Origin of the sequence: Bacillus sp. AF62 (assembly GCF_050312695.1) — a bacterium.
Lineage (GTDB): Bacteria > Bacillota > Bacilli > Bacillales > Bacillaceae_G > Bacillus_A > Bacillus_A cereus.
Window position 1 is genome coordinate 1 of record NZ_JBNPJZ010000009.1, and the last position, 55960, is coordinate 55960.

Genomic DNA, 55960 nt, shown 5'->3' on the forward strand with positions numbered 1-55960 from the left:
ATAGGTTCGAGGTGGAAGCATGGTGACATGTGGAGCTGACGAATACTAATAGATCGAGGACTTAACCATATAATATGTAGCAAATGTTATCTAGTTTTGAAGGAATATACCTTCATAGTTTGGTGATGATGGCAGAGAGGTCACACCCGTTCCCATACCGAACACGGAAGTTAAGCTCTCTAGCGCCGATGGTAGTTGGGACCTTGTCCCTGTGAGAGTAGGACGTCGCCAAGCAAAAACCTAAGTCGTTTCGACTTAGGTTTTTTTGTGTTTATTTTTATTTATCGAATGTTATAATCCATAAATTTAATAACGCTAAAGACGAAAAAAGAATGAAATAGAGACTGTTTAAAATAATAGCAATGATTTTTTGTGTTCCGGATTTTCCTAATACCGCTAAAGCAATACTTAAAATAGGACACATTATTTCTATCATAAGTATATATTTTAAATAATGAGATGCTATAAATAAGTATTCAATAATTACAACAATTACTGGGATAGAAAAAATGAATAGGATAATAGCGTAGTTCTTTCTTTCACGTTTATCCTCCTTAGAAATTAAATCGTTATAATAAAAGTTCTATTGATGTGTAGAATACAAGATTGTACATATTGTGATTTAAAACATACTGAAGTACTATATAAACGATTATAAGTAAATAGATCTCTAGAAATATATATTCTAATTCCCTTTTCTTCTTGCATATAGTTGCAATTCTTCTTTTGAATATAACTAAAACACGAACGTTATTGACTACTAATAAAAAAACATTCGATTATTTATTGACATCGTTTATGAAATATTGTTAATATAGCCATAGAAACAATAATATAAGACCTCATATAATCGCGGGGATATGGCCTGCAAGTCTCTACCTAACGACCGTTATTCGTTAGACTATGAGGGAAAGTCACTCGGTATTTTTCTATTCACAAGGGATACGTATGCCTGAGTAGAGCGCTTTCTCTCATAGTAAAAGAGAAACTGTTCTATTTCAGGCTTTTTTTATTTGAATCGGGGGGATTCTAATATGAAATCACTAGTTGGAGTCATAATGGGAAGTACATCAGACTGGGAAACAATGAAATATGCTTGTGACATTTTAGATGAATTAAATATACCGTATGAGAAAAAAGTTGTATCCGCTCATCGGACTCCGGATTATATGTTTGAATATGCAGAGACGGCTCGTGAACGTGGATTGAAAGTTATTATTGCTGGAGCTGGTGGAGCAGCACATTTACCAGGAATGGTTGCAGCGAAGACAAATCTTCCTGTAATTGGAGTTCCAGTTCAATCAAAAGCATTAAACGGCTTAGATTCATTATTATCCATCGTCCAAATGCCAGGAGGTGTTCCAGTTGCAACTGTTACAATTGGTAAAGCCGGTTCAACGAATGCTGGATTACTTGCTGCACAAATACTTGGATCATTCCATGATGATATACATGATGCATTAGAATTGAGACGAGAAGCGATTGAAAAAGATGTGCGTGAAGGTAGTGAGCTAGTATGACGAGAATCATTTTACCTGGAAAAACAATCGGCATTATTGGAGGCGGCCAGCTAGGAAGAATGATGGCATTGGCAGCCAAGGAGATGGGATATAAAATTGCTGTTTTAGATCCTACAAAGCATTCACCATGTGCACAAGTTGCTGATATTGAAATTGTTGCACCGTATGACGATTTAAAGGCAATTCAGCATTTAGCAGAGATAAGTGATGTTGTCACATATGAATTTGAGAATATTGATTATAGATGTTTACAATGGCTTGAAAAACATGCTTACTTGCCACAAGGTAGTCAGTTGTTAAATAAAACGCAAAATCGTTTTACAGAAAAGAATGCAATTGAGAAGGCTGGGTTACCAGTAGCAACGTATAGATTAGTTCAAAATCAAGATCAGCTTACAGAAGCAATTGCTGAGTTATCATTCCCTTCCGTCTTAAAAACGACGACAGGTGGATATGATGGGAAAGGGCAAGTTGTTTTAAGAAGTGAGGCTGATGTTGAGACAGCAAGAGATCTTGTGGATAAAGCAGAGTGTATTTTAGAGAAATGGGTGCCTTTTGAAAAAGAAGTATCCGTTATTGTGATTCGTAGTGTAAGTGGTGAAACGAAAGTATTTCCGGTAGCGGAAAATATTCATGTAAATAACATTTTGCATGAATCTATCGTTCCAGCTCGTATTACAGAAGAGCTTTCTCAAAAAGCAATTGCTTATGCAAAGGTACTTGCGGATGAATTAAAACTTGTGGGAACACTAGCTGTAGAGATGTTTGTTACAGCTAATGGTGAGATTTACATTAATGAATTAGCACCAAGACCTCACAATTCAGGACACTATACACAGGATGCATGTGAAACGAGCCAATTTGGTCAACATATTCGAGCAATCTGTAATTTACCTCTAGGAGAAACAAATTTGTTAAAACCAGTTGTCATGGTAAACATTTTAGGCGAACATATAGAAGGGGTCCTAAGACAAGTGAATAGATTAACCGGGTGCTATTTACACTTGTATGGAAAAGAAGAAGCAAAAGCACAGCGAAAAATGGGGCATGTTAATATTTTAAATGATAATATTGAAGTCGCTCTAGAAAAAGCGAAGAGTTTGCATATTTGGGACCATCAAGAACAACTGTTGGAGGGAAAAAGATGATTAGTCGTTATACACGCCCTGAAATGGGTGCGATTTGGACGGAAGAGAACAAATTTAAAGCGTGGTTAGAAGTTGAGATTTTAGCTTGTGAAGCATGGGCTGAGCTTGGCGATATTCCAAAAGAAGATGTTAAAAAAATTCGTGAACATGCATCATTTGATATTGATCGTATTTATGAAATTGAAAAAGAAACACGTCATGACGTAGTTGCATTCACTCGTGCTGTATCAGAAACGCCAGCACTAGGCGAAGAACGTAAATGGGTTCATTACGGTTTAACATCTACAGATGTAGTAGATACAGCATTATCTTACATCTTAAAACAAGCGAATGAAATTATATTAAAAGACTTAGAGAACTTTGTAAGCATTTTAGCTAACAAAGCGAAAGAGCATAAATACACAATCATGATGGGAAGAACACACGGTGTTCATGCAGAACCAACAACATTCGGTTTAAAACTTGGTCTTTGGTATGAAGAGATGAAACGTAACGTAGAACGTTTCAAACAAGCTGCTGATACAGTTCGTGTTGGTAAACTATCTGGTGCGGTTGGTACATATGCAAATATCGATCCATTCGTAGAAAAATATGTTTGTGAAAATCTAGGATTAGAAGCAGCACCAATTTCAACACAAACATTGCAACGTGATCGTCACGCACACTACATGTCAACACTTGCATTAATCGCAACATCTATCGAAAAGATGGCAGTTGAGATTCGTGGCTTACAAAAGAGTGAAACACGTGAAGTTGAAGAAGCTTTCGCAAAAGGCCAAAAAGGTTCTTCTGCAATGCCACATAAGCGTAATCCAATTGGATCTGAAAATATGACTGGTTTAGCTCGTGTTATCCGCGGTTATATGATGACAGCTTATGAGAATGTTCCATTGTGGCATGAGCGTGACATTTCTCACTCTTCAGCAGAACGCGTAATTTTACCAGATGCTACAATCGCATTAAATTACATGTTAAATCGCTTTGGTAATATCGTTAAAAACTTAACTGTATACCCAGAGAATATGAAACGCAATATGACAAGAACATACGGCTTAATTTATTCTCAGCGCGTAATGCTTACACTAATCGACAAAGGTATGGTACGTGAAGAAGCTTATGATATCGTACAGCCTAAAGCGATGGAAGCTTGGGAAACACAAGTACAATTTAAAGAGCTTGTAGAAGCTGATGAGCGCATTACAAGCAAGTTAACACAAGAAGAAATTAATGAATGCTTCAACTATGAGCATCATATGCAACACGTTGATACAATCTTTGAACGCCTTGGATTAAACGAAGCGTAAAATTTCATATGGCACAGAATAGAGTCATTCTGTGCCATTCTTTATAAAAACATTATTCACATTTTTCAAACTACAGGGGGCTTGCGAAATGCAAAAGCTAGAATTGCTGTATGAAGGTAAGGCAAAAAGAATTTATCGTACAGAATCAGCAGATATGGTTTGGGTAGAGTACAAAGATAGTGCGACTGCTTTCAATGGGGAGAAAAAAGAGACGATTACAGGAAAAGGTCGTTTGAACAATGAGATTACAACTTTATTGTTCAGAAAGTTACAAGAAGTAGGAATTAAAACACATTTTGTTGAGAAGTTATCTGAAACAGAACAACTTGTTAAAAAAGTGAGTATTATTCCTTTAGAAGTTGTCACAAGAAATGTAATTGCAGGAAGTCTTTCAAAACGATTAGGAATGGAAGAGGGAACTGTACTTGCAGAACCAATCGTAGAATTTTACTTCAAAGATGATAATTTAGGAGATCCGCTTGTAACGGAAGATCATATTCGTGTATTAAACGTTGCATCGCCAGAGCAAGTAAGCGTATTACGAGATATGGCTTTACAAATCAATCAAGTGTTGATTGATCATTTCGCAAGCTGTCGTGTAAGATTAGTAGATTTCAAATTAGAGTTTGGTGTAACGGAAGAGGGAGAAATCATATTAGCGGATGAAATTTCACCAGATACTTGCCGTTTATGGGATGAAACGAGCAATGAGAAGTTTGATAAAGACGTATTCCGTCGCGATCTTGGAAATTTAACAGATGCTTATGAAGAGATTTTAAAACGTTTAGGGGGAATTTCACATGTATAAAGTTAAGGTATATGTAACATTAAGAGAAAGCGTATTAGATCCACAAGGAACAGCGGTAAAAGGAGCTCTTCATAGTCTTTCATTCACAGAAGTACAAGACGTTCGAATCGGAAAGTACATGGAACTAACAATTGATAAATCTGTATCTGACTTAGATAGCAAGGTAAAAGAAATGTGTGAAAAACTATTAGCGAACGTTGTAATGGAAGACTTCCGTTATGAAGTTGAGGAGGTTGTCGCACAGTGAAATTTGCCGTAATAGTATTTCCAGGTTCGAACTGTGATGTCGATATGTTCCATGCAATTAAAGATGAGCTTGGCGAAGAAGTAGATTACGTTTGGCACGATACAGAGAATTTAGATGAATATGATGCAATTTTACTACCAGGTGGATTCTCTTACGGTGACTACTTACGCTGCGGTGCTATTTCTCGCTTTGCTAATGCAATGAAAGCAGTACAAAAAGCTGCTGAGCAAGGAAAGCCGATTTTAGGTGTATGTAATGGATTCCAGATTCTTGTTGAATCAGGATTACTACCAGGAGCATTAATGAGAAACGAAAACTTAAAATTTATGTGTCATACTGTTCAGTTGCGTGTTGAAAATAATGAAACAATGTTTACATCACAATATGAAAAAAATGAAGTAATCAATATTCCAATCGCTCATGGTGAGGGGAATTACTATTGTGACGAAGAGACTCTTAAAAGATTAGAAGAGAATAATCAAATCGCATTCCGTTACGTAGAAAATCCTAACGGTAGCGTTTCAGATATTGCTGGTATTGTAAACGAAAAAGGAAATGTACTTGGTATGATGCCACATCCAGAGCGTGCTGTAGATGAATTACTTGGCGGTGCTGAAGGGTTAAAAGTCTTTCAATCTATCTTAAAACAGTGGAGGGAAACATATGTCGTTAATGCTTGAACCAAATCCAACACAAATTAAAGAAGAGCGTATATATGCGGAAATGGGGCTAACAGACGAAGAGTTTGCCATGGTTGAAAAGATTTTAGGTCGTCTGCCAAATTATACAGAAACAGGATTGTTCTCTGTAATGTGGTCTGAACATTGTAGTTATAAAAATTCAAAACCAGTTCTTCGTAAGTTTCCAACGACAGGTGAGCGCGTTCTGCAAGGACCTGGAGAAGGCGCTGGAATTGTAGATATCGGTGATAATCAAGCAGTTGTATTTAAAATGGAAAGTCATAACCATCCTTCAGCTATTGAACCATATCAAGGAGCAGCAACAGGTGTTGGTGGTATTATTCGTGATGTATTCTCTATGGGAGCACGTCCGGTAGCTCTATTAAACTCACTTCGTTTCGGTGAATTACAGTCACCACGTGTGAAATATTTATTCGAAGAAGTAGTAGCAGGAATTGCAGGATACGGTAACTGCATCGGTATTCCGACTGTTGGCGGCGAAGTACAATTTGATCCATGTTATGAAGGAAATCCACTTGTAAATGCAATGTGCGTAGGTTTGATTAACCACGAAGACATTAAAAAAGGGCAAGCGCACGGTGCTGGTAACACAGTAATGTACGTAGGAGCATCAACTGGTCGTGACGGTATTCACGGTGCAACATTCGCGTCGGAAGAACTATCTGAAAGCTCAGAAGCGAAACGTCCAGCGGTTCAAGTAGGGGATCCATTTATGGAAAAACTTCTTATTGAAGCGTGTTTAGAATTAATTCAATCTGATGCACTTGTTGGAATTCAAGATATGGGTGCGGCTGGTTTAACATCATCATCTGCAGAAATGGCAAGTAAAGCAGGAATGGGTATTGAAATGTACTTAGATGATGTACCACAGCGTGAAACAGGAATGACACCATATGAAATGATGCTATCTGAATCACAAGAGCGTATGTTAATTGTTGTGAAAAAAGGTAGAGAACAAGAAATAGTAGATTTATTTGAGAAGTATGGTCTTGCAGCGGTTACGATGGGGAAAGTAACGGAAGATAAAATGCTTCGTTTATTCCATAAAGGTGAAAAGGTAGCTGAAGTTCCAGCAGATGCTTTAGCAGAAGAAGCACCAATTTATCATAAACCATCAAAAGAAGCAGCATACTTTGCTGAATTCCAAGCAATGAAAATGGAAACGCCAAAAGTAGAAAATTATAAAGAAGCGTTATTCGCTCTATTACAGCAACCAACAATTGCAAGTAAAGAGTGGGTATACGATCAATACGATTACCAAGTTCGTACAAGCACAGTTGTTACACCAGGTTCAGATGCAGCAGTTGTACGTGTACGCGGTACAGAAAAAGGATTAGCAATGACGACAGATTGTAATTCTCGCTACATTTATCTAGATCCAGAAATGGGCGGTAAAATTGCAGTAGCAGAGGCAGCGCGTAATATCGTATGCTCTGGCGGTGAGCCACTTGCAATTACAGATTGCTTAAACTTCGGTAACCCAGAAAAACCAGAAATCTTCTGGCAAATTGAGAAATCAGTAGACGGTATGAGTGAAGCTTGTCGCACATTACAAACACCAGTTATCGGCGGAAATGTATCGATGTATAACGAACGTAGTGGCGAAGCTGTATATCCAACACCAACTGTTGGGATGGTCGGACTTGTACATGACTTAAAACATGTAACAACACAAGAGTTTAAGCAAGCTGGTGATTTAGTTTATATAATCGGTGAGACGAAAGCTGAGTTTGGCGGAAGTGAATTACAGAAAATGATTCACGGAAAAATTTTCGGTCAATCACCAAGTATCGATCTAGATGTAGAATTAAAACGCCAAAAACAAGTATTAGAAGCAATTCAAGCTGGTCTTGTTCAATCTGCACATGATGTTGCTGAGGGTGGTTTAGCAGTTGCAATTTCAGAAAGTGCAATTGGTGCTAACGGCTTAGGTGCTACTGTGAAATTAGATGGAGAAGCAACAGCAGCATTATTCGCTGAATCACAGTCTCGCTTCGTGATAACTGTAAAACGTGAAAATAAAGAGGCGTTTGAGAAAACGGTAGAAGCAATCCAAGTTGGAGAAGTAACAAGTACAAATGAAGTAACAATTCATAATGAAGAAAATGAAGTATTACTTACAGCAAATGTAGATGAAATGAGAAAGGCTTGGAAAGGGGCAATCCCATGCTTGCTGAAATAAAGGGGTTAAACGAAGAATGTGGCGTTTTCGGAATTTGGGGGCATGAAAATGCAGCACAAGTTTCATACTACGGATTGCACAGTTTACAGCACCGTGGGCAAGAAGGCGCAGGCATTGTCGTAAATAATGGAGAAAAAATCGTCGGTCACAAGGGGTTAGGTTTAATATCAGAAGTGTTTTCAAGAGGTGAGTTAGAAGGATTAAATGGAAAATCAGCAATCGGGCATGTACGATATGCAACAGCTGGTGGAAGTGAAGTTGCTAACGTTCAACCATTGTTGTTCCGTTTTTCCGATCATAGTATGGCGTTAGCTCATAACGGAAATTTAATTAACGCAAAAATGCTTCGTCGTGAATTAGAAGCAGAGGGAAGTATTTTTCAAACTAGTTCAGATACAGAAGTACTTTTACATCTTATTAAACGTAGTACGAAAGACTCTTTAATTGAAAGTGTAAAAGAGGCTCTGAATAAAGTGAAAGGTGCGTTTGCGTATCTTTTACTAACTGGAAATGAAATGATCGTTGCGTTAGATCCAAATGGATTCCGTCCGCTTTCAATTGGAAAGATGGGGGATGCTTACGTTGTAGCATCTGAAACATGTGCTTTTGATGTAGTAGGTGCAACATACATTCGCGATGTAGAACCTGGTGAATTACTTATCATTAATGATGAAGGAATTCACGTAGATCGTTTCACAAACGATGTAGAACATGCGATTTGTAGTATGGAATATATTTACTTTGCACGACCAGATTCTAATATTGCTGGTGTTAACGTTCATGCAGCGCGTAAAAATATGGGAAAACGTTTAGCAGCGGAAGCTCCTATTGAAGCGGATGTTGTTACTGGTGTACCAGACTCTAGTATTTCAGCTGCGATTGGCTATGCGGAGGCAACAGGCATTCCGTATGAATTAGGATTAATTAAAAATCGTTACGTTGGACGTACTTTTATCCAGCCTTCTCAAGAACTGCGTGAGCAAGGGGTTAAGATGAAGCTTTCCGCAGTAAGAGGTGTGGTTGAGGGGAAACGAGTTGTTATGATTGATGATTCTATCGTAAGAGGAACGACAAGTAAACGAATTGTTCGTATGCTTCGTGAGGCTGGAGCGACAGAAGTTCATGTAAGAATTGCTTCACCACCTCTGAAATATCCATGTTTCTATGGTATTGATATTCAAACGAGAAAAGAATTAATTGCAGCAAATAATACAGTAGAAGAAATCCGCGAAATGATCGGAGCAGATTCTTTAACATTTTTAAGCGAAGATGGATTAGTAGATGCAATTGGACGTCCATATGAAGGGAAATATGGCGGCCTATGCATGGCTTACTTTAATGGGGACTATCCAACAGCTCTTTATGATTATGAGCAAGAGCTTTTAGAAAGTATGAAATAAGAAAAGTGAAAAAAGCTTCTACTTCTTTTGCTGTAGAAGCTAGCTTTTTTCTTAAAACGGCCCGCCCTGGATGGGGAGAAATTAAAAGACGAGGTGTAAATAACGATGGCGAATGCATATAAGCAAGCAGGAGTAGATATTGAAGCTGGATATGAAGCGGTATCTCGCATGAAAAAACACGTACAAACAACTATGAGAAAAGAAGTACTAGGCGGTTTAGGCGGTTTTGGAGGTATGTTTGATCTATCAAAATTTGCATTAGAAGAACCTGTATTAGTATCTGGAACAGATGGCGTGGGAACAAAATTGATGCTCGCTTTTATGGCAGATAAACATGACACAATTGGTATTGATGCAGTAGCAATGTGTGTAAATGATATTGTTGTCCAAGGAGCAGAGCCGCTTTTCTTCCTTGATTATATTGCTTGTGGTAAAGCTGAACCTAGTAAAATTGAAAACATCGTCAAAGGTATATCAGAGGGCTGTCGCCAAGCTGGTTGTGCATTAATCGGTGGAGAAACAGCTGAAATGCCAGGAATGTATTCTACGGAAGAATATGATTTAGCTGGTTTTACAGTTGGGATTGTTGATAAAAAGAAAATTGTAACAGGTGAAAAGATTGAAGCTGGTCACGTGCTAATTGGCTTAGCATCTAGCGGTATTCATAGCAATGGTTACTCTTTAGTACGAAAAGTGTTACTAGAAGATGGAGAACTATCTTTAGAGCGTATTTATGGACGGTTAGAACTACCTCTTGGTGAAGAATTATTAAAACCAACGAAAATTTATGTCAAACCTATTTTAGAACTATTGAAGAAGCATGAAGTATACGGTATGGCGCATATTACAGGGGGCGGATTTATTGAAAATATCCCACGTATGTTGCCAGAAGGAATTGGTGCTGAGATTGAACTAGGATCTTGGAAAATTCAGCCGATCTTCCATTTGCTTCAAGAAGTTGGGAAACTGGAAGAGAAAGAAATGTTCAATATTTTTAACATGGGTATTGGTATGGTAGTAGCAGTGAAGGAAGAAGATGCAAAAGATGTTGTTCGTCTTCTTGAAGAGCAAGGAGAAACGGCTCGTATTATTGGACGTACTATACAAGGAGCTGGCGTTACTTTTAATGGGGGCACAGCACTATGAGTAGATTAGCAGTTTTTGCTTCTGGAAGCGGATCTAACTTTCAATCTCTCGTTAATGCGGTAGAAGAAAAAAGATTGGATGCAAAAATTAGTTTATTAGTATGTGATAAACCAGAAGCACGCGCTGTTGGACGGGCAAATTATCATCATATTCCGTGTTTCGCTTTTTCAGCGAAAGCATATGAGTCCAAAGAAGCGTTTGAAAAAGAGATATTAAAGAAGCTAGAAGAATATGAAGTTGATTATATTATTTTAGCTGGATATATGCGTTTAATCGGGCCGACGTTACTAGAAGCATACGGCGGAAAGATTATTAATATTCATCCATCATTACTACCGAGCTTTCCGGGTAAAGATGCTGTCGGTCAAGCGTTAGAAGCAGGTGTGAAAGTAACTGGAGTAACAATTCATTATGTAGATGCAGGTATGGATACAGGACCAATTATTGCGCAAGAAGCAGTGGTTGTTTCTGAAGGGGATACGAGAGAAAGCTTACAAAAGAAAATTCAGCAAGTTGAACATAAATTATACGTAAATACAGTGAATCAAATTGTTCAGTCTGTGAAAGAAACAACTGTTAACTAACATACAACCAGGGGTGAAGGATAAATGAAAAAGCGTGCATTAGTAAGTGTTTCAGATAAAACAGGAGTAGTAGAATTTGTTAAAGGGTTACTAGAGCAAGGGATTGAAGTTATTTCAACAGGTGGTACGAAAAAGTTACTAGAAGAAAACGGCTTACAAGTAATTGGTATTTCTGAAGTAACTGGTTTCCCTGAAATTATGGATGGTCGTGTGAAAACTTTACATCCAAATATTCATGGTGGTCTATTAGCAGTTCGTGATAATGAAACACATGTAGCGCAAATGAATGAATTAGGTATTCAAGCAATTGATTTTGTTGTTGTTAACTTATACCCATTTAAAGAAACAATCGCTAAGCCTGATGTAACATTTGCTGATGCAATTGAAAATATTGATATCGGTGGCCCGACAATGATTCGCTCTGCTGCGAAAAATCATAAATTCGTATCTGTAATTGTAGATCCAGTAGATTATGATATTGTGTTAGCAGAACTGAAAGAGAACGGTGAAGTAGCAGAGGAAACGAAACGTAAACTAGCAGCGAAAGTATTCCGTCATACAGCAGCGTATGATGCGTTAATTTCTAACTACTTAACAGAGCAAATGGGTGAAGAAAGTCCAGAAACATTAGCTGTGACATTTGAGAAAAAGCAAGACTTACGTTATGGCGAGAACCCACATCAAAAAGCAACTTTCTATAAAGCGCCATTCGCAGCAACTTCTTCTGTTGCATACGCAGAACAATTACACGGTAAAGAATTATCGTATAACAATATTAATGATGCAGACGCAGCGCTTAGCATCGTAAAAGAATTTACAGAACCAGCAGTAGTAGCAGTAAAACATATGAATCCATGTGGTGTTGGAGTAGGAACTAATATTCACGAAGCATATACTCGTGCTTATGAAGCAGATCCAGTATCAATCTTCGGCGGTATTATTGCAGCAAATCGTGAAATTGATAAAGCTACAGCAGAAAAGTTACATGAAATTTTCTTAGAAATTGTTATCGCACCTTCGTTCTCGCAAGAAGCTTTAGAAGTGTTGCAAAGTAAGAAGAACTTACGTTTATTAACTATAAATATTGAAAAAGCGACAAGTGCAAGCAAAAAACTAACTTCTGTACAAGGCGGACTTCTCGTTCAAGAGGAAGATACGTTATCATTAGATGAAAGTACAATTTCAATTCCAACGAAACGTGAACCTTCAGAGCAAGAATGGAAAGATTTAAAACTAGCTTGGAAAGTTGTAAAACATGTGAAATCAAATGCAATTGTTTTAGCGAAAGATGACATGACAATTGGTGTCGGTGCGGGACAGATGAACCGTGTAGGCTCTGCAAAAATCGCGATTACACAAGCTGGTGAAAAAGCACAAGGTAGCGCACTTGCATCTGATGCTTTCTTCCCAATGCCAGATACATTAGAAGAAGCAGCAAAAGCGGGAATTACAGCAATCATTCAACCAGGCGGATCGATCCGTGATGAAGATTCTATTAAAGTGGCAGATACGTATGGGATTGCTATGGTGTTCACTGGCGTACGTCATTTCAAACACTAATAGAGGATGTTTAAAAAGTCCGGTCAAGATAACCTTCGCATGTCGTCGTTGCATCGCCAGTGCGGTACTCATGTAGGAAAGCTACACTCCGTGTCCTCCTGGCAAATGCGCCTAGACCTGCTCGGTGCTCTTGATCCTCCTTTTTAAACCTTTATTGAGATGGATGTTTAAAAAGTCCGGTCAAGATAACCTTTTATTGATATGAAAAAGCAAACTAGGAGCATAGCTTCTAGTTTGTACTTATTTAATTATTGGGGGATGAAATATGAATGTTTTAGTAATTGGCCGCGGTGGGCGTGAGCATGCTTTAGTTTGGAAGTTTGCACAATCTGCAAAAGTGAAAAAGGTATATGTAGCACCAGGTAATGAAGGTATGCGAGATGTTGCAATACCAGTTGATATTGATGAAAATGATTTTGATGCATTAGTTTTATTTGCCAAAGAGAATAATATTGAGTTAACTTTCGTTGGACCAGAAATTCCACTTATGAATGGAATTGTTGATCGTTTTAAAGAAGAGGGACTTCGCGTATTTGGTCCGACTAAAGCGGCTGCTGTTATTGAAGGTAGTAAAGCTTTTACAAAAGAGCTTATGAAAAAGTATGATATTCCAACTGCGGCGTACGAAACTTTTACCGATTATGAAGAAGCAGTACAGTATATTCAAAAAGTTGGTGCACCAATCGTTATTAAAGCTGACGGATTAGCTGCTGGTAAAGGGGTAACGGTAGCAATGACGCTTGAAGAGGCATTACAGGCTGTGAAAGAAATGCTACAAGATGTGAAGTTCGGCGCGGCAAGTAAGAAGGTTGTTATTGAAGAGTTTTTAGATGGACAAGAATTTTCATTAATGGCATTTGTAAATGGAACAACTGTACATCCGATGGTAATCGCTCAGGACCATAAACGAGCGTTTGATGCTGATAAAGGCCCAAATACAGGCGGAATGGGTGCATATTCTCCAGTACCACAAATTCCAGAATCAGCAGTCCAAGAAGCGATTCAAACCGTATTACATCCAACTGCTCAAGCAATGATCCAAGAAAATCGATCATTTACAGGGATTTTATATGCAGGGCTTATTTTAACAAATGATGGTCCAAAGGTAATTGAATTTAATGCACGCTTTGGTGATCCTGAAACAGAAGTTGTATTACCTCGCTTAGAAAACGATTTAGTTGATGTATGTAATGCTGTATTAGATGAAAGTGAGTTAGTGTTAGAGTGGTCAGAGGAAGCAGTAATTGGTGTTGTACTTGCTTCAAAAGGATATCCAGAAGCGTATAAAAAAGGTGAAATTATTACAGGATTAGATCGTTTAGAAGATGCTATTGTCTTTCATTCAGGTACAGCGATGAAGCATGGGGATTTTGTAACAAATGGTGGCCGTGTACTATTTATTGCTTATAAAGCGAAAGACTTACAAGAAGCGAAAGATAGAGTGTACAAAGAAATCGCAAAGATTGAGAGCGATGGCTTATTTTATCGTAGTGATATAGGATATCGTGCGATTGGGCATGAGATTACGCGAAGCTAACATATGTTAGCTTCTTTTTTTATAGGAAATAGAGTATAGTAGGTTGAATCTTTTCAAGAGATTATAAACTATTTGTATCTATATACACTTTTTCTCTACCTGCTTGCATCTTATTTCTCCAATTAATAATAGTAGTATTGAGATGATTAACGTAAGAGCAGCGACAAGGAGTGGGAGGGAAAAACTTTGCATTTTCTCCGCAATAATACCTGTAAAGATTGGACCGATAATTTGGCCAATCCCATAAACACCTGTCGTATAACCAATGATTTTATTACTTTCATTCGGTCTTATTCGTTTTGCTTCTGTAGTTGTTAAAATTGTAATTCCGACGAATGTAGCACCTAGAAGGAATGCACTTAGAAATGCCCCAAAAAGGTTTGGAATAAGGAGTGGAGAAAGTACACTTATAATTTGGAACATATAGGCGGATATAAGAGCTCGTGTTGGTCCGTACTTCCGAGCAACAGTGGACCAAAGGTAACTAGATGGGATGACAGCAATACCGACAATAATCCAGCTACAAGATGCATAGAAGGGTGATAGTGTAATTCTTTCTACAATGGTGACAAGGAAGGTCCCTGTAATGATATAGCCAAATCCTTCGAATCCGTAAGCTAAAATAAGCCAAAATAAATCGTTTTTTCTATAAGATGTAGCTTGTATAGTACTTTTTGGTTGCTGTATAGTATGTCTACTGTCCTCTCTTAACCATTTCCATACAAGGATAGCTAAACTAAAACTAATAAGTCCTAACCCAATCCATGCACCTTGCCAATTCCAAATTGAGTTGAATAAAGGTGCGAAACTTCCAGAGAAAATAATGCCAATTCCAACACCGCTATAAATCATGCCACCTAGCATGACTTTATTACTTTGAAATAAATAATCTAAAACAATACTATAGGCAAGAACAAATACAATTGCACTTGTGAAACCACCGATAAAGCGAAGGGGAAACCATAAAAAGATATAAGAGGTTAAGCCCATACAAAGAGTTGAAAGAACATTGAAGAATAAACAGTGGTGTAATATTTTTTCACGATTTTTTATCGTCATGAATCCAATAAAGAATGCCCCAAGTAAATAACCAAGATAATTACTGGACGCTAAATATCCAGCGAGGTCATCTTCTATATGGGCTTGCTTTTCCATAAAAGAAATAATCGGTGTGTAGGCGAACCGACTAATACCCATGACAGCTATTAAAGAACATATCCCAGCTATAATCATTTTCCATGTTTTTGTTTCTTTCATATAATCTCCCTTCTTGAAATATCTTCTAATATATATGATAGAGGAATATATATGGGGCGTAAAATACTGATTTTTTATATGTAATATCAAAATTAATGATATGAACGAAGGGATATGAACGAATGAACTTACAAGATTTTGTAGCTTTTTATATGGTCGCGCAGGAGAAAAGTATTTCAAGAGCAGCTATTCGGTTGAATTTTGTTCAATCAAACATAACAGCAAAAATAAAACGGCTAGAAGCTGAATATGAAACACAATTATTTTATAGGCATCGAGATGGAGTTACATTAACACCAGCCGGAGAAAAGTTGTTAACATACGCTGAAAAAATGATTCAATTATTAAATGAATCAAAAAGGCAAGTGAAACATACAGCGGAGCCTGGAGGAGTATTGAAAATTGGAGCGATGGAAACAGCAGCAGCTGTTAGATTGCCCACGATTTTAGCTAATTATCATATGCGCTATCCAGAAGTGGAAATTATGTTGCAAACGCACAATACGGAAGAATTAACGAAGAAGGTACTCTTATATGAAATAGAGGGGGCATTTGTAGCTGATTGTATAGCTGATCCAGCTTTAGAAAAGATAGAAGTATTCCAAGAGGAAATGATGTTACTTTCAAAGCGGAATGTTTTGTGGGATAACGGATATTCGGAATCGCAGTCTTTTATCGTTTTTCAATCAGGTTGTTTTTATAGAAAAGTTTTAGAAGAATGGTTACTATCTGAAGGGATTGTTCCAAAAAAAATAATGGAATTAAATTCTTTAGACGGTATTATTGGATGCGTAAAAGCTGGACTTGGGGTGTCTATGTTACCACGTGAAGTAGCAGAGCAATTTGATAGCCATAAAGAACTTATTCATACACTGTTAGTACATGAAAACAGGTTTATTCCGACTTATTTTATTTATCGGAAAGATAGTGTGAGAACAGCAGCGTTAAGCAAGTTTATTGATAACTTGCTTTGTATAAAAACAGCCCGCTGAAAATTCAGTGGGCTGTTTGTTCATGCATCTTTATCTTTCTTCAATTTTCCTTTTTGCTTTGCCATTTCTCGAAGTAAATACTCGATGTGTGCATTGACGCTACGAAACTCATCATTTGCCCATTTTTCGATGACTGCGTGTAATTCAGGATCAATACGTAATGGAAAGCTTTTCTTTTTAGCCATAATTACTTATAGCCCTTAGTATAGGCTTCCTGTGTTAATAACTGGTTGCGCACCTTTATCTGAAACGATGGCAACTAATAGGTTGTTTACCATATTCGCTTTACGCTCGTCATCTAATTCAAGTACGCCTTCCTCATCTAACATATGGATTGAATCCTTCGCCATCTTCACAGCACCTTCAACAATCTCTTTTCTAGCAGCTAATACCGCTTTTGCTTGTTGACGTTGTAGCATCGCATGGGCAATTTCTGTTGCATAAGCTAAATGTGTTAAACGAGTTTCTAATACTTCTACGCCTGCGATTTCAAGGCGCGCTTCTAACTCACGCTTTAATTCTTCAGAGATTTCTTCAGTATTCCCGCGTAACGTAATGCAAGTTTCATCTTGGAAATTGTCATAAGGATATTTTGTTGCGACGTGGCGGATTGCTGTTTCACTTTGAATTTCTACAAATCGATCGTAATGTTCAACACCGAACATTGCTTTTGCAGAATCAACTACTTTATATACAATAACAGCTGCAATTTCAATCGGATTTCCCTCAACATCGTTTACTTTTAATTTCTTACTATTAAAGTTTTCAACACGTAACGAGACAGTTTGACGGAATGCGAATGGAATTGTTAAAAATAAACCATTTTGACGAATTGTTCCTAAATAATTACCAAAGAACGTAATAACTTTCGCTTGATTCGGTTGAACAATACCGATACCTGTAGCGAGAATTGCCGCTAATATAATAGTTAGTGCTGCTCCTACGAAAATTTCTTGTGCAAGGAAAAATACACCGATAGCAGCTAAAATCAAAATTCCAATAATACCGAGAAAACCATTTACATAAAATACTTGTTTTTCTTTCATATGATCGCCTCCTGATATAAAAATGATATCACTTTTATATCATTTTAAGCAAGGGGTATGCACCTAATTTTCTGAAATTTATTGATTGATATCTTTTATGTACATTTTAAAGTTAGGAATAAGAATATACGTTCTGTTTTATGGTAAAATAAAGAAGACTTAACCGCCCACTGCAGCAGCTAAGTCCCTTTGAGAGCATCTTGCATCGTGACAAATGATTCAAAGCGGTTTTGCCAGGATTATTTCTTCAATCGCTGACTCAATCTCTTTGTCAGAAGCGTCATAACTTCCCTTTGACTTTGGCTTGTCATGAGCGGAAGTTTGATTCACTTCTTCTTTAGCATGTCCTTTTTCAGAAAAATTCATGCCAGGCATTTTAAATGCGCCCATATTCATGTATTTTCCAAATTTCCACGCTTCAACAATAGGGCAGAAGCGAACAATTCCCTCTGCAACTTTCATTGCACCAATCCATAGAAAAATGTTAGACCAAGTGCACCACGGCTTGCGTACAAGTTTAGTTGCACTACATCCGAAGAGGACAAGCCCAAGTGTAATTCGAATTAGAGCGTTTATTGTCCCGATGTTTTGCTTCATTAGAAAAACACTCCTTTTTATGAAAATTGAAATAGTAAATACTACTTCTCTTATTAGTATCCCGTGTGATTTTTGGGATATGTAATCCAACATTTGACGTTGAAAAAGATGTTGGAATCGGCGTGTGTGTCAGTAGCTTTTTTTGTTATAATGAAAGAATGCATAAAAAGAAGGTGAAATTAAATCCTTTTTTTTGAAAAATATTTAATAGCTATTTTAAAAAATCAAGATAAAAACTAACTGTTATTTTAAACAGAACTATAGATATAACTAGAGAAAAGGAAGGGTGTTTTCATGTACGATATTTCCGGATGGAAACATGTATTTAAGCTTGATCCAAATAAGGAGTTAAGCGATGAATATTTAGAAATGATTTGTGAGTCTGGAACGGATGCTGTTATTGTAGGCGGAAGTGATGGAGTTACAATTGATAACGTATTACACATGCTAGTTAGCATTCGTAGATATGCAGTTCCTTGTGTATTAGAGGTTTCTGATGTAGAAGCAATTACACCAGGATTTGATTTTTATTACATCCCAAGTGTTTTAAATAGCCGGAAAGTAGAATGGGTAACAGGTGTTCATCATGAGGCATTGAAAGAATTTGGGGATATTATGGACTGGGACGAAATTTTTATGGAAGGGTATTGTGTTTTAAATCCCGAAGCGAAAGTAGCCCAGCTTACAGATGCGAAATGTGATTTAACAGAAGATGATGTTATTGCATATGCGCGTTTAGCAGACAAGTTATTACATTTACCGATATTTTATTTAGAATATAGCGGTACGTATGGAGATGTTGAACTTGTTAAAAATGTAAAAGCAGAATTGAAACAAGCCAAGTTATATTATGGCGGTGGTATTTCTAATGCAGAACAGGCGAAAGAAATGGCGCAATATGCTGATACAGTAGTTGTTGGAAATATTATTTATGATGATATAAAATCGGCGTTAAAAACAGTTAAAGCAGTAAAAGGAGAGTAGGTGCAGGCGTATATGAGTATGACAGATAAGTTATTAAACGGTTTAAATCCACAGCAACAAAAAGCAGTACAAACAACGAATGGACCACTGCTACTAATGGCAGGTGCAGGTAGTGGTAAGACACGCGTGTTAACACACCGTATTGCGTATTTGCTTGGTGAAAAAGGTGTAGCACCATGGAATGTACTAGCTATTACCTTCACAAATAAAGCAGCTCGTGAAATGCGCGAGCGTATTGATAAACTTGTGGGACCAGAAGCAGAAGATATTTGGATTTCGACGTTCCACTCTATGTGTGTACGTATTTTACGACGCGATATCGATCGTATTGGTATTAATCGTAACTTTACAATCTTAGATTCAGGTGATCAGCTAACTGTAGTCAAAAAAATTATGAAAGAGCGCAATATTGATCCGAAGAAATTTGAGCCGCGCTCTATTTTAGCGGGTATTAGTAATGCAAAAAATGAATTGTTATCTGCGGATAAATATGCAAAAAAAATTACAATGGCTGATCCATATGAAAAATTAACGAGCGATGTATACACAGAGTATCAAAAACGTCTTTTGAAAAATAATTCATTAGACTTTGATGATTTAATTATGACGACGATTCAGCTATTTGAACGTGTTCCAGAAGTATTAGAGTTTTATCAGCGTAAGTTCCAATATATTCATGTTGATGAGTATCAAGATACGAACAAAGCGCAATATCTTCTTGTTAAACATTTGGCAGCACGTTTTAAAAATCTTTGCGTTGTAGGTGACTCTGACCAGTCTATTTATCGCTGGCGTGGTGCAGATATTTCTAACATTTTGTCATTTGAAAAAGACTATGAGAATGCACAGGTAATTTTGTTAGAACAAAACTATCGTTCGTCACAAAATATTTTAAATGCAGCGAATGCTGTTATTGAAAAAAATACGAATCGTAAACCGAAGAAATTATGGACAGACAATCAAGTTGGAAGTAAAATCTCGTATTATCGTGCCGCAACTGAAAAGGACGAAGCATATTTTGTTGCGAAAAAAATTCGTGACGATCTTCAAATGGGGAAACGAAAATACACTGATTTTGCAGTGCTATATCGTACGAATGCTCAGTCTCGTATGGTCGAGGAGATTTTCCTTAAATCTAACATTCCTTACAAAATTGTCGGGGGAACTAAGTTCTACGACCGTAAAGAGATTAAAGATATTTTGGCGTACTTACGTTTAATCGGTAATCCAGATGATGAAATTAGTTTTGCACGTATTATTAACATGCCAAAGCGTGGTATTGGTGCGACTTCTATCGATAAAATTATTAATTATGGTGTGCAAAACGGAATTTCATTAACTGCTGTATTTGATGAGATTGAGCATGTTGGAGTAAGTGCAAAAATTACAAAGGCAGTAAAAGAATTCGCAAGTTTATTACACAACTGGGTAAATATGCAAGAGTATTTATCTGTTACAGAATTAGTAGAAGAAGTTATTGAAAAAACAGGCTATCGCGATATGTTGAAAAATGAGCGTTCTTTAGAAGCGGAAGGTCGTTTAGAAAACTTAGACGAATTCTTATCTGTTACGCAAACATTTGAATCTCAAAGTGAAGATAAGAGCCTTGTTGCATTCTTAACAGATTTAGCACTTGTTGCTGATATTGATCGTGTAGATGAAGACCCAACTGCTGGTGAAGAAGTTATTTTAATGACGATGCACTCAGCAAAAGGATTAGAGTTCCCGGTTGTCTTTATTGTTGGTTTAGAGGAAGGGATATTCCCTCATACTCGTTCTCTTATGGAAGAGGATGAAATGCAAGAAGAACGTCGTCTTGCTTATGTAGGTATTACTCGTGCAGAAGAAGAGTTATATTTATCTAATGCGCAAATGCGTACTTTATTTGGTAGAACAAGTATGAATGCTGCGTCTCGCTTCATTACAGAAATCCCGGCAGAACTAGTGGAATCATTAAATGAAACAGCGCCGAAGCGTGAAAATTCGTTTGGTGCAAAAGGCAGAACAGCAAGTAGCAGTAAAATGACAACGACAACCACAACACGCTCTCGTTCAGCTTTCGCGCGTCCAGCAGCTAAGACGACAGGCGGTGAGCAAATCGGCTGGGCAGTAGGCGATAAAGCTTCTCACCAAAAATGGGGAATCGGTACAGTTGTAAGTGTAAAAGGTGAAGGTGATGCAAAAGAATTAGATATTGCGTTCCCAAGCCCGATTGGTGTTAAACGTTTGTTAGCAAAATTTGCACCTGTGACGAAACAATAGAAAGGAATGAGGATATGTCAAAAGAGATAGCAAAAAAACGTATAGAAGAACTGCGTGATTTGTTAAATACATTTAATTATCAATATCACGTATTAGACAATCCTTCTGTTTCTGATGCGGAATATGACCGTGATATGCAGGAGCTTATAAAATTAGAAGCAGAGAACCCAGAGTTTATGAGTGAAGATTCTCCCTCCGTTCGCGTTGGGGGAACTATTCTTGATATATTTGAAAAAGTAACACATAAGTCACCAATGTTAAGTTTAGGGAATGCATTTAACGAAGGGGATTTGCGTGATTTCGACAGAAGAGTATGTCAAGGAATTGATGGTGCGAATGTAAGATATATATGTGAATTAAAAATTGACGGGCTTGCCGTTTCGCTTCATTATGAAAAAGGACGCTTCATTCAAGGGGCGACACGTGGTGATGGTGTAACGGGTGAAGATATTACTCAAAATTTAAAAACGATTAAAGCTATCCCACTTCGTTTAAATGAAGAAGTAACGTTAGAAGCACGAGGCGAAGCTTATATGCCGAAGCGTTCATTCGTTAAACTAAATGAAGAAAAAGAGCAAAATGGAGAAGATGTATTTGCGAATCCGCGTAATGCAGCAGCAGGTTCAATACGTCAACTTGATCCGAAAATTGCAGCGAAGCGTAACTTATCTATGTTTGTGTACGGTCTTGCGAATGTAGAAGAAAAAACAATTCCATCGCACAGTGAATCGCTTGATTTCTTAGGTGAACTCGGATTTAAGACAAATCCAAATCGCCGTACATGTGAAACAATCGAAGAGGTTATAGCTTATGTAGAAGAATGGCAAAAAAAACGTCCGCATCTTGATTATGAGATTGATGGAATCGTTATAAAAGTAGATGATGTTGCTCTTCAAGAAAGTCTAGGAACTACAGCGAAGAGTCCACGATGGGCGATTGCTTATAAATTCCCAGCTGAAGAAGTTGTAACGAGACTAACAGGCATTGAATTAAGTGTTGGCCGAACAGGGGTTGTAACGCCGACTGCAGAGCTAGAGCCAGTGAGAGTTGCTGGTACGATTGTTCGCCGTGCTTCTTTACATAACGAAGATTTGATTCGTGAAAAAGACATTCGAATTGGTGACTACGTTGTTGTGAAGAAGGCTGGAGATATTATTCCTGAAGTTGTGAACGTTATTTTTGATAAGCGTACTGGTGAAGAAGAAGAATACCGTATGCCAACGCATTGTCCAGCATGTGAGAGTGAACTTGTTCGTTTAGAAGAAGAAGTAGCACTTCGATGTATAAATCCGACTTGTCCGGCTCAAATTCGAGAGGGATTAATCCATTTCGTTTCAAGAAATGCGATGAATATTGATGGACTTGGAGAACGTGTCATTACACAACTCTTTGATGCAGATTATATTCGTACATTTGCTGATTTATATGCATTGACGAAAGAGCAATTATTACAGTTAGAACGTTTTGGTGAAAAATCAGCAACAAACTTAATACAAGCAATTGAAAATTCTAAAGAAAACTCGTTAGAGCGATTATTATTTGGTCTTGGAATTCGCCACGTTGGAGCGAAAGCAGCACGTACATTTGCAGAGCACTTTGAAACGATGGATGAGCTTGTAAAAGCAACAGAAGAAGAACTAAAAGCAATTAATGAAATTGGCGAAAAAATGGCTCAATCTGTTGTGACATATTTTGATAATGAAGATGTATTAGAATTATTACAGCAGTTTAAAGAGTATGGCGTGAATATGACATACAAAGGTATAAAAATTGCAGATTTACAAAATGTTGAATCTTACTTCGCAGGAAAAACGGTTGTTTTAACAGGTAAGCTAGAAGTTATGGGACGAAGTGAAGCAAAGAAGAAGATTGAGGCATTAGGTGGAAAAGTAACAGGAAGTGTTAGTAAGAGTACGGATTTGGTTGTTGCAGGTGAAGCAGCTGGTTCGAAATTAGCACAAGCGGAGAAACATAATGTTGAGGTTTGGAATGAAGAGAGGTTCTTACAAGAGCTAAATAAGTAAGAGGTGCAAACTTACCATGAAAAAAATAGCATTAGCGATATTAAGCCTGGGCCTACTTGTAAGTGGGTGTAGTGCAGGTGCCGACAAAGATGAAAAAGTGGCTGAGAAATCGGGGAAAGCAAAAGAACAATCAGTTGTTCCAAAATACGCTATTTCGGATGAATATTATAAGACGACTATTCCATTTGATGGTGGAAATGCACGTGGTTTAGTGGTGCAAGGGCTAAATAGTCGTCTTGATATAGATGAATTTGAAACAGGATTAATGCGAATTGCAAAAGAATCATTTAATACGAAAGATAATTTTTTAAAAGGCGGAAGTGCTCTAGATACTCAAGTGATACAGATGCTTGTTAAAAGAAAACGTACAGATGCTGAACAAAAGGAACTAGAGGACAAATTAAAAAAAGATGCAGTTAAATTTCCTAATATAGGATTAAACCCTGCATTAGGAACGGGATCCGAATCACTAGAAGTGAAAAATAAAAAAAATCCAATATATATTTCAAATATTTTAGAGCATGATTATTATGTGAAAAAAGGCGATAACAGCGAGGAACGTGTTGGTATGGTAGTTGGATTAGCAATGAATTCTGTTCAATATTTTAACGAAGAGCATGGTTATCCACGTGAAGCTGCCATCCCGGATGAAAAGATGTTAGCTGAAGGGAAAAAAATGGCGCAAGAAATTTTGAAAGTCATACATCAAAAACAACCTGATACAAAAAATATTCCGATAACATTTGCGATTTATCGCCAAGCTCCAAAGTCTTCGCTCGTACCAGGTAACTTTGTTTCTTATGCAAATGTAGAAAAAGGTAGTGAAACGGTTGAAGATTGGAAACAAATTAATGAGAAATACTATTTGTTCCCATCAGAGCAAGCGAAAACAGATAATAAACGTGAAGATCTTGCAAGAGTATCCAACTTTAAGGCAAAACTAAGCGATTATTTCCAAGGCGACTATACAGCTGTTATTGGTACTGGTATGTATAGAGATGATGAATTAAGAGAAATGAAGCTTGATATTCCTGTCCAGTTTAATGGAAAAGCTGAAATAATTGGTTTTACACAATATGTGGCAGGGCTTGTTATGGAATACTTCCCGAATTATATGAAAGTACAAGTAACGATTAAATCTGTAGAACGCCCAGAAGCTATTATTATACGTGAAGCAAAACAAGATGAACCACTTGTGAAAATTTTAGATTAAATATGAAGGCTGTTCCTCTATGGAACAGCTTTTTTTCTTATGTAATTTTGTTATAATTTAAAATGTTGTAAATAATAGGGGTAAGGGGTAAAGTTCATGGAAGAATTAAGTTTTCAAGTCATTATTTTATTAATTGCATTCGGTTTTTTAGCAGCTTTCATTGATTCCGTTGTTGGAGGAGGAGGGTTAATTTCGCTTCCTGCGCTTATGTTTGTTGGCTTATCGCCGGCTTCAGCAATTGCAACGAATAAATTAGCGGCAACAATGGGGACGTTTACGAGTGCAATGTATTTCATTCGATCAGGAAAAGTTGATTTTAAAATTGTAGGAAAGTTAATCCCGTTAACTATTGTTGGAGCTGTTGCAGGTGCTTTAGTAGTAAAATTTATTCCATCGGATATTTTACGCCCATTAGTACTTGTAATGTTGGTATTTATTGCTATTTATATTATTGCAAAAAAGAATTGGGGAAGTGTGTCTACCTATAAGAAGATGACGCAAAGAAAAACATTAATATTTTTCTTTGTTATTTTAATGATAGGATTTTATGATGGATTTTTTGGACCAGGGACAGGGTCATTTTTAATTTTTGCATTTTTATTAATTGGTTTGGATTTTATTCAAGCGGCAGCATCTGGAAAACTTTTGAACTTTGTTAGTAATATTGTATCTTTAATTACTTTTTTATTTTTAGACATAATTCATTTTGAATACGGTATTATCATGGGATTATCAATGATCTTAGGTGCTTATTTGGGATCGAAGTTTGCGGTTCAAAAAGACGTTGGATATGTAAGGACTTTATTTTTATTGGTTACTATATTATTGATCGGGAAAAATGTTTTGGAATATACTCATATTTTGTAGATTCATACGCATGTATGAATCTCTTTTTTTTATTATATTTTAAAAATTTATTAATTTTTAAAATATAAGTCTAGGAATATTTGAATAAATCTAAATTATCGTGTAGAATAATGTTGTAAAATGTAAACGTTTTTCTAAGGGGAGGCTAAAAAAAATGGTAGTAGCATACAAACATGAGCCATTTACAGATTTTTCAGTGGAGGCTAACAAATTAGCGTTTGAAGAAGGTTTAAAGAAAGTAGAATCTTATCTTGGACAAGACTATCCATTAATTATTGGGGGAGAAAAAATCACTACAGAAGACAAAATTGTTTCTGTAAACCCTGCAAATAAAGAGGAACTTGTTGGTCGTGTTTCAAAAGCAAGCCGTGAGTTAGCTGAAAAAGCAATGCAAGTAGCGGATGAAACATTCCAAACTTGGAGAAAATCAAAGCCAGAAATGCGTGCAGACATTTTATTCCGTGCTGCAGCAATCGTTCGTCGCAGAAAACATGAATTCTCTGCTATTCTTGTAAAAGAAGCAGGTAAGCCATGGAATGAGGCAGATGCTGATACAGCAGAAGCAATCGACTTTATGGAATATTATGGTCGTCAAATGTTAAAATTAAAAGACGGTATTCCAGTAGAAAGCCGTCCAATTGAATATAATCGTTTCTCTTACATTCCATTAGGAGTAGGTGTTATCATTTCTCCTTGGAACTTCCCATTCGCAATTATGGCAGGTATGACAACAGCTGCTTTAGTTTCTGGTAACACAGTATTACTAAAACCAGCTAGTACAACTCCTGTAGTAGCAGCGAAATTTATGGAAGTATTAGAAGAAGCTGGCTTACCAGCTGGCGTAGTAAACTTCGTTCCAGGTAATGGTTCTGAAGTTGGTGACTACTTAGTAGATCATCCTCGTACACGTTTCGTAAGCTTCACGGGATCTCGTGATGTAGGTATCCGTATCTATGAGCGTGCAGCGAAAGTAAACCCAGGCCAAATTTGGTTAAAACGCGTTATCGCTGAAATGGGTGGTAAAGATACAATCGTTGTTGATAAAGAAGCAGATCTTGAATTAGCAGCTAAGTCTATCGTTGCATCAGCATTCGGATTCTCAGGACAAAAATGTTCTGCATGTTCTCGTGCAGTAATCCACGAAGATGTATACGATCACGTATTAAATCGTGCTGTTGAATTAACAAAAGAATTAACAGTTGCTAACCCAGCAGTATTAGGTACAAACATGGGTCCTGTTAATGACCAAGCTGCATTCGATAAAGTAATGAGCTATGTTGCAATTGGTAAAGAAGAAGGTAGAATCTTAGCAGGTGGCGAAGGAGACGATTCTAAAGGCTGGTTCATCCAACCAACAATCGTTGCTGATGTTGCAGAAGATGCTCGCTTAATGAAAGAAGAAATCTTCGGACCAGTAGTAGCATTCTGTAAAGCAAAAGACTTCGATCATGCACTTGCAATTGCAAACAATACGGAATATGGTTTAACAGGTGCTGTTATTACTAACAACCGTGACCATATTGAAAAAGCACGTGAAGACTTCCACGTTGGTAACTTATACTTCAACCGTGGATGTACTGGTGCAATCGTAGGTTACCAACCATTCGGTGGCTTTAACATGTCTGGTACAGACTCTAAAGCTGGTGGACCTGATTACTTAGCACTTCACATGCAAGCAAAAACTACTTCTGAAACTTTATAAGAAATAGTAGAGGAGCTCTTCACAAAATGTGAAGAGCTCCTTTTAAAATTGAAACCCCATATATTACCGTCGTTCGAAGAGAATGAGCTAAAACCTATTAATAGCGGGATAAACATGTAAACAGAAATAAAATAATGAGAAAAGTTGACGTATTAGTCATATTTTTTAGTATTCATTTTGAGAATTTCCTGTATAATACAATTTGAAAGAAAATCTATGGTTCGACAAGGAACACTCCTTTCGGTTTTGCTCACTGAAAGGAGTGTTTTTTTATGTAGCTAAAAATTCTTTCGTGCTTATTACATTTGCATATACGCCATTTAAACTAGCTAAAATTGTATTGTGAATATAAACAGCTGGTATAGTAGCGTTCTTAAAAGAAAGGTCTTTTGTAGCACAAGCATCGTGTATAACGGTACATTGAAAACCAAAATCAAATGCAGCCCTTACTGTAGCATCAATACACATATGAGTCATCATCCCGCATACGACGACATGTTCAATGTCTAAACGCTGTAATTGCTCTAGAAGATTAGTTTCTCGGAAGCTATTTGGATAATGTTTGACTATAACTGTTTCTTCTCTAAGTGGACGTACGCTTTCGTGAATATGTACACCTTCTGTATTAGGTAGGAAAAAAGTAGCGTTATCTTTTATAGCTACGTGTTGGATATGAAAAATAGATTCGCTGTTTGTTCTAAAGTGTTGTAATAACTGATTAGCATATTCGCTTGCTTCTACTGGATTACGCAATTCCATCTTTCCATTTGGAAAATAATCGTTTTGAATATCGACGAGTAAAAGAGCTGTTTTCATATATTTATCTGCCTCCGAGTTTCATATTCAAATAAATTTATTCAATTCGTAGAGAGGATTCTCCTGTTTAAAAATATGAGGAAGAAGAATTTTAAATAACCTTGAAAGTTACTATTTTCTCATGAATTTTCATCTGAAAATTTTAATAAAGGAATAATTAATATTTTTCTAAAAAATGTATTGACTCTTATTATTCTGAGTTCTATAATGAGAATTAATTAAATGACAATTAAATCGATACATTCTTATCCAGAGAGGTGGAGGGACTGGCCCTACGATACCTCAGCAACGGGTTTTTTAATACCGTGCTAACTCCAGCAAGCCATATAAAGGCTTGGAAGATGAGAAGTTGTGAACGAGTACATATAAGTGCTCTCCTTCTTATCTTTATGGTTGATAAGAAGGAGAGCACTTTTTATTTTACCTCGAAAGCTCTACTTCAAGTTTTTACAGCATATAGGAGGGGAAAAAATGATTTCTTTTAACAATGTAAGTAAAGTGTATGAATCAGCTGGGCAATCTGTTCATGCGGTGGAGGATGTAACATTATCAGTTGAGAAAGGCGAAATTTTTGGCATTATCGGTTTTAGTGGCGCTGGAAAGAGTACATTATTACGCTTAGTAAATATGTTAGAGAGACCAACGTCAGGAACGATTGCAATAGATGATAAAGATATTACATCATTATCGACGAAAGAATTACGCAAACTAAGACAAAGAATCGGAATGATTTTTCAAAGCTTTAATTTATTTAATTCAAGAACAGTATTTGGGAATATTGCTTATCCATTAAAGTTAGCGAAATTGCCAAAGAACGAGATAAAGGAACGAGTGAATGAACTGCTGAAGTTTGTAGGGTTAGAAGATAAAGCAAACTATTATCCAGAACAGCTATCAGGGGGACAAAAGCAACGTGTTGGTATTGCTAGAGCACTTGCGACATCGCCAGATATTCTTATATGTGATGAGGCAACATCAGCCTTAGATCCAGAAACGACGACAGAAATTCTAAACTTATTAAAGAAAGTAAATCGAGAATACAATTTAACAATCCTTCTTATTACACATGAAATGCATGTTGTGAAAGAAATTTGTCACCGTGTAGCTGTAATGGAGAAGGGAAAAGTTATTGAAGAAGGAAAACTGTTCGATGTTTTCACGCAACCCAAAACAAAGACGACTCAAAACTTTGTACGTTCTGTTATTAATGATCATTTACCAGAAAGTGTTCTAGCGAAAATTCAAAATGGTGGTCAAATTTATCGTCTAACATTTACTGGTGAGGAGACAGGACAGCCGGTACTATCATATATCGCAAAAAACTATAACGTCGATGTAAATGTACTGTACGGAAATATTATTGAACTTCAAAATGTGCTATTTGGAAATCTGCTTGTAGAATTGCAAGGTGAGCAGAGGGAAATTCAAAAAGCATTACAACATCTAAGACTGCAAGTGCAGCTGAAGGAGGTAGAAGCTCATGCGAGTTGATTGGAGTATATTTTGGCCGCGCATACTAGATGCGACGGGGGATACCCTCTTAATGGTAATTGTAACCCTTATATTCGCTACAATTCTGGGTATACCTCTAGGTTTACTTTTATATGTAACGAGAAAAGGAAACTTTTTAGAAAATAAATGGGTCTTTTCTATTCTTAACATCATAATTAATACAATTCGTCCGGTACCATTCATTATCTTTTTAGTAGCTTTAAGTCCACTAACGAGAAGCGTTATTGGAACGACGATTGGAACAGCAGCAGCAATTTTCCCGATGACGTTAGTCGCATCAATTGGTATTGCTAGAATGGTTGAAACAAATCTTGTTTCCGTTCCGAAAGGAGTAATTGAGGCAGCACAAGCAATGGGCGCCTCGCCAATTAGAATCGTTTTTGAAATCCTTGTACCAGAAGCGTTAGCACCATTAATCTTAGGTGTCACATTTATGACAGTTGGTTTAATTGAATTTTCTGCAGTTGCTGGGCTTGTCGGTGGTGGCGGTCTTGGTGACTTGGCAATGACATATGGTTATCAACGTTTTGATACATCAGTTATGTTTGTAACGGTTGTTTTACTTATTATTCTCGTACAGATAGCTCAAAATTTAGGAAACTACTTTGCGAAAGTCTTGTTACGTAGATCATAAAAAGGAAGAGAGGAAAAGAAAATGAAGAAAATTTTAGCATTTGCATTATCAGCGATTGTAGGAGTCTCAGCATTAAGTGGCTGCTCAAGTGGAGACACGGGTGCAGGAGCGAAAGAAAAAGTAGTTCGCGTCGGTGTAACTGGAACGGATGGAGACGCTTGGGAAATTTTGAAGAAAAAAGCTGAAAAAGAAGGGATTAAGATTAAACTGGTGGAGTTCTCTGATTATACAACTCCAAATAAAGCTTTAGCTGATGGAGATATTGAATTAAACTCATTTCAGCATATTGCTTTCTTAGAGCAATTTAAAAAAGAGCATAAGTTAGATATTACAGCTGTTGGTACAACACAAATTGCGCCAATGGGTTTATACTCTGAAAAATATAAGAAGGCAAATGAAATTCCAGATGGTTCAGAAATTGCAATTCCAAACGATCCAACGAACCAAGCACGTGCATTAAAACTTCTTGATGCAGCTGGAGTATTAAAGCTTAAAAAAGATTTTGGCTTATTTGGAGATCCAAGCGGCATTGCTGAAAATCCGAAGAAGTTAAAAATCACGCCGGTTATCGCACAGCAAACACCTCGTGTGTTAAAAGATGTAGCGGCATCAGTTATTAATAACGGTGTTGCTGGTCAAGCTGGATTAGATCCAGCGAAGGATCCTATTTTCTTAGAAGATCCAAAGAATGAAAATGCGAAGCCATATATTAATATTTTTGCAGCTCGTACGAAAGATAAAGATGATCCAACACTGAAAAAAGTAATTGAATTATACCATTCAAAAGAAGTAACAGATGCAATTAAGAAAGAAACAAATGATGGTTCAATTTCAGTAGATCTTTCACTTGAGGAGCTTGAAAAAATCGTAAAATAATCATTGGGTTTAATGGACTAACAGAAGGAACCCCTCCGCTGTTAGTTCGTTCAACATATAAACTTAACAAACAAACCCTAATTCTGTACCTTCCAATTTTGTATAACATAGAATCCAATGTTTGTTAAGTAGAGTGATAGACCAGGAACTTTCCTGGTCTTTTTTTATGAATGAAAGTAGCTAGCGAACAGTAAGGTAATCCAAATTATAATGGGATAAGAAAATAAGCTGAAAAGGATTGTAATTACGAATTGCTTTTGATGAATTAAGTGTTTTTTTGATAAAAAAAAGAAAATAGAAAAGAGAGTAATGAAAAATGCTGATATTACGCCGGGGTTATAGGAGCGATAAATGAAAAACAAAATAATATGTTGAACAGAGTTGAAGAAGATGGCCCCTTGTATAAAAATAATCCAGCATATAGAAGACAAGAAGTTAAGTTGATATAGAAAGACGATAAGTAATACAAAGATTGTTAATACGGAAATGGCAATGAAAAATTGTTGGCTAGTTATAAGGCAGATTGAAAATTGATTAGCAAGATATTGTGGCATTTGGAAAGCTTCTTCAAGGTTATGAATGAAAAATAATAAGGGAATGATCCAGAGTATAGTAGTGGAATGCTTTTTCATCAACTTACATCACTCCAATAAAGTATAGAAAGCCTAAAAAAGGCCCTCTATACAGAGATAGTTATTCAATTATGATATTTTTTAAATTAACTTCATGATGCTCTCGTTCTTTCGGATAAGCAGCTAGCTCCTCTTGCAAAATATTTAATATTTGCTTAGCTGATTGCTGGATTGGATTAGGTAGCTCTTCTAATATATGCATCCCGACTTTTACTTTTGTACGAATTACCCTTCGTAGTAGTTCCTCATGCATGCACTACACCTCCAAACCGAATGTTTAGTATATCTTCTTCAAATTTTGCTCCTTGAATAGAAAGGTGTGTTAACGTTTTTGGCAATGTAATATTTCGTTTCACAGAGCCAGCTCGAATAATTAGCTCATCACCTTTTTGATTTAATGAAAGTTCACTTTTGTTTGAGAAGGGAATAGAAAGAATGAAAATATAATCATCGCCATCTTTTCTTACATATTGTGTGCGGCCGTTAAATTTAACTTCAGTAGGACAATGATCAGTTTTAAATAAAGCATCTCCTACACGCTCTAACATAGGTAAACCAACAACTTCTTGTTCAAACATTGGAGCTTCGTAAATAGGAAGTGGATCAAAACTATTTTGAATTAATGTTTTATATTTCTTTTGCGTATCTTTCCATGCTTGAAAATAAGGATCGGTGACGGTGTTAGGGATGACGCGATTAATCATAATGGCATCTACGTTATAATCGTATAAATTTAAATAAGTAAAGCTACGCTGAGCTTCTTTAATGACCATTTTTTCAGGATTTACAACGATGCGGATACTTGTTACTTCTCGGTTTGATAAAATATCTCTCATTTCTCCGAGCTGTTCAAGTGTATTTGTTAATTCGTCCATAATATCGTCGGTTGGAAGAGGGACACCAAGGAGTGGTTGAGCTACAGGACGAACGACTTTTAAAACTTTTCTTTTAATAGGAAACAATTTTTCCATCCACCAGCCGAGCATGTCTGGAAAGCTTAGCATTGCTAATGTTTCTCCTGTTGGAGCACAATCAATAATGATAACATCATATGTGTTTTGTTTATAATAATCGAGTACGCGAAGTAAGCTAATTAAATCTTCCATACCAGGAAACATCGTTAATTCTTCTGTTGTAATATCATCGGCTGCTTTGGAAGTGAAGAGTAGTGTAATATATTTCTGTAATTTTCCCCATCCTTTTTCCATCTCATAAATCGTATTAATTTCTTGTGCCCACAAATTTTCACGAATTTCTAATGGCTCAGAAGATAGCTTTATACCAAATGAATCTCCTAAACTATGAGCAGGATCTGTACTCATGACTAAAGTTTTTAATCCTTGTTTTGCGCTTTGAATTGCTGTTGCTGCTGAAATGCTAGTTTTTCCTACGCCGCCTTTACCTGTATACAAGATAATTCTCATCATTCATATCCCCTTTGTTTCGAATGTCGACTATTACGAGTGTCGAAGTAAATGATTGAATAAAAACCCAGATAGGGTTTTATTCAATCGGAATGTTTTTCATTTTAGGTGTAGAAACCTTTTCTTCTGTTTTTTGCTGTGAGGTAGCAATGTGATTCATAATCTTTTGGAAGATTTGTAGTAAGAATGCTTTTTCTTCTTCTGACAATGCTTCTGTCACTAAGCTAAAGTAATGGGCTGCATTTTGTTTTACTTCTTGAACGAGCATTACGCCGGTTTCTGTTAACCGAATTAATACAATACGTCGGTCGTTTTCATCACGGTAGCGTTCAATATATCCCTTTTTTACAAGGCGATTTACAACGCCCGTCGTTGTACTCATCGGTATATCAAGAAGGTCAGTAATTTTCGTCATTGTAATATCTGTATTTCGTTCCATCCAAAGTAAACAAAATACTTCTGTTTTGGAAAGTGTTAAATCAAGGCTTACCCATTCTTCAGGATAGAAAAGTTTCTTGGCGTTATCTAGCAGTAAGTCTAAAAAATGTTCATATTGCAACAATTAATTCCACTCCCGTATATTTCGAGGTTCGTAATATTTATTTTTATTTTATGCAGAATAGAAATAAATGTCAATCGTTTTGATTGTTTTTTTCAGATTAGGCAGAAAACTTTCTTTAAAATAGTATTCTTTTATGATAGATTTATAAATATAAAACTAGAATTTACATAAAAATCCATCATGGTAAATATACTTATCTATAATGGGTATACAGCTAACGAGGGGGAGAACGATGAGAAGACGTAATACGCAAGCGTTCACGTTTTTAGCATGGACTTCATTTGTTTGTGCGCTTTCAGGTATGCTAATTGGGATTTATACGTTAGATGAAACGCTTAGTGTAAAAGGATACTATTTAATTGGAACATTATTTTTAACGATGTCTTGTTTTGTATTACAAAAAACAATTCGTGATAATGAAGAAGATAACGAGAGATTTCCGAAAAATAAACCGTTAGATAAAGAGTAAATTGTAAAGAAAGGCATTTGCCTTTCTTTTTTTATGTAAAAATGGCGTAAGTACTCTGTGTTGACTTGCTTGAAGTACTGAAAATTTGGTATCATCAATAGTATTGTAGATTGAACGATATATTATGGAGGTGGCCTAGCCGTGTCAAGAATTTCCGTTGAGAATGTAAAGCACGTAGCACATTTAGCACGTCTTGCAATTACTGATCAAGAAGCAGAAAAATTTCAAAAACAACTAGATGCAATTGTTACATTTGCAGAACAGTTAAATGAATTAGATACAACAGATGTAAAACCAACAACTCATGTATTAACTATGAAAAATGTTATGCGTGAAGATGTACCAGAAAAAGGTTTACCAGTCGAAGAAGTATTAAAAAATGCACCGGATCACAAAGATAATCAAATCCGTGTTCCAGCAGTATTAGAATAGAGGAGGGGAATTTCGATGTCATTATTTGATCATTCAGTATCAGAGTTACATAAGAAGTTAAACAACAAAGAAATTTCCGTTACGGATTTAGTAGAAGAATCTTACAAACGTATTGCGGATGTTGAAGATAACGTAAAAGCTTTTCTTACATTAGATGAAGAAAATGCACGCGCAAAAGCGAAAGAATTAGATGCAAAAATCGGCGCTGAAGATAATGGTTTATTATTCGGTATGCCAATTGGTGTAAAAGATAACATTGTAACTAACGGTCTTCGTACAACTTGTGCGAGCAAAATGTTAGCAAACTTCGATCCAATTTATGATGCGACAGTTGTGCAAAAGCTAAAAGCTGCTGACACAATTACAATCGGTAAATTAAACATGGACGAGTTCGCAATGGGTTCTTCAAATGAAAACTCAGGATTCTACGCTACGAAAAACCCATGGAACTTAGATTACGTTCCAGGCGGATCTAGTGGTGGTTCTGCAGCAGCTGTAGCAGCAGGAGAAGTACTATTCTCTCTAGGTTCTGATACGGGTGGTTCTATCCGTCAGCCAGCTGCATATTGCGGTGTTGTAGGTTTAAAACCAACTTACGGACGCGTATCTCGTTACGGATTAGTAGCATTCGCATCTTCACTTGACCAAATCGGACCGATTACACGTACAGTAGAAGACAATGCATACTTATTACAAGCTATTTCAGGTATTGACCGCATGGATGCAACTTCTGCAAACGTTGAAGTTGGAAACTATTTAGCTGGTTTAACAGGCGATGTTAAAGGTTTACGCATTGCTGTACCGAAAGAATACTTAGGCGAAGGTGTTGGCGAAGAAGCTCGTGAGTCAGTACTAGCTGCTTTAAAAGTATTAGAAGGTATGGGCGCAACTTGGGAGGAAGTATCTCTTCCACACTCTAAATACGCTCTAGCAACGTATTACTTACTATCTTCTTCTGAAGCATCTGCTAACCTTTCACGCTTTGATGGCGTGCGTTACGGTGTTCGTTCTGATAATGTAAATAACTTATTAGATCTTTACAAAAACACACGTAGTGAAGGTTTCGGTGATGAAGTTAAACGTCGTATTATGCTTGGTACATTTGCTCTTAGCTCTGGTTACTATGATGCATATTACAAAAAAGCACAACAAGTACGTACATTAATTAAGAACGATTTTGAAAATGTATTTGCTAACTATGATGTTATTATTGGACCAACAACACCAACTCCGGCATTTAAAGTGGGAGAAAAAGTTGACGATCCAATGACGATGTATGCAAATGACATTTTAACAATCCCAGTAAACTTAGCGGGTGTTCCAGCGATTTCAGTTCCATGTGGATTTGGTGCTAACAACATGCCACTTGGTCTACAAATCATTGGTAAACACTTCGATGAAGCGACAATTTACCGCGTTGCACATGCGTTTGAGCAAGCAACAGACTATCATACAAAAAAAGCAAGTCTGTAAGGAGGCGAGCATAGATGAATTTAGAAACAATTATTGGTTTAGAGGTTCACGTTGAGTTAAAAACAAATTCGAAAATTTTCTCTGCGAGTCCAACAGAATTCGGAGCGGAGCCAAATACACAAACAAGTGTAATTGACTTAGGATACCCAGGGGTACTTCCTACTTTAAATAAAGAAGCAGTTAACTTTGCAATGAAAGCTGCAATGGCATTAAACTGTGAAATCGCAACGGAAACGAAGTTTGACCGTAAAAACTATTTCTATCCAGATAACCCGAAAGCTTACCAAATCTCTCAATTTGATAAGCCAATTGGTGAAAATGGTTGGATTGAAATCGAAGTAGACGGTAAAAAGAAACGTATCGGTATTACACGTCTTCATTTAGAAGAAGATGCTGGTAAATCAACGCATACAGCTGATGGTTCATTAGTAGACTACAACCGTCAAGGTATGCCTTTAATCGAGATCGTATCTGAGCCAGATATGCGTACGCCAGAAGAAGCATATGCATACTTAGAGAAGTTAAAATCAATCATTCAATACACCGGTGTATCTGATTGTAAGATGGAAGAAGGTTCCTTGCGTTGTGATGCGAACATTTCTCTTCGTCCAGTTGGACAAGAAAAGTTCGGTACAAAAGCGGAACTGAAAAACTTAAACTCATTCACTTACGTACAAAAAGGTCTTGAGCATGAGCAAGTGCGCCAAGAAAAAGAATTGTTATCTGGTGGCATCATCCAACAAGAAACACGTCGTTATGATGAAGCAACGAAGAAAACAATCTTAATGCGTGTGAAAGAAGGATCTGACGATTACCGTTACTTCCCAGAGCCAGACTTAGTTGAACTTTACATCGATGATGAGTGGAAAGAAGCAGTTCGAGCTTCTATTCCAGAACTTCCAGATGCACGTAAAGCTCGCTACGTTGCAGAACTAGGCTTACCAGCTTATGATGCACACGTGTTAACATTAACGAAAGAGATGTCTGATTTCTTTGAAGCAACTGTTGCAGACGGTGCTGATGCGAAATTAACATCGAACTGGTTAATGGGTGAAGTACTTGCATACTTAAACAAACAACAAAAAGAATTAAAAGACGTTGCATTAACGCCTGCTGGTTTATCTAAAATGGTTCAATTAATTGAAAAAGGTACAATTTCTTCTAAAATCGCGAAGAAAGTATTTAATGAATTAATTGAAAAAGGTGGAGACCCAGAAGAAATCGTAAAAGCGAAAGGTCTTGTTCAAATTTCTGACGAGGGTACACTTCGTAAAGTTGTAACAGAAATTCTTGATAATAATGAGCAATCTATCGAAGACTTTAAAAACGGTAAAGACCGTGCAATTGGCTTCTTAGTTGGTCAAATTATGAAAGCTACAAAAGGACAAGCAAATCCACCGCTTGTTAACAAAATCTTACTTGAAGAGATTAATAAGCGATAATAGTAGTGACTTTTAAAGATTAAGCAGAAAAACACCCGTACATGGGTGTTTTTCTAGGTTAATCAAACGTTTGTTTAAATGAGACAAAATCGTTTAAACAAACGTTTGATTAACTGTCAAAAGTGGAAAAATGTTTGTATAGCAACTATGGTATGATAGTTGCAAAAAGGTGGGAATAATGATAAATCTAAACATAGAGGTTTTTTTCATCTCATGAAATAATAGATAGTTATTATTCGTTATATGTAAATTTTTATGGAAGAATGGATAGAAATAAAGTGAAACTTTAATCAGTAGGAGGTTCATCCAACACTGATTATTAGCCCTCACCAATCGGGCATTTACTGCCTGCAAATAGCGGGATAAATTTTTGGGTCAAATAAAAAAACCATTGAAATGAATATTTACTTTTGATGGACTACACGAATCGGGTTCTTACTGCCTGTTTGAGCGGGATAAAAGAAGGATAGCAAGATGAGAGGAGGTAGGCATGGGAATACTGAATAGAAGTTCAGTATGTTCTTTTTCGATACATAAAGAAATTTCCTGTGCTAATAAATGATGAAGCGAGCAAGAATTATTTATAATCCTACTTCTGGGCGTGAGCTATTTAAGAAGAGCTTACCAGAAGTATTACAAAAATTAGAACAAGCTGGCTATGAGACATCTTGTCATGCGACAACGGGTCCTGGAGACGCTACTGTGGCGGCGAGGAAAGCTGCGGATCGTAAGTTTGATGTTGTTATTGCGGCTGGTGGCGACGGTACGTTAAATGAAGTAGTAAACGGTTTAGTTGGGCATGAATTCCGTCCGAAATTTGGAATTATTCCAGTTGGAACGACAAATGACTTTGCACGTGCGATTGGTGTACCTCGTTCTATTGAAGAGGCAGCAGATATTATTTGCGAAGGAAAAACAGTGCCATTAGACCTTGGTAGAGCGAACGATACATATTTTATTAACATCGCTGGTGGCGGTCGTATTACAGAATTAACATACGAGGTACCGAGTAAGTTAAAGACAGTATTAGGACAACTTGCTTATTACCTAAAAGGTATCGAGATGTTACCATCATTACATCCAACATATGTTGAAATTGAGTATGATGGAAAATTACTACAAGAAGAAATTACAATGTTTTTAATTACGAATACTCGTTCAGTAGGTGGATTTGAAAAGGTAGCACCGTATGCATCTATTAACGATGGGTTATTTGATCTATTAGTACTGAAAAAAGGTTCTATCGCTGATTTGATTAAAGCAGCAACACAAGCACAACGTGGTGAACATATTAACAATCCAAAAGTGTTATATACACAAGCGAACCGAATTAAAGTACATTCACCAGATAAACTAATGATTAATTTAGATGGTGAGTATGGTGGAGATGCACCGATGGAATTCGAAAATATATATCATTGTTTAGAACTATTTGTTCCTGAACATCAAGAGGATGCCCTGTAAAGGCATCCTTTTTTACTTTGTTAAAATGAATTGTAAATTGGGAGTTAGTTTGATTTTTATGGTATTTTTACAATTCTTTTATTTTACATCCATATTTTATTGATACACTGGAGGAGATAAGAAACGAGAGGTAGGATGCTATGGAGAAGGTAAAAGCAATACTATTTGATAAAGATGGGACATTAATGGATTTTCATTCAATATGGATAAAAGTAGCTGAAGAACTTGTAGCTGAATGTATAAGTTTATATCATTTACCAAGTACAATAGGGCAGACCTTATTAGAAGAGATTGGTGTAGAGGGAGCATTTGTTAATCCGAGGAGTGCAATAGCTGCTGGAACAAGCCTTGATGTAGCGAAGGGGCTTTGTAATTATATTGAGTCTGCTAGAGAAGAAGAGATGCATCATTGGGTAAGTGAGAAGTTATTTTCCCTTATGTATGAGTATCGTTCGCATATGAAAATGACAGCGGATTTACCGAAAGTGTTACAGGCATTAAAAGATAAAGGATTTATATTAGGGGTTGTCACGGCGGATGATTTTGCACCAACAGAATTATTTTTAAAACAATATAAGTTGGAGAACTTTTTTGATTATATTATAGCCTCGGATACATTCCCTGCGCAAAAACCAGATAAAAAGATTATAGAAGTGTTTTGTGAGAAATTTAATTTAGAATCATGTGAGGTTGCGGTTGTTGGAGATACGCCAACGGATTTACATTTAGCTAAAAATGGCGGTGATTGCTATGCAATTGGAGTCCTTTCTGGTACGGGGGATCGTCCAACATTAGAACCACTTGCTGATTTAGTGTTAGATTCTGTTGGGGAGTTTATTTCTCAATCGGGTGAGTTTTTCTGGGAGAAAGAAAAGTCTAATGTGTAAGGAAAATAAGTCTATAAAGACTCTTAATGAGTCTTTATAGACTTATTTTTTATGCCTGGATACAAAGAATATAGGATAAATGCTAGAAAAGAAAGTTGGCATATATTTTGCAATAAGAAGAGAAAACAATGTAAAGAAAAGGATGGGGTACGCAATGAATACAAAAAAATTTGCTAAAGTAAATGAACAAATTCCAGGACCGAAAGCGGCATCTTTATTGGAACGCCGTCAAAATATAGTACCAAAAGGAGTAAGTAACGGCATCCCAACGTTTGTACAATCTGCAAATGGTGCTCTTGTAACAGATGTTGATGGCAATCAGTACATTGATTTTGCAGGAGCAATCGGGACAATTAACGTAGGACATTGTCATCCAACGGTTAAAGAGGCGCTCCATAAACAAGTCGATCAATACATTCATACTGGATTTAATGTCATGATGTATGAGCCATATATTGAATTAGCGGAAAAGCTTGCGGCATTGGCACCAGGAAGTTTCGATAAGCAAGTCCTATTTTTAAATAGTGGTGCAGAAGCAGTTGAGAACGCGGTGAAAATCGCTCGTAAATATACGAAGAGACCTGGTATTATCGCATTTTCTAAAGGTTTCCACGGGCGTACATTAATGACAATGACGATGACAAGTAAAGTGAAGCCATATAAATTTGGGTTTGGTCCCTTTGCTCCAGAAGTATATAAAGCGCCATTTCCATACGAATACCGTCGCCCAGAGGGATTAACGGAAGAGCAGTATGATGATTTTATTATTGAAGAGTTTAAGAACTTCTTCATATCGGAAGTAGCACCAGAAACAATTGCAGCTGTTGTAATGGAACCTGTTCAAGGGGAAGGTGGATTTATCGTCCCAAGTAAGAAATTTGTTCAAGAAGTACGTCGCATTTGTTCAGAGAACGGCATCTTATTTGTAGCGGATGAAATACAAACAGGCTTTAGTCGTACAGGAAAATATTTTGCAATTGATCATTATGATGTCGTTCCAGATTTAATTACAGTGTCTAAATCATTAGGGGCTGGTGTACCGATAAGTGGTGTCATTGGACGTAAAGAAATTATGAATGAATCTGCACCAGGTGAACTCGGTGGAACGTATGCAGGAAGTCCATTAGGATGTGCGGCTGCCTTAGCTGTTCTCGATGTAATAGAAAATGAGAAATTAAATGATAGAGCGATAGAATTAGGAAAAGTCGTAATGAACCGATTCGAAGAGATGAAAAATAAATATCATTGCATCGGTGATGTGCGTGGGTTAGGAGCAATGTGTGCATTTGAGGTCGTTCAAGATCGTAAGACGAAAGCACCTGACAAAACGTTAACGGCTAATCTATGTGCAGAAGCAAATAAGCGCGGGTTACTGTTATTATCAGCAGGAACATATGGAAATGTTATCCGTGTGTTAATGCCTTTAGTTATTACAGATGATCAACTTGAAGAAGGTTTAACAATAATTGAAGAATCATTGCAAGCTTGTTATGAGCAAACGAACATCGCTCGCGTTTAAAAACGGAAGTATAAATAGCAAACATTCTAGCTGACTCTATATTAAATGCAGAAAATTCACTTTATAATAAAGGTAGTGAAGTGGATCGATGTATTTGAAGTTAGGGGTGGCTAGGATGGTTGCAGAAAAGGAACGAGTGTTAATGGATTTAAAAGATGTATTTGAATATGCGTTTGACGAAATTTTTGTTACAGATGAGCAAGGGATCGTTGTGCGTGTAAATAGTACATGTGAAAGGCACTACCAACTAGCTGCAGAAGAGTTAGTTGGTAAGCATGTAAAAGAACTACAAAAGGATGGAATCTTTTATCCATCAGCGACATTAGAAGTGATTGAAAAAAAGAGGCCAATTGAACTCGTTCAAACTACAAAATCAGGAGAGTATTTACACGTTCGTACAAGGCCTGTTTTTGATGATGAGGGAAATTTAAGAAGAGTGATTAGTTATTCTCGCGACCTTACTGAACTCTATCAATTACGTCAAAAGGTAGAGGAAATGGATAATCAGCTAAAAACATATAAAAAAGAATTAAGAGAAACATATGAGCATGAAGGACTTATTTTTAAAAGTCTAGCTATGCAAAAAATAGTCGATACAATCAAAAAAGTATCTGTAGTGGATAGTACTGTTCTCGTTTTAGGCGAGACTGGAGTAGGAAAAAGCCGATTAGTACGCCATTTACATGAAGTGAGTCACCGTAAGAATGAAAGTTTCTATGAAATTAATTGTGCGGCATTGCCAACTAATTTAATTGAATCGGAGCTCTTTGGATATTCAGGTGGATCTTTTACAGGTGCGAATCGTGAAGGGAAAAAGGGACTATTAGAATCCGCGCATAAAGGAACTCTTTTTTTAGATGAAATCGGTGAAATGCCGATTGAAATTCAAGCGAAGCTTTTGCAAGTATTGCAAGAAAAAACATTTCGTCCTATAGGCGGAAGAGAATTAAAAAAAGTAGATGTTCGAATTGTGGCGGCAACAAATAGAGATTTAAGCGAGATGGTGAAACAAGGAACATTTCGGAAAGATTTATACTATCGTTTGAATGTTATTCCAATTGCAATTCCCCCGCTTAGGGAGAGAACAGAAGATATTTTGCCGCTTATTTATCATTACTTGCAGCACTTTAATAAAAAGTACGGACGTGATGTGAAACTAGCGCCGAGTACGTTACAAATGTTTGTCGGATATCCGTGGGAAGGAAACAATAGAGAAATAGAGAATGTAATTGAGAGAATTGTTATTACTGTCGATGATGTTGTAACGGTAGAGGATTTGCCACTCTCTATGCAAGAGGCTGCAGTTGAACAATCAGGGCAAAGTCTTTATAAAATGCTGGAAGAGGTAGAGAGAAATATTATTCTTAAAGCGTATAAAACGTATGGATCAAGTTATAAAGTGGCTGAGTTTTTGCAAATTAGTCAATCTGCTGCTACTAGGAAAATTAAGAAGTTCATAGAGGAGGAAGAAAACATTGGATAAAAAGGCGACTTTCGTGAGTATAGATAAAAAGGCGATGTATATAAATGGTGAGTGGATTACACTACAAGAACAAATTGAAGTAAATAATCCTGCGACGAAGGAAATATTTGCAACTGTACCAAAAGGCGGAGTAACAGAGGCAAAGCAAGCTGTTGATGCTGCGCATGAAGCTTTTAAAACGTGGTCTAAGTTAACGGCAGCAGATCGTGCCACGAAGTTAAAAAAGTGGTTTACGCTTATTGATGAAAATAAAGAAGAGATCGCAGCGATTATGACGAAGGAACAAGGAAAGCCGTTTGCAGAAGCGCTTGGTGAAGTAAATTATGCAAACAGTTTTGTTGAATGGTATGCAGAAGAGGGGAAACGCGTATACGGTGAAATGATTCCTGCTTCTCATCCGAATAAGCGCATTTTAGTTATGAAGCAACCAGTTGGCGTTATGGCAGCTATTACACCTTGGAACTTCCCAGCTGCTATGATTACGAGAAAGGTAGCCCCAGCGCTTGCAGCAGGCTGTACAGCCGTTGTGAAACCGGCAAGTCAAACGCCATTAACTGCATTGAAATTAGCTGAATTAGCCCATGAAGCAGATATTCCAAAGGGCGTAATCAATATCGTAACCGGTAGTGCAAAAGCAATTGCTGATACATGGATGGAAGATGGTCGCGTTCGAAAAGTGTCCTTTACAGGGTCAACGGAAATCGGGAAAGAGTTAATGGCTAGTGCGGCGCAAACGATGAAAAAAGTTTCGCTTGAGTTAGGGGGACACGCTCCGTTTATCGTAATGAATGATGCAGATTTAGATAAAGCAGTAGAAGCGGTGATTGGTTCGAAATTCCGTAATGCAGGACAAACGTGTATATGTACAAACCGAGTATTCGTTCAAGAAGAAGTATACGAAGTATTTGTAGAGAAGTTCCAAAAGGCAGTAGGGCACTTGAAAGTAGGAGACGGTTTCGGTGACGGAACGACTGTCGGGCCACTTATTGATGAGAATGCAGTTTCAAAAGTACAAGAACATATTGAAGATGCTATTCAAAAAGGTGGAACAGTTTTATATGGTGGTCAAAAGGTCGCAGAGTTAGAGGGACATTTCATTCAACCGACTGTAATTGGGTTGGCAAATGATACGATGCTTTGTATGAATGAAGAAACATTTGGGCCAGTGGCACCAGTTGCGAAATTTAAAACAGTTGATGAAGTAATCGAACGTGCAAATAATACACCATACGGTTTAGCTGCGTATATTTTCACGAAAGACATTAGCCAAGCATTCCAAATTAGTGAAGCGTTAGAGTACGGTATTATCGGTCTAAACGATGGTCTTCCATCAGTTGCACAAGCACCATTCGGTGGATTTAAAGAAAGTGGTATCGGCCGTGAAGGAGGCCATTTCGGCATCGAGGAATATTTAGAAATTAAATATATTTCATTAGGACTATAAGTAGTATACTAGAATCTCTATAAGGTAACAGAGAAGGAGATTCTAGTATGGTATATTGGCTATTATTACTTGTTACAATTATTTTTGAAGTAGCTGGAACAATCGCAATGAAACTATCAAATGGTTTAACAAAGCTCGTTCCAAGTGTACTTATTTTCGTATTTTATGGAATTTGTTTCAGCGTATTTGCTATCGTCGTTAAAAAGATTCATTTAAGTATTGCTTATGCCATTTGGTCTGGCGTTGGAACGTTACTTATTACAATCATTAGTGTGTACTTTTTTAAAGAGCATATTAGCTTATTCCAAGCATTTTGTATTCTCTTTATTGTTTTGGGTGTCATTGGTCTTAAGGTTTCATCGGCATCATGAAAGCTATCTTTTGTAGAAGATAGCTTTTTTCTATTTGTGCAGTTAGCAATTAATACGACAAAATATGACAAGAAAGAGTAAAGCGTTTTGTTATGATACATATGAAATATTGTCTTATGTGGAGGAAAGAGTATGTTAAAAAAGGTAAGTCAAATTGTTTTAATTTTTGGCATAGCTTTTAGTTTAAGTGCTTGCACTGAGACTAAAGATAGTAATGAAAGTAAACAAGAAGATGTTCAAGATAAAGTGTATAAAATAGGGGAGACAGTAGACGTAGATGGTTTGCAAGTAACTATCGATTCAGTTAAATTAGGATATCCGGATTATGATGAGAATAAAAAGAAAGAGGAGATTTTGGGGATTATTTTCAAAGTAGAAAATAATAGTAAAAAGGAAATACCTTTTGCATTTTATGAATTTGAGATTACCGATAAGAAAGGTACAAGATTTAAAGAATATAATAACCCTGATAGCTTTATTAGTAAAAAGTTAGCACCAGATGAAAAAATTCAAGATATCATGCTATTTGACGTAGCGAAAGAAAATACGTATATCGCTACGTATAGACCGGAGTTTACGCATGAAAATAGAACGATAAAATTTGAATTGAAACCAAATAAATAAAGAAACACATTGGATTATCCAATGTGTTTCTTTATGGTAATAAATTTAAAACGCCCAGTTACCTTTACGGAAGATAGGCTCATGTCTGCCATCAGCAGTAATACCGTCAATATCAAGCTCAGCTGATCCAATCATGAAGTCGTTGTGTGTGATACTAGCGTTTGCGCCGTTTTCAGCAAGTTCTTCTTTAGACATTGTTTTTCCGCCAACTAAGTTAAATGCATAAGCATTTCCGATTGCAAGGTGGCAAGATGCATTTTCGTCAAATAGTGTATTGTAGAATAAAACATTTGTGTTTGAAATTGGTGAGTCATGAGGTACTAAAGCTACTTCTCCTAAGAAGTGAGAACCTTCATCTGTTTCTACTAAATGTTTTAAAGCTTCTTCACCAGCTTCAGCTTTATAGTCTACGATACGTCCGTTTTCAAATGTTAACGTGAAATTATCGATAATATTACCTGCAAATACTAACGGTTTTGTACTAGAAACTTGGCCGTTTACACCTGTTTTAAGTGGCATTGTAAATACTTCTTCAGTTGGAATATTAGCCATAAATGGTACGTTCTTTTCATTTAAGCTACCAGCACCAGCCCATACATGTTTTTCTGGAAGTTCGATTGTTAAATCTGTTCCAGGACCTGTATAGTGAAGAGCTTTATAATGCTTTTCGTTTAAGTAATCCACTTTTGTATGTAATGTTTCATCATGTTCTTTCCATGCTTCTACAGGATTTTCTAAATCAGCACGAGTAGCTTTGAAAATAGCATCCCATAACTTTGCTTCTTGTTCTTCTGGCGCTACGTCAGGGAATACTTTCGCAGCCCATTCTTTCGTAGGAACAGAAATTACACACCAGCTTACTTTATCGGCTTGTACGTAATCACGGTATACTTTCATCGCTTCTCCAGCTACTTTATGAGCTGTTGCGATACGCGATGCTTCTACACCTTTTAATAAATCAGGGTTTTCTGCATAGATAGACATAAATGCAGCGCCTTCTTTTGCTAATTCTTCACGAGCATGTGCTTTCCAAGAAGGGAATTCAGAGAAAGCTTCTTCAGGAGCTAGATCGAACTTTAAGCGTGTTAACGTCTCATCATTCCAATCCACATATACGTGTTTTGCACCAGATTTATATGCTTTCTCTGTAACGAGGCGTACAAATTGTACAGCTTCAAGAGGTGCACTAATTGATAAAGTTTGTCCAGGTTGAATATTAACACCAACATTAACTGCAAGAGCAGCATATTTCTCTAACGTTTGTTCAAATGACATATGTATAATCTCCTTTAATTTGAAAGATTTCTTACTATATATAATACAAGAAAATTCTAAAAATATATATAAATATAAAGTAAAAAGAGAGCTCAAAATGTATTGAGCTCTTACATTTACTTAATTGAAGAAGCAAACTGCTCTACAGTCGTTGTATGGTGTATACGAACGCGCTTCATCTTTAACAATTCATCAGGTTCACCCTTCGTAATGAATTGCCCAGGCTTTGTCGTCGTCGCAAATTGATAATACTTCTTCGTTTCTGTAACAACCTTATCATCTACATGACCGAATGGATAAGCAATCGCGATAACAGGCTTACCTGTTATTTTTTCTAGTTTTTCTTTTGAACCTTTTAACTCTTCCTCATAGTTTGTAATTTTCGGTAAGTCTGCATGTGTTGCAGTATGAGATTGCACCGAGAAAATGCCGGAATCAACCATTTCTTTTATTTCAGAAGTAGACAATGCTCCTTCTACATCAACGTTATCAACAATCATATATTCTGTTGCTGCCGGTTTAAAAGTATCATCTTTTAGCTTTTGTAAAACGCGAAATGCATTCATATTATTTTTCATACCGTCATCAAATGTAACGAAAATCGGCTTATTTACTTTATTTATATCGCCCCAGCGTTCAAACGTTAAAAGCGTATAACCATTGTCTTTTAAATGTTTCATTTGTGCTTCAAAGTTAGCTGGTGATACGAATAAGTCTTTAATACCTTGACCATGATAATCATCGATTGCGTGATACATAAGAACAGGAACCTTTTGTTCGAAAGTAATAGTAGATTTCGTAAGCGGGATTGTTTTCCCATCTTCTTTCATTCCTGTTGCTTCAATTTGGAACTCACCGCGTTTTCCTTCAAATTCTTTTATGTCAAAAGGAAGTGTGAATTTTTTCTCTTTTTCTTTAGAAGAAAAAAATTTAGCACTTTCCTTGCCATCAGCTGTGCGCCAAATTTTATATTGTACTTCATTTAAAGAATCTTTTATGTCTGTAATATGAATACTTGTGTTTGTAGATTCGTGTGTAACTGCATTATATGAGATTTTACCTTGTTCTTGCACAGTCTCTTCTTGTTTCTTAATCCCTTGAGCCGTTTTCTCTTTTTTAGGTTCTGGACTTACATTGTTAGTATTACAGCCTGCTAGAATGGCAGACGTACATAAAGCAATTGCTGCGTATTTTCTCATGAAAATCACCTTCTATTGTGTAGTATGTTGCATATTGACATTAAAATCCCCACCGCTATAAGAGTGGTGGGGATATACCCTTGTTCATCATATCATTTGAAGAAAATGAGGGGAATATGATTTTTAGGAGGCTATTAAGGTAATAGATTAGTGACTTTGAATAGATGTATTTTTTTGTTTCTTATTAGAATTAATAATAATATAACCGACTACAAAGATAAGAGGAATAACGAAGACATAGATAGGCATTCCCCATACATAATAGCTTTTCAGCGTTAAGACTAGTAAATGTAAGAAATCGAAAATTGCGTGGGCTTTCATAATATCCTCCAATGGTTTTTTGAAAATTATAACATTTTAAACTTGTTATTTGTATAATATGGAAAGTGATTTAAGCTAATTTTAAAGTAAGAAGAAGACTTATTAATATGCAATTTCGCATACAGATATGGATTTTATTAAAATATAAAGATTTTATACTATAATAAAAACCGCTATAAAACTAAGTAAGAATAATGTATGGAGTGGAGAATAGAAATGAAATATAAAAAAATAATATATATCTTTTTCATTTCACTATTTATAGTTGGTTGCCAAAGTGAAGTGAGTAAAGCGAATAGTGTGGAAGAGTATATTCCCTTTCAAATTTATTATATCAATGTTTTTGGTTGCAATGGTAACTATTTGGCCATGTTTGTGTAAAATCCTCTTCCATATATGCAACTACTTCCTCTTGTTTTGATGGGTATAAATGACTATACGTATCTAATGTAGTTGAAACACTTGAATGACCTAGGCGTTGGGCTACTACAAGTGGATTGACGCCTTTATTTATTAGATAAGATGCATGAGAATGTCTGAATTCATGAAGTAGAATTTTTTTGCTGCCAGCAATATTTAAATAATTAGCGTATTTTCTGTCCAGGGTAGTTGTGGATACACAAGTATAAAACTTTCCGAATACAACATAATCATTTTTTAATGGTGCTTCTACTGTAGCATGATTTTTTAGCTCTTTCAATAAATTGATGATGTGTATTGGTAACATGATAATTCTGTTTGATGATTTTGTTTTTGGGTTGGTGACTTTTCCTCTATAAGTTGTTTTATTAATGTTAATTGTATTGTCTTCAAAATTTATATCTTCCCAAGTTAATGCCAATAATTCACCTTTTCTAGCACCACTATAATATAAGATGGAAAAGAATACTTTGTATAATGAATCGTCTACAACTTCGATAAATTGTTTGAACTCATCAAATTCCCAAAAGTTCATTCGTTTATTTGATTCTTTTTCAAAATTACCTGTAATTCTTGCTGGGTTATTCGTAAGACCATGAAATTTAATTGAAAAATTAAATATAGCAGATAGTACTGCGTGAATCTTCTTTAAATGTTTAGCTGAGTATGTATCTATAACTTTGTTTTGATAATTCATAATGTGTTTCGGTATGATATGATCTATCTTTATTTTTCCAAACTCGGGTACTAAATGGTTGTAAATAACATTTCGAATAGTAACTATGGAAGATTCTTTCCTCCTCTGACAATACCAATCAAAATAAACATCAGCAACTTGAGCAAACGTTAAGCTAGAGTTTGATTCTTTTTCAACTAACATTTTTGCTTCTGCTTCACGTGCTTCCTTTTTCGTTTTAAATCCACGACGTTTTACTTGTTTTTGAGTACCATCAAACTGACGTATTCTAACAACAAAGAAATATGTTCCTCGTTCTTTATCTTTGTAAACCACCATAGGAATCCCTCCTGTATATATAAAGATTGATAATTCGATTTATTGAGTAGATTATAACTTGTTTATTACCAAAAGAAAAGACGCTCAATATAAATCGAGCGTCACTCTTTGATTTAAATCACTTTAATTTTAATAACATATTACCTACATGAAAATAAAAATGTCGTTTAAAATAGCATACCATATTTAAATTCGAAAATACTCAAAAAATAAAATTCCCCACTAGGATTAGTGGGGAGATTGGTTAGGGAAACCAATCAGGATGATACAAGTAAGTATAAAATAATGATACCATAAAAATCATTTGACACATATTGAGAAAGTTCTAAAATTAATTATTATAATGTGATAACTAAATTTTAAATCGATTGGGTATGGTTATCAGGAATTGGATGGTTTCTACACTTAATTTTAGTAGAATATAATAAAAAAGAACCAATATTCATTAGAAATGGGAAAAATTATGATATATATTTATCGAAATATAGCAAATTTCTTGAGATTAATATTTATCAAGTTGCAATAGGTTGGAAGAGAATATAGGTTCGTGATAACATTTATACAGTATAGGGGTTTCTTTCAGTTTATTAGACAGAATAATCACAAAAAACAGAATAAATAAAAACATAAAACTCGTAGAGCGTGTGTTAGAGGCAATCGTGACACAATCACTAACACCGTTCATCCCTAGCTACTTTAGGACAAACATGTGCATCATACGAGTTTCTCGTCAGGGTAACACACTCCTAGTAATTTTAGAATGTGTCCTGAGCTGAGAAAATTAAAGCTAAGAGCTTTTATGTTATACCGGATGGAGGGAAAGTTACTTTGAAGTCGCTACATGTCGAAGTTTGCAAATTAATTGACAATAGACCTGGGTTAACATATGCGAGTGTTGCTGAGGCTATTGGAGTAAGTGCGCAGTACATGTCCAAATTTAAGAAAAATGGAACCATTAATTTTAGTGGTCTTTTAAAGTTGGCAAAAGTATTAAGCTTGCCTGATCAGAACTTTAGAATGACTATGAGTAATTTTTGTTTAAAAGTTGATACAACAGAATTAATTAAACAAGGCTTTGAATATGCAGCAATTACTAGAGATATTGAATTGTTAAAAAAGTTGATTGAGAAGTATCGAGATGACCGGGGGAGCATTAAGGAGTATATAGATGTATATGAAATCTTGTATAAATATATAGTAAATGAGATTGGTGGTAAATCATTAATTAAAAGCTTGCAAACACTACGGCAACCAACTGATTGTTGTTTGCGGATACTAATGGATATAATGAAATGTTATAATTATTATTTTTCTAAAGATTTTCCTATGATGATTGGACTGGGCAGAGAAGTAGAACAAAGTTTGAAGCATCTAAGTGGTGGCCGGAAAGATTTTATTTTGCATTGTTACTTTCACAGAGTGTATGAGATTTTAGCGCCTGTATACTTACGATTAAATAATCGTGATTTGACAAGAAAGTATGCTGCTGTGTTAAAAGGTTCAAATTTTTGCGCAAAAACTGTTTCTGATGCAACATATTTAATGGGTATGTCTTATTTACTTGAAGATAAACAGAAATGTTTGTCGCTATTAAAAGAAAGCTATGAATTATCAAAAGCTATTGGAGAGAAAATATTAGAAACTGAGGCACTGTATAATTTGAAAGTGGTTGAATTATACTATGAATTAGAAAATAATCAGTCAACTAATAACTTGGACGGAATAGAAAGATTGGCTTCGAGGTTCTATCAAAAAGAAAACGAAGATTTTATTGTATTATTTAAGGCAATTAGAGATAATTCTAATAAAAGTTTGCATAATTGTCTAAAGCAATTCTTTAGTCAAGGCAATTACTTTTTTTCTAGTTTAAGTGCAAGAGAGTTATATAAGCGGGGAGAAGATTCTGCTATAATTGAATGGATGATGGATTATCAATATGAGGTAGGGGGGAAGGATTTTGAAGAAATCAATATTGATAATGTCGCTAATGATGACTTTAATGGCAATGCCGTTTGTTACTAATCAAGGATTCGCAATGAAAGGCATTTATGAACCTTCTTATGTGGATATTAAGCCTGGTGGATAAACTAAAAAGAGCTACTTAGATAAATTTTCTAAGTAGTTCTTTTTGGTTTGTCAATGATTTTTGCAAAAAAAATTAAAATCGATTTTTGGCAAATCTTGAGACATGTATAAGGATTAGTAATAAAATTATAGAAAAGAGGCTAATTTACAGTAGGTGTTGAGATAATCGTTTATAGAGGAGATCAGATAATATGAATAAAGTAAACGCGGAAATGATTCAACAGGAATGGAAAAACGTAGAAGGAAAAATTAAAATGATGTTAGTACTAGAACAAATTTTTAGTGAAGATGAAGAGTTTATACATATGGTCAATAAAATTAAAACCATGATTAATACTCAATAATCATGGTTTATTTTTCGTGTATTTTAAGTAAGTCATCAATTAAATTTATAATCGTTTGCTTTGTTTCGGATGGCATATTATCAAGACGCTTCATAAGTTGAGCAGTTTCAGAATTAATATTTTCAGTTTGAAAAGAAGGCTCGGTTTGTAAACCTAATAAATAATCTATTGATACACCTAATACGGTAGCTATTTTATAGGTATTTTCTCTCGAAGGGCTTTTTCTATTCGTTTCGTATAAGGATATTGCAGAACGATTAACATGTAAAGCGTCTGCTAACTCTTGTTGTGAGATATTGTTTTTAGTACGAATCGCTTTGATACGGTCTCCTAATGTTACCATTACTAACACCCTCCGGTTAACTGAATTAAACATTTCTATGATTATAATAACTAAAATAAGTAAATGAAGCAATGCTTTTTTAGTAAAACCATTAAAGTACATAAAAAAGGTTTGCAGAAGAAAGTATTTTGTTATATGATGTTAACAGAAGTAACTTAGGGGGATGAAGATGAAAAAATTTGATGGTAAGAAGCTTTATTTATTAAGGAAAAATAAAGGTTTTTCACAGAGAGAATTAGGAGAGTTATTAGATTGTAGTCATTCTTTAGTTAACCTGATGGAAAATGGTAAATTGCAACCCACAACTGCGAAGTTATTGGGGATTTCAAGTATCTTTAAGGTTTCTATAGATGAGTTGTTTATTGATTTTTTTTAATTTTATAGTTAACAGAGGTAACTTAAACTGTAGAATCTAGAAATTATTTTTAAAAGGAGCGATTTCCATGCATAAAAACCTATACATCGCCAGAAAAGAGCAGCGTATGACACAAGAGAAAGCAGCAAATTTGATTCACATTGCACCGAGAACATATTTTGCTAAAGAACGCGGTAAAAGTGACTTCACTCTAAAAGAGGCTCAAAAACTAGCAAAATATTTCAAAACAACAGTGGACGAGCTGTTTGAGCAGTAAAGAAATCTATAAAATAGGAGGCTATTATTTATGAACCAATTACATAGCGTAAACCAATCGCATTTAGGATTATTTGAAGATGGCGTAGTTAGAATAATGGTAACAAACAGGGGACAAAAGGTTGTAAATGAGAGAGATTTGCATAAAGGGTTGCATGTAAGAAAAGATTCCTCTTCATGGATGAAAGATAGAATTGAAAAATACGAGTTTGTAGGAAAGAAAGACTTTTCCCTCGTTTGGGTGAAAAGTTCGAAGATACTTTATTGAAGTAGAGGAAAGGGTGAGCGGTAAGAAACAATCCAAACCACGCAAAAAATCAGTTAATCTCATATTTCGTCAAGAAATAGATATAGCAAAAACGTTAGCAAGCATGACAGGGGTAAAAGAAGGGATTGCATATGCAGTGGCAATGGAACGGGCTGAGCAGAAAACAGGTGAAGATTTTTCTTCCTATAAACGGTTGTTACCTGCAGCCACATATAAAACAGGATTCTTGAATCCGACTCAAATTGGTGAACAAATGGGAAAGAAATATGGGGAAGAAATACCGTATACACGAAAGGGACATAGTGGGTATCAAATTAAATGGAGTGAGAGTGTTAGGGATGTATGGGAAACTGAATGGGAATAGAATAATCCAAAAATTAGTAACGTTTTATCCACAATTCCGCTGGGGAAGTGGAGATTTGAAAGAGATAGAAAGTGAATCTAAATAACATATTAATATTATAAATAAACAAAATGATAATAATGAGAGTTCAAGGAAGAAATCCGTTTCGATTGAGAAAAAGAAAAAGCGATGCAGAAGGAGCGGGAAGGCTTACAATAACAAGATTCTATGGATCTTCTGGTAAGTTGGACTGTCCACACCTTACGAGTCAAGCTTGAGGAACTTTTTAAATGATGTTCTGTACGTGGTGTGTAAATGGGGGCATTTTACAATGACAGAAATATGTTTCATGTAAAACAAAAAAATACGACGTAGAAAGACAAAAAAAGAAGAGGGAGAATCGAAAATGATAGAAAACCCAATAATTATGAGGAATGGTTATGGAATGGGGGATTCACAAGAATATGAGCCCATTCCTTTTAAAGATATTTGCGGGAGTGATGTATTCCCAGATGATGATGTATTGATTTCTCCAGACGGAGAAGTTCTTCTGAGGGAGAACGCAGTGGTATATGTAGTCACGTTACTTGGATTTCAAGAACGACGAGGTGAATTGTAAATTGTGCATGGAACAGGTGCAAAACAAGATTGAAAATGAGATTGCTATTTTAAAGCGTTTCATCTCTCGGTATGAGCGTGCAAATGACTCCGAATCAATTTGTATGGTAATTGCCTACAGGTATGCCTTGCAGGCGTTTATAGAAGTGTATGAGTTAACAAAGCAGAAAGAGGTGACGCCGTTTTGAATGCTTCTATTGCAGAACTAGAACAGGCATTACTTGTACGCCAACGGAAGTTAGGTGAACACAGACGTGAATTAGAAAGGTTAATAGAAAAGAAGCCGATTGTGGAGAGGAATATTAAGGATACGGAACGTGAGATTTTTGACCTGGAAGCTGCCGTTTTTGTTCTGAAAAGTATGGAGGGGAGTGAACAAAATGGAAATCACCAACGGTGCTCAAATTACAAAAAGTAAAAAGACGAAAATCATTATTTATTCGAAGCCAGGTAACGGAAAGACAACGGTCGCTGGATTATTGCCAGGTAAAACATTAGTCCTGGATATCGATGGGACAAGCCAAGTGTTATCGGGGTATGACAATGTGGATGTAGCTAGGATTAATGGTGAACATCCACATGATAGTATCTTGCAATTTTATGCATTAGCAAAAGCAAATATAACTCAGTACGACAACATCTTTCTCGATAACCTAACGCACTATCAAAAGTTATGGCTGCTGAAGAAAGGTGAAAATACGAAAAGTGGTATGCCAGAATTAAAGGATTACGCTTTACTAGATAACCATCTTCTAAAGGTAGTAGAAACGTTTAACTCATTAGATGCAAATGTTATTTTTACAGCTTGGGAAACAACAAGAAATATCATTCATGATGATGGGCAGCAATATACACAATTCATTCCTGATATACGCGATAAGATTGTGAATCACATCATGGGAATTGTTCATGTTGTCGGTCAATTAGTGAAAAAAGCAGATGGGACAAGAGGATTTGTGTTAGAAGGGAATCAAAGCGTGTTTGCTAAGAATCATTTAGATACACGTCTCGGTTGCATACAAGAAGAATTAATCGTGTCATCCACAAACTAAAATACAGGGGGAAATAAATCATGAGTTTCTTTAAATTTGATGAATCAAATGCAAGTACAGGGTTTGAATTAGTTGCTGAAGGTAAATATGAAGCGGTCATTGTAAATGCAGAAGCGGGTAGAACGCAAGCCGGTAAGCCAAAACTATCTGTAGACTTTGAAATTCGTAGTGACGTACCGCAGAATCATCAAGGAGTGAAAGTACTCTATAACACATTTACGTTTGAACATGAGGTTTCTGTGAAAATCGTTAACTCATTATTAAAAGCATGTGGATTTCATAATAACCATGTCTTTACTTCACCAGAAGATATGGCGAAACAATTACTTAATAAAAATGTGAAAATCACAGTAAAACATGAAGAATACGACAAGGTTGTGGATGGCCAAAAACAAAAGCGTACGGCAGCAAAAGCAAAATATTATGACGTGTCGGACGTAAATCCGATAACCAGTGGTCCAGCAGTAACGGTGGGCGATGACATGTTACCGTTCTAAATAATTACATAGAGAGGCTGGTATGTGCCGACTTCTCTTTTTTATACCCTAAAAGGCAAGTGGGAGGAAAAAATGAAAAAGAATCCATACAATTTCAACGAAATTCCAACAGAATTAAAGGCTCTTCCGCAATGGATACTTTGGCGAAAAGAGAAAAAAGATGGTAAGGCAACTAAAATTCCCTATCAAGTTACAGGGGAGATGGCGCAGGCAAATAATAGACGTACTTGGTCAACGTTTGCAACAGCGGTCAAGTTTTACTTAGAAGGCAATTACGACGGTATAGGTTTCGTATTTAGTAGACAAGACAATTACATCGGAATCGATATTGATAAGTGTGTTGTGGCCGGAAAAACAAATACTTTTGCAACAGAAATTATCGATACAGTAGACAGTTATACAGA

Annotated in this window: 58 protein-coding genes, 1 rRNA gene, 2 pseudogenes and 2 riboswitches; of the genes and pseudogenes, 46 read left to right on the forward strand and 15 right to left on the reverse strand. The window is 36.2% G+C overall.

Features of this window, described 5'->3' with window-relative positions; translation table 11 throughout:
- The first annotated feature begins 118 nt into the window (after nt 1-118).
- Nucleotides 119-234, forward strand: a 5S ribosomal RNA gene (gene rrf, locus ACQRBL_RS01295).
- Between the two features lie 43 nt (nt 235-277).
- Here rrf and ACQRBL_RS01300 read toward each other — a convergent pair.
- Nucleotides 278-543 (reverse strand): annotated as a pseudogene (locus ACQRBL_RS01300) (hypothetical protein).
- Nucleotides 544-822: 279 nt separating this feature from the next.
- Nucleotides 823-924, forward strand: a riboswitch (purine riboswitch).
- Nucleotides 925-1034: 110 nt separating this feature from the next.
- Here ACQRBL_RS01300 and purE point away from each other — a divergent pair.
- From purE to purD, 12 genes are all read left to right on the forward strand, one after another.
- Nucleotides 1035-1520, forward strand: coding sequence for a 5-(carboxyamino)imidazole ribonucleotide mutase (gene purE / locus ACQRBL_RS01305; RefSeq protein WP_411996394.1), 486 nt, complete (start codon nt 1035-1037; stop codon nt 1518-1520).
- Nucleotides 1517-2668: a 5-(carboxyamino)imidazole ribonucleotide synthase gene (gene purK, locus ACQRBL_RS01310; protein ID WP_023520905.1), complete on the forward strand. Its 1152-nt coding sequence runs from the start codon at nt 1517-1519 to the stop codon at nt 2666-2668. Before purE ends, purK begins: the two co-directional genes overlap by 4 nt.
- Complete coding sequence (purB, locus tag ACQRBL_RS01315; protein WP_000625682.1) at nt 2665-3972, forward strand: adenylosuccinate lyase; 1308 nt, start codon at nt 2665-2667, stop codon at nt 3970-3972. The genes purK and purB overlap by 4 nt, the downstream gene beginning before the upstream one ends.
- Nucleotides 3973-4060: 88 nt before the next feature.
- The gene (purC, locus tag ACQRBL_RS01320; protein WP_001170549.1) at nt 4061-4780 is read left to right on the forward strand and encodes a phosphoribosylaminoimidazolesuccinocarboxamide synthase; all 720 of its coding nucleotides are present in this window, start codon (nt 4061-4063) and stop codon (nt 4778-4780) included.
- Entirely contained in the window at nt 4773-5027 is a 255-nt protein-coding gene (gene purS, locus ACQRBL_RS01325) for a phosphoribosylformylglycinamidine synthase subunit PurS (RefSeq protein ID WP_000278823.1), read from the forward strand. The genes purC and purS overlap by 8 nt, the downstream gene beginning before the upstream one ends.
- Nucleotides 5024-5707 (forward strand): phosphoribosylformylglycinamidine synthase subunit PurQ, encoded by a 684-nt coding sequence (gene purQ, locus ACQRBL_RS01330; protein WP_411996395.1) that lies wholly within the window; start codon nt 5024-5026, stop codon nt 5705-5707. Before purS ends, purQ begins: the two co-directional genes overlap by 4 nt.
- Nucleotides 5691-7910: a phosphoribosylformylglycinamidine synthase II gene (gene purL, locus ACQRBL_RS01335; protein ID WP_071731346.1), complete on the forward strand. Its 2220-nt coding sequence runs from the start codon at nt 5691-5693 to the stop codon at nt 7908-7910. The genes purQ and purL overlap by 17 nt, the downstream gene beginning before the upstream one ends.
- Nucleotides 7895-9310, forward strand: coding sequence for an amidophosphoribosyltransferase (gene purF, locus ACQRBL_RS01340; RefSeq protein ID WP_000879026.1), 1416 nt, complete (start codon nt 7895-7897; stop codon nt 9308-9310). The genes purL and purF overlap by 16 nt, the downstream gene beginning before the upstream one ends.
- Nucleotides 9311-9415: 105 nt before the next feature.
- Nucleotides 9416-10456 (forward strand): phosphoribosylformylglycinamidine cyclo-ligase, encoded by a 1041-nt coding sequence (gene purM, locus ACQRBL_RS01345; protein WP_001262441.1) that lies wholly within the window; start codon nt 9416-9418, stop codon nt 10454-10456.
- Nucleotides 10453-11040 (forward strand): phosphoribosylglycinamide formyltransferase, encoded by a 588-nt coding sequence (gene purN, locus ACQRBL_RS01350; protein ID WP_411996396.1) that lies wholly within the window; start codon nt 10453-10455, stop codon nt 11038-11040. The genes purM and purN overlap by 4 nt, the downstream gene beginning before the upstream one ends.
- A gap of 24 nt (nt 11041-11064) precedes the next feature.
- A complete protein-coding gene (gene purH / locus ACQRBL_RS01355) occupies nt 11065-12600 on the forward strand; it encodes a bifunctional phosphoribosylaminoimidazolecarboxamide formyltransferase/IMP cyclohydrolase (protein ID WP_411996397.1) in 1536 nt (511 codons plus the stop codon).
- A 265-nt stretch (nt 12601-12865) separates the two neighbouring features.
- On the forward strand, nt 12866-14137 hold the full coding sequence (purD, locus tag ACQRBL_RS01360) for a phosphoribosylamine--glycine ligase (RefSeq protein WP_411996398.1): 1272 nt from the start codon (nt 12866-12868) through the stop codon (nt 14135-14137).
- Nucleotides 14138-14215: 78 nt separating this feature from the next.
- On the opposite strand, the gene ACQRBL_RS01365 is transcribed toward purD, so the two are convergent.
- Nucleotides 14216-15394, reverse strand: coding sequence for a YbfB/YjiJ family MFS transporter (locus ACQRBL_RS01365; protein ID WP_411996399.1), 1179 nt, complete (start codon nt 15392-15394; stop codon nt 14216-14218).
- A gap of 122 nt (nt 15395-15516) precedes the next feature.
- Between ACQRBL_RS01365 and ACQRBL_RS01370 the strand changes: the two genes are divergently transcribed.
- Complete coding sequence (locus tag ACQRBL_RS01370) at nt 15517-16386, forward strand: LysR family transcriptional regulator (protein ID WP_411996400.1); 870 nt, start codon at nt 15517-15519, stop codon at nt 16384-16386.
- 20 nt (nt 16387-16406) lie between these two features.
- Here ACQRBL_RS01370 and ACQRBL_RS01375 read toward each other — a convergent pair whose 3' ends face one another.
- From ACQRBL_RS01375 to ACQRBL_RS01385, 3 genes are all read right to left on the reverse strand, one after another.
- Complete coding sequence (locus ACQRBL_RS01375) at nt 16407-16571, reverse strand: toxin-antitoxin system HicB family antitoxin (protein ID WP_001085171.1); 165 nt, start codon at nt 16569-16571, stop codon at nt 16407-16409.
- 15 nt (nt 16572-16586) lie between these two features.
- Nucleotides 16587-17432, reverse strand: coding sequence for an SPFH domain-containing protein (locus ACQRBL_RS01380; RefSeq protein ID WP_000660675.1), 846 nt, complete (start codon nt 17430-17432; stop codon nt 16587-16589).
- Nucleotides 17433-17651: 219 nt separating this feature from the next.
- Nucleotides 17652-18029, reverse strand: coding sequence for a YgaP family membrane protein (locus tag ACQRBL_RS01385; RefSeq protein ID WP_223618113.1), 378 nt, complete (start codon nt 18027-18029; stop codon nt 17652-17654).
- A gap of 294 nt (nt 18030-18323) precedes the next feature.
- Here ACQRBL_RS01385 and ACQRBL_RS01390 point away from each other — a divergent pair, with 294 nt between their 5' ends.
- From ACQRBL_RS01390 to pruA, 6 genes are all read left to right on the forward strand, one after another.
- Entirely contained in the window at nt 18324-19013 is a 690-nt protein-coding gene (locus tag ACQRBL_RS01390) for a heptaprenylglyceryl phosphate synthase (protein ID WP_000272109.1), read from the forward strand.
- 12 nt (nt 19014-19025) lie between these two features.
- Nucleotides 19026-21275, forward strand: coding sequence for a DNA helicase PcrA (pcrA, locus tag ACQRBL_RS01395; RefSeq protein ID WP_002094226.1), 2250 nt, complete (start codon nt 19026-19028; stop codon nt 21273-21275).
- A gap of 14 nt (nt 21276-21289) precedes the next feature.
- The gene (ligA, locus tag ACQRBL_RS01400) at nt 21290-23299 is read left to right on the forward strand and encodes an NAD-dependent DNA ligase LigA (RefSeq protein ID WP_336456784.1); all 2010 of its coding nucleotides are present in this window, start codon (nt 21290-21292) and stop codon (nt 23297-23299) included.
- A gap of 16 nt (nt 23300-23315) precedes the next feature.
- A complete protein-coding gene (locus ACQRBL_RS01405) occupies nt 23316-24512 on the forward strand; it encodes a CamS family sex pheromone protein (protein WP_000717010.1) in 1197 nt (398 codons plus the stop codon).
- A 96-nt stretch (nt 24513-24608) separates the two neighbouring features.
- On the forward strand, nt 24609-25379 hold the full coding sequence (locus tag ACQRBL_RS01410) for a TSUP family transporter (protein WP_411996401.1): 771 nt from the start codon (nt 24609-24611) through the stop codon (nt 25377-25379).
- Nucleotides 25380-25533: 154 nt separating this feature from the next.
- Nucleotides 25534-27081 (forward strand): L-glutamate gamma-semialdehyde dehydrogenase, encoded by a 1548-nt coding sequence (gene pruA / locus ACQRBL_RS01415; RefSeq protein ID WP_000259555.1) that lies wholly within the window; start codon nt 25534-25536, stop codon nt 27079-27081.
- A 270-nt stretch (nt 27082-27351) separates the two neighbouring features.
- Here the strand turns inward: pruA and ACQRBL_RS01420 are convergent, their stop codons facing one another.
- Nucleotides 27352-27897 carry a cysteine hydrolase family protein gene (locus ACQRBL_RS01420; protein ID WP_000844913.1) on the reverse strand — a complete coding sequence of 182 codons (546 nt, stop codon included), beginning with the start codon at nt 27895-27897 and terminating at the stop codon, nt 27352-27354.
- 242 nt (nt 27898-28139) lie between these two features.
- Nucleotides 28140-28245: riboswitch (SAM riboswitch) on the forward strand.
- 123 nt (nt 28246-28368) lie between these two features.
- Here ACQRBL_RS01420 and ACQRBL_RS01425 point away from each other — a divergent pair.
- The 3 genes from ACQRBL_RS01425 to ACQRBL_RS01435 are packed head-to-tail and all read left to right on the forward strand — an operon-like array spanning nt 28369 to nt 30919.
- Nucleotides 28369-29388 carry a methionine ABC transporter ATP-binding protein gene (locus tag ACQRBL_RS01425; RefSeq protein ID WP_000622973.1) on the forward strand — a complete coding sequence of 340 codons (1020 nt, stop codon included), beginning with the start codon at nt 28369-28371 and terminating at the stop codon, nt 29386-29388.
- On the forward strand, nt 29378-30043 hold the full coding sequence (locus ACQRBL_RS01430; RefSeq protein WP_001261865.1) for a methionine ABC transporter permease: 666 nt from the start codon (nt 29378-29380) through the stop codon (nt 30041-30043). Before ACQRBL_RS01425 ends, ACQRBL_RS01430 begins: the two co-directional genes overlap by 11 nt.
- A gap of 21 nt (nt 30044-30064) precedes the next feature.
- Nucleotides 30065-30919 carry a MetQ/NlpA family ABC transporter substrate-binding protein gene (locus ACQRBL_RS01435; protein WP_016083725.1) on the forward strand — a complete coding sequence of 285 codons (855 nt, stop codon included), beginning with the start codon at nt 30065-30067 and terminating at the stop codon, nt 30917-30919.
- A gap of 164 nt (nt 30920-31083) precedes the next feature.
- Here ACQRBL_RS01435 and ACQRBL_RS01440 read toward each other — a convergent pair whose 3' ends face one another.
- The 4 genes from ACQRBL_RS01440 to ACQRBL_RS01455 all read right to left on the reverse strand — a co-directional run bounded on the left by ACQRBL_RS01440 (nt 31084) and on the right by ACQRBL_RS01455 (nt 33537).
- Nucleotides 31084-31551 carry an HXXEE domain-containing protein gene (locus ACQRBL_RS01440; protein WP_142254815.1) on the reverse strand — a complete coding sequence of 156 codons (468 nt, stop codon included), beginning with the start codon at nt 31549-31551 and terminating at the stop codon, nt 31084-31086.
- Nucleotides 31552-31612: 61 nt separating this feature from the next.
- Nucleotides 31613-31804, reverse strand: coding sequence for a DUF3926 domain-containing protein (locus tag ACQRBL_RS01445; RefSeq protein WP_411996402.1), 192 nt, complete (start codon nt 31802-31804; stop codon nt 31613-31615).
- A complete protein-coding gene (locus ACQRBL_RS01450) occupies nt 31797-32978 on the reverse strand; it encodes an ArsA family ATPase (RefSeq protein WP_002182396.1) in 1182 nt (393 codons plus the stop codon). Before ACQRBL_RS01450 ends, ACQRBL_RS01445 begins: the two co-directional genes overlap by 8 nt.
- A 76-nt stretch (nt 32979-33054) precedes the next feature.
- Complete coding sequence (locus tag ACQRBL_RS01455; RefSeq protein ID WP_411996403.1) at nt 33055-33537, reverse strand: MarR family winged helix-turn-helix transcriptional regulator; 483 nt, start codon at nt 33535-33537, stop codon at nt 33055-33057.
- Between the two features lie 232 nt (nt 33538-33769).
- On the opposite strand from ACQRBL_RS01455, the gene ACQRBL_RS01460 reads away from it, so the two are divergent.
- From ACQRBL_RS01460 to ACQRBL_RS01510, 11 genes are all read left to right on the forward strand, one after another.
- Complete coding sequence (locus ACQRBL_RS01460; protein ID WP_001254393.1) at nt 33770-34006, forward strand: YiaA/YiaB family inner membrane protein; 237 nt, start codon at nt 33770-33772, stop codon at nt 34004-34006.
- A 141-nt stretch (nt 34007-34147) separates the two neighbouring features.
- Nucleotides 34148-34438 carry an Asp-tRNA(Asn)/Glu-tRNA(Gln) amidotransferase subunit GatC gene (gene gatC, locus ACQRBL_RS01465; protein WP_000086999.1) on the forward strand — a complete coding sequence of 97 codons (291 nt, stop codon included), beginning with the start codon at nt 34148-34150 and terminating at the stop codon, nt 34436-34438.
- Between the two features lie 15 nt (nt 34439-34453).
- On the forward strand, nt 34454-35911 hold the full coding sequence (gene gatA / locus ACQRBL_RS01470; protein ID WP_000051441.1) for an Asp-tRNA(Asn)/Glu-tRNA(Gln) amidotransferase subunit GatA: 1458 nt from the start codon (nt 34454-34456) through the stop codon (nt 35909-35911).
- A 14-nt stretch (nt 35912-35925) separates the two neighbouring features.
- Nucleotides 35926-37353 (forward strand): Asp-tRNA(Asn)/Glu-tRNA(Gln) amidotransferase subunit GatB, encoded by a 1428-nt coding sequence (gatB, locus tag ACQRBL_RS01475; protein WP_001047685.1) that lies wholly within the window; start codon nt 35926-35928, stop codon nt 37351-37353.
- Between the two features lie 558 nt (nt 37354-37911).
- On the forward strand, nt 37912-38817 hold the full coding sequence (locus ACQRBL_RS01480) for a diacylglycerol kinase (RefSeq protein WP_411996404.1): 906 nt from the start codon (nt 37912-37914) through the stop codon (nt 38815-38817).
- Between the two features lie 140 nt (nt 38818-38957).
- Nucleotides 38958-39704 (forward strand): HAD family hydrolase, encoded by a 747-nt coding sequence (locus ACQRBL_RS01485; protein ID WP_000416662.1) that lies wholly within the window; start codon nt 38958-38960, stop codon nt 39702-39704.
- Nucleotides 39705-39858: 154 nt separating this feature from the next.
- Entirely contained in the window at nt 39859-41223 is a 1365-nt protein-coding gene (gene gabT, locus ACQRBL_RS01490) for a 4-aminobutyrate--2-oxoglutarate transaminase (protein ID WP_063546281.1), read from the forward strand.
- Nucleotides 41224-41338: 115 nt separating this feature from the next.
- Nucleotides 41339-42706, forward strand: a complete 1368-nt coding sequence (locus ACQRBL_RS01495; protein WP_000225140.1) for a sigma-54 interaction domain-containing protein — start codon at nt 41339-41341, stop codon at nt 42704-42706.
- Nucleotides 42699-44150, forward strand: a complete 1452-nt coding sequence (gene gabD / locus ACQRBL_RS01500) for an NADP-dependent succinate-semialdehyde dehydrogenase (RefSeq protein ID WP_063546285.1) — start codon at nt 42699-42701, stop codon at nt 44148-44150. Before ACQRBL_RS01495 ends, gabD begins: the two co-directional genes overlap by 8 nt.
- Nucleotides 44151-44197: 47 nt before the next feature.
- A complete protein-coding gene (locus tag ACQRBL_RS01505) occupies nt 44198-44521 on the forward strand; it encodes a DMT family transporter (RefSeq protein WP_000263262.1) in 324 nt (107 codons plus the stop codon).
- Nucleotides 44522-44653: 132 nt separating this feature from the next.
- Entirely contained in the window at nt 44654-45145 is a 492-nt protein-coding gene (locus tag ACQRBL_RS01510; protein ID WP_000915109.1) for a DUF4352 domain-containing protein, read from the forward strand.
- A 45-nt stretch (nt 45146-45190) separates the two neighbouring features.
- Here the strand turns inward: ACQRBL_RS01510 and ACQRBL_RS01515 are convergent, their stop codons facing one another.
- The 4 genes from ACQRBL_RS01515 to ACQRBL_RS01530 form a co-directional block, all read right to left on the reverse strand.
- Nucleotides 45191-46420, reverse strand: a complete 1230-nt coding sequence (locus tag ACQRBL_RS01515) for an aminopeptidase (RefSeq protein WP_086396624.1) — start codon at nt 46418-46420, stop codon at nt 45191-45193.
- 116 nt (nt 46421-46536) lie between these two features.
- Nucleotides 46537-47619 carry a polysaccharide deacetylase family protein gene (locus ACQRBL_RS01520; protein ID WP_411996405.1) on the reverse strand — a complete coding sequence of 361 codons (1083 nt, stop codon included), beginning with the start codon at nt 47617-47619 and terminating at the stop codon, nt 46537-46539.
- Nucleotides 47620-47766: 147 nt separating this feature from the next.
- Nucleotides 47767-47940, reverse strand: coding sequence for a hypothetical protein (locus ACQRBL_RS01525; RefSeq protein WP_000643594.1), 174 nt, complete (start codon nt 47938-47940; stop codon nt 47767-47769).
- A 334-nt stretch (nt 47941-48274) separates the two neighbouring features.
- Nucleotides 48275-49375 carry a tyrosine-type recombinase/integrase gene (locus tag ACQRBL_RS01530; protein WP_197230502.1) on the reverse strand — a complete coding sequence of 367 codons (1101 nt, stop codon included), beginning with the start codon at nt 49373-49375 and terminating at the stop codon, nt 48275-48277.
- A gap of 828 nt (nt 49376-50203) precedes the next feature.
- On the opposite strand from ACQRBL_RS01530, the gene ACQRBL_RS01535 reads away from it, so the two are divergent.
- Nucleotides 50204-51397 carry an AimR family lysis-lysogeny pheromone receptor gene (locus ACQRBL_RS01535; protein ID WP_098856493.1) on the forward strand — a complete coding sequence of 398 codons (1194 nt, stop codon included), beginning with the start codon at nt 50204-50206 and terminating at the stop codon, nt 51395-51397.
- Nucleotides 51398-51651: 254 nt separating this feature from the next.
- On the forward strand, nt 51652-51804 hold the full coding sequence (locus tag ACQRBL_RS01540; RefSeq protein ID WP_180231832.1) for a hypothetical protein: 153 nt from the start codon (nt 51652-51654) through the stop codon (nt 51802-51804).
- A gap of 7 nt (nt 51805-51811) precedes the next feature.
- Here the strand turns inward: ACQRBL_RS01540 and ACQRBL_RS01545 are convergent, their stop codons facing one another.
- Nucleotides 51812-52147 carry a helix-turn-helix domain-containing protein gene (locus tag ACQRBL_RS01545; protein WP_411996406.1) on the reverse strand — a complete coding sequence of 112 codons (336 nt, stop codon included), beginning with the start codon at nt 52145-52147 and terminating at the stop codon, nt 51812-51814.
- Nucleotides 52148-52316: 169 nt separating this feature from the next.
- Here ACQRBL_RS01545 and ACQRBL_RS01550 point away from each other — a divergent pair, with 169 nt between their 5' ends.
- The 10 genes and pseudogenes from ACQRBL_RS01550 to ACQRBL_RS01595 form a co-directional block, all read left to right on the forward strand.
- The gene (locus ACQRBL_RS01550) at nt 52317-52523 is read left to right on the forward strand and encodes a helix-turn-helix domain-containing protein (protein ID WP_065485760.1); all 207 of its coding nucleotides are present in this window, start codon (nt 52317-52319) and stop codon (nt 52521-52523) included.
- Nucleotides 52524-52590: 67 nt separating this feature from the next.
- Nucleotides 52591-52779, forward strand: coding sequence for a helix-turn-helix transcriptional regulator (locus ACQRBL_RS01555; protein WP_197230489.1), 189 nt, complete (start codon nt 52591-52593; stop codon nt 52777-52779).
- A 30-nt stretch (nt 52780-52809) separates the two neighbouring features.
- Nucleotides 52810-53046 carry an antA/AntB antirepressor family protein gene (locus tag ACQRBL_RS01560; RefSeq protein WP_327940094.1) on the forward strand — a complete coding sequence of 79 codons (237 nt, stop codon included), beginning with the start codon at nt 52810-52812 and terminating at the stop codon, nt 53044-53046.
- A gap of 13 nt (nt 53047-53059) precedes the next feature.
- Nucleotides 53060-53410 (forward strand): hypothetical protein, encoded by a 351-nt coding sequence (locus ACQRBL_RS01565; protein WP_411996407.1) that lies wholly within the window; start codon nt 53060-53062, stop codon nt 53408-53410.
- Nucleotides 53411-53795: 385 nt separating this feature from the next.
- Nucleotides 53796-54008 (forward strand): YqaI family protein, encoded by a 213-nt coding sequence (locus ACQRBL_RS01570; protein ID WP_411996408.1) that lies wholly within the window; start codon nt 53796-53798, stop codon nt 54006-54008.
- 7 nt (nt 54009-54015) lie between these two features.
- Nucleotides 54016-54195 carry a hypothetical protein gene (locus tag ACQRBL_RS01575; protein ID WP_197230486.1) on the forward strand — a complete coding sequence of 60 codons (180 nt, stop codon included), beginning with the start codon at nt 54016-54018 and terminating at the stop codon, nt 54193-54195.
- Nucleotides 54192-54425 carry a hypothetical protein gene (locus tag ACQRBL_RS01580; protein WP_427733752.1) on the forward strand — a complete coding sequence of 78 codons (234 nt, stop codon included), beginning with the start codon at nt 54192-54194 and terminating at the stop codon, nt 54423-54425. Before ACQRBL_RS01575 ends, ACQRBL_RS01580 begins: the two co-directional genes overlap by 4 nt.
- Nucleotides 54388-55059 (forward strand): AAA family ATPase, encoded by a 672-nt coding sequence (locus ACQRBL_RS01585; protein ID WP_411996410.1) that lies wholly within the window; start codon nt 54388-54390, stop codon nt 55057-55059. The genes ACQRBL_RS01580 and ACQRBL_RS01585 overlap by 38 nt, the downstream gene beginning before the upstream one ends.
- A 20-nt stretch (nt 55060-55079) precedes the next feature.
- The gene (locus ACQRBL_RS01590) at nt 55080-55556 is read left to right on the forward strand and encodes a DUF669 domain-containing protein (protein WP_097984887.1); all 477 of its coding nucleotides are present in this window, start codon (nt 55080-55082) and stop codon (nt 55554-55556) included.
- 72 nt (nt 55557-55628) lie between these two features.
- A pseudogene (locus ACQRBL_RS01595) lies at nt 55629-55960 on the forward strand (phage/plasmid primase, P4 family); the annotation flags it as partial.

What these genes read in the sequence shown, in the direction of transcription:
- ACQRBL_RS01390 (WP_000272109.1), top strand. Translation starts at nt 18,324, where the DNA reads ATGTACGATATTTCCGGATGGAAACATGTATTTAAGCTTGATCCAAAT.
- ACQRBL_RS01550 (WP_065485760.1), top strand. Translation starts at nt 52,317, where the DNA reads ATGAAAAAATTTGATGGTAAGAAGCTTTATTTATTAAGGAAAAATAAA.
- pcrA (WP_002094226.1), top strand. Translation starts at nt 19,026, where the DNA reads ATGAGTATGACAGATAAGTTATTAAACGGTTTAAATCCACAGCAACAA.
- ACQRBL_RS01430 (WP_001261865.1), top strand. Translation starts at nt 29,378, where the DNA reads ATGCGAGTTGATTGGAGTATATTTTGGCCGCGCATACTAGATGCGACG.
- ACQRBL_RS01405 (WP_000717010.1), top strand. Translation starts at nt 23,316, where the DNA reads ATGAAAAAAATAGCATTAGCGATATTAAGCCTGGGCCTACTTGTAAGT.
- purS (WP_000278823.1), top strand. Translation starts at nt 4,773, where the DNA reads ATGTATAAAGTTAAGGTATATGTAACATTAAGAGAAAGCGTATTAGAT.
- ACQRBL_RS01540 (WP_180231832.1), top strand. Translation starts at nt 51,652, where the DNA reads ATGAATAAAGTAAACGCGGAAATGATTCAACAGGAATGGAAAAACGTA.
- ACQRBL_RS01560 (WP_327940094.1), top strand. Translation starts at nt 52,810, where the DNA reads ATGAACCAATTACATAGCGTAAACCAATCGCATTTAGGATTATTTGAA.
- purB (WP_000625682.1), top strand. Translation starts at nt 2,665, where the DNA reads ATGATTAGTCGTTATACACGCCCTGAAATGGGTGCGATTTGGACGGAA.
- purE (WP_411996394.1), top strand. Translation starts at nt 1,035, where the DNA reads ATGAAATCACTAGTTGGAGTCATAATGGGAAGTACATCAGACTGGGAA.
- purC (WP_001170549.1), top strand. Translation starts at nt 4,061, where the DNA reads ATGCAAAAGCTAGAATTGCTGTATGAAGGTAAGGCAAAAAGAATTTAT.
- ACQRBL_RS01570 (WP_411996408.1), top strand. Translation starts at nt 53,796, where the DNA reads ATGATAGAAAACCCAATAATTATGAGGAATGGTTATGGAATGGGGGAT.
- ACQRBL_RS01460 (WP_001254393.1), top strand. Translation starts at nt 33,770, where the DNA reads ATGAGAAGACGTAATACGCAAGCGTTCACGTTTTTAGCATGGACTTCA.
- ACQRBL_RS01450 (WP_002182396.1), bottom strand. Translation starts at nt 32,978, where the DNA reads ATGATGAGAATTATCTTGTATACAGGTAAAGGCGGCGTAGGAAAAACT.
- ACQRBL_RS01445 (WP_411996402.1), bottom strand. Translation starts at nt 31,804, where the DNA reads ATGCATGAGGAACTACTACGAAGGGTAATTCGTACAAAAGTAAAAGTC.
- gatB (WP_001047685.1), top strand. Translation starts at nt 35,926, where the DNA reads ATGAATTTAGAAACAATTATTGGTTTAGAGGTTCACGTTGAGTTAAAA.
- ACQRBL_RS01380 (WP_000660675.1), bottom strand. Translation starts at nt 17,432, where the DNA reads ATGAAAGAAAAACAAGTATTTTATGTAAATGGTTTTCTCGGTATTATT.
- ACQRBL_RS01585 (WP_411996410.1), top strand. Translation starts at nt 54,388, where the DNA reads ATGGAAATCACCAACGGTGCTCAAATTACAAAAAGTAAAAAGACGAAA.
- ACQRBL_RS01520 (WP_411996405.1), bottom strand. Translation starts at nt 47,619, where the DNA reads ATGAGAAAATACGCAGCAATTGCTTTATGTACGTCTGCCATTCTAGCA.
- ACQRBL_RS01410 (WP_411996401.1), top strand. Translation starts at nt 24,609, where the DNA reads ATGGAAGAATTAAGTTTTCAAGTCATTATTTTATTAATTGCATTCGGT.
- gabT (WP_063546281.1), top strand. Translation starts at nt 39,859, where the DNA reads ATGAATACAAAAAAATTTGCTAAAGTAAATGAACAAATTCCAGGACCG.
- ACQRBL_RS01365 (WP_411996399.1), bottom strand. Translation starts at nt 15,394, where the DNA reads ATGAAAGAAACAAAAACATGGAAAATGATTATAGCTGGGATATGTTCT.
- purH (WP_411996397.1), top strand. Translation starts at nt 11,065, where the DNA reads ATGAAAAAGCGTGCATTAGTAAGTGTTTCAGATAAAACAGGAGTAGTA.
- ACQRBL_RS01480 (WP_411996404.1), top strand. Translation starts at nt 37,912, where the DNA reads ATGATGAAGCGAGCAAGAATTATTTATAATCCTACTTCTGGGCGTGAG.
- ACQRBL_RS01575 (WP_197230486.1), top strand. Translation starts at nt 54,016, where the DNA reads ATGGAACAGGTGCAAAACAAGATTGAAAATGAGATTGCTATTTTAAAG.
- ACQRBL_RS01485 (WP_000416662.1), top strand. Translation starts at nt 38,958, where the DNA reads ATGGAGAAGGTAAAAGCAATACTATTTGATAAAGATGGGACATTAATG.
- purF (WP_000879026.1), top strand. Translation starts at nt 7,895, where the DNA reads ATGCTTGCTGAAATAAAGGGGTTAAACGAAGAATGTGGCGTTTTCGGA.
- ligA (WP_336456784.1), top strand. Translation starts at nt 21,290, where the DNA reads ATGTCAAAAGAGATAGCAAAAAAACGTATAGAAGAACTGCGTGATTTG.
- ACQRBL_RS01545 (WP_411996406.1), bottom strand. Translation starts at nt 52,147, where the DNA reads ATGGTAACATTAGGAGACCGTATCAAAGCGATTCGTACTAAAAACAAT.
- ACQRBL_RS01425 (WP_000622973.1), top strand. Translation starts at nt 28,369, where the DNA reads ATGATTTCTTTTAACAATGTAAGTAAAGTGTATGAATCAGCTGGGCAA.
- purM (WP_001262441.1), top strand. Translation starts at nt 9,416, where the DNA reads ATGGCGAATGCATATAAGCAAGCAGGAGTAGATATTGAAGCTGGATAT.
- ACQRBL_RS01495 (WP_000225140.1), top strand. Translation starts at nt 41,339, where the DNA reads ATGGTTGCAGAAAAGGAACGAGTGTTAATGGATTTAAAAGATGTATTT.
- pruA (WP_000259555.1), top strand. Translation starts at nt 25,534, where the DNA reads ATGGTAGTAGCATACAAACATGAGCCATTTACAGATTTTTCAGTGGAG.
- purL (WP_071731346.1), top strand. Translation starts at nt 5,691, where the DNA reads ATGTCGTTAATGCTTGAACCAAATCCAACACAAATTAAAGAAGAGCGT.
- ACQRBL_RS01590 (WP_097984887.1), top strand. Translation starts at nt 55,080, where the DNA reads ATGAGTTTCTTTAAATTTGATGAATCAAATGCAAGTACAGGGTTTGAA.
- ACQRBL_RS01505 (WP_000263262.1), top strand. Translation starts at nt 44,198, where the DNA reads ATGGTATATTGGCTATTATTACTTGTTACAATTATTTTTGAAGTAGCT.
- purD (WP_411996398.1), top strand. Translation starts at nt 12,866, where the DNA reads ATGAATGTTTTAGTAATTGGCCGCGGTGGGCGTGAGCATGCTTTAGTT.
- ACQRBL_RS01515 (WP_086396624.1), bottom strand. Translation starts at nt 46,420, where the DNA reads ATGTCATTTGAACAAACGTTAGAGAAATATGCTGCTCTTGCAGTTAAT.
- ACQRBL_RS01555 (WP_197230489.1), top strand. Translation starts at nt 52,591, where the DNA reads ATGCATAAAAACCTATACATCGCCAGAAAAGAGCAGCGTATGACACAA.
- ACQRBL_RS01525 (WP_000643594.1), bottom strand. Translation starts at nt 47,940, where the DNA reads ATGAAAGCCCACGCAATTTTCGATTTCTTACATTTACTAGTCTTAACG.
- purN (WP_411996396.1), top strand. Translation starts at nt 10,453, where the DNA reads ATGAGTAGATTAGCAGTTTTTGCTTCTGGAAGCGGATCTAACTTTCAA.
- ACQRBL_RS01385 (WP_223618113.1), bottom strand. Translation starts at nt 18,029, where the DNA reads ATGAAGCAAAACATCGGGACAATAAACGCTCTAATTCGAATTACACTT.
- ACQRBL_RS01510 (WP_000915109.1), top strand. Translation starts at nt 44,654, where the DNA reads ATGTTAAAAAAGGTAAGTCAAATTGTTTTAATTTTTGGCATAGCTTTT.
- purK (WP_023520905.1), top strand. Translation starts at nt 1,517, where the DNA reads ATGACGAGAATCATTTTACCTGGAAAAACAATCGGCATTATTGGAGGC.
- ACQRBL_RS01370 (WP_411996400.1), top strand. Translation starts at nt 15,517, where the DNA reads ATGAACTTACAAGATTTTGTAGCTTTTTATATGGTCGCGCAGGAGAAA.
- ACQRBL_RS01530 (WP_197230502.1), bottom strand. Translation starts at nt 49,375, where the DNA reads ATGGTGGTTTACAAAGATAAAGAACGAGGAACATATTTCTTTGTTGTT.
- ACQRBL_RS01375 (WP_001085171.1), bottom strand. Translation starts at nt 16,571, where the DNA reads ATGGCTAAAAAGAAAAGCTTTCCATTACGTATTGATCCTGAATTACAC.
- ACQRBL_RS01440 (WP_142254815.1), bottom strand. Translation starts at nt 31,551, where the DNA reads ATGAAAAAGCATTCCACTACTATACTCTGGATCATTCCCTTATTATTT.
- gatA (WP_000051441.1), top strand. Translation starts at nt 34,454, where the DNA reads ATGTCATTATTTGATCATTCAGTATCAGAGTTACATAAGAAGTTAAAC.
- ACQRBL_RS01420 (WP_000844913.1), bottom strand. Translation starts at nt 27,897, where the DNA reads ATGAAAACAGCTCTTTTACTCGTCGATATTCAAAACGATTATTTTCCA.
- ACQRBL_RS01435 (WP_016083725.1), top strand. Translation starts at nt 30,065, where the DNA reads ATGAAGAAAATTTTAGCATTTGCATTATCAGCGATTGTAGGAGTCTCA.